Below are 56,598 nucleotides of genomic sequence, written 5' to 3'. Positions count from 1 at the left end.
GAGGCCAAGCAGTTGGCACCGGACGTTCGCGGCGAACTCATGACCCTGGACAAGGCAACGGCCGACTACGTCGCCAAGCACCTCGTCGCCGCGGGCGAGAATCTCGAGGACGATCCCGAACTGGCGCTGCGGCATGCGCAGGCCGCGCGGACGCGGTCCGGCCGGATCGCCGCCGTCCGCGAAGCCGTCGGCATCGCGGCCTATCACTGCGGTGACTGGGCGCAGGCGCTCTCCGAATTGCGGGCCGCCCGCCGCATGGGCAGCAAGTCGCCCCTACTGCCGATGATCGCCGACTGCGAACGCGGGGTCGGGCGCCCCCAGCGGGCCATCGATCTGTCCCGCACCCCGGAGGCCGAGGAACTCACCGGCGACGAGGCCGACGAGCTGCGCATCGTCGTCGCGGGCGCCCGTTCGGATCTCGGTCAGCACGAGCAGGCCCTCGCCGCACTCTCCACGCCGTCGCTCGATCCGCAGCGGACGGGGCTGACCGCGGCGCGCCTGTTCTATGCCTACGCCGACACGCTGCTGGCGTTGGGCCGCAACGACGAAGCGCTGCAATGGTTCATCCACGCCGAGGCAGCCGACACCGACGGCGTGACCGATGCCGACGAGCGAATCACGGAGTTGAGCTGAGTGGCGACCCTCGCACAGGAACACGATTGTCTGCTGCTGGATCTCGACGGCACGGTCTTTCGCGGCCAGCAGCCCACCGAGGGGTCCGTCGAGACCCTGACGTCCCTCGACGGCGTCCGCGTGCTGTTCGTGACGAACAATGCCTCGCGCGGTCCCGACGAGGTCGCCAAGAATCTGGTGGCGATGGGGTTCTCGGTGCACGCCGACGACGTCGTCACCAGCGCGCAGAGTGCGGCGCACCTGTTGGCCAACCAAATCGACTCTGGCGCAGCGGTATTGATCATCGGTACCGACGCACTGGCCGATGAGGTGCGAGCGGTCGGCCTGCGACCGGTCCGCACGTTCGCCGAGGACCCCAAGGCCGTCGTGCAGGGGCACTCGCCGCAGACCGGCTGGGCCGAGCTGGCGGAGGGGGCGCTCGCGATCCGCGCCGGCGCGCTGTGGGTCGCGGCGAACGTCGACCGCACCCTGCCGTCCGAGCGCGGACTGCTCCCCGGCAACGGCTCGATGGTCGCCGCACTCGAGACGGCGACCGATCAGCGGCCACAGGTCGCGGGCAAGCCGCAGCCGCCGCTGCTCCTGGATGCGTTGGCCCGAGGCGACTTTCAGCGCCCGCTGGTGGTGGGCGACCGACTGGACACCGACATCGCCGGCGCCCACGCCACCGAATTGCCGAGCCTCCTGGTCCTCACCGGTGTGAGTTCGGCGGCCGACATGATCTACGCCGACGCCGCGCAGCGGCCGGACTACCTCGCCGCGGATCTGCGCGCGCTGACGTCGGCCGACGCCGAGGCGCTGCGGGTGGCGCCGAACCCGTCCTGGCGCGTGGAGGTGGGACCGCAGGACGTCACCGTGCATTCGACGGGCCCCGACGCCGACGATCCGCTGAGCGTCGTGCGGGCGGTCGCGAGCGCCGTCTGGGGGTCCAGCGTCGACGGTGTGCGCTTCTCGATCCTGGCCGGCGACGACACCGCCCGGCAGGCACTGCAGCGCTGGTCGCTGGTCGACGCCGGCAATCCGATAGCGTGAGTCTCGACATGACGACCGATCCCGATCAGATCCGCAGCCAGGTCGCGGCGCTGCTCGCCGAGCTGCCCGATCCGTCGGCCGACGACGCCGACCACGCCGACGTCGAGCACATCGCCGCACGCCTGGAGCAGGCCCACGACCTGTTGGTGCGGGCGCTGGAATCCGTCGAGAGGTAAGCGGTGACTCGGCGCGCTCGTGTTGATGCCGAGCTGGTCCGGCGTGGCCTCGCGCGGTCCCGGCAACAGGCGGCCGAGCTGATCGGCGCCGGTCGGGTCAGCATCGACGGTATGCCCGCCGCGAAGCCGGCCACCGCGGTCAGCACCGACGCCAAGCTCGCCGTCACCGGAACCGACGAACGCGTCTGGGTGTCGCGGGGCGCGCACAAGCTCATCGGCGCCCTCGACGCATTCGACGTCGCGGTGCACGGGCGACGATGCCTCGACGCCGGTGCGTCGACCGGCGGCTTCACCGAGGTCCTGCTGGACCGCGGCGCCCGGCAGGTCGTGGCGGCCGACGTCGGCTACGGCCAGCTCGCGTGGTCGCTGCGATCCGACGACAGGGTCGTCGTCGTCGAGCGCACCAACGTCAGGTCGTTGACCGCCGACGCGATCGGCGGACCGGTCGACCTGGTGGTCGCCGACCTGTCGTTCATCTCGCTGGGCACGGTGCTGCCCGCGCTCGTCTCCTGCGCGTCGGACGACGCCGATATCGTTCCCATGGTGAAGCCACAATTCGAGGTGGGCAAGGACCGGGTCGGGGCCGGGGGCGTGGTCTCCGATCCCGCGGTCAGGGCCGACGCGGTGTTGTCGGTGGCGCGCCGGGCGGTCGAGCTCGGCTGGCTGCCCGTCGACGTCACGTCCAGTCCGTTGCCCGGACCGTCGGGCAACGTCGAGTTCTTCCTGCGACTGCGGGCCAGCACCGACCGTCCCCTGCTGGGCGAATCACTCGAGGATGCGGTACGTCGAGCCATCGAAGAGGGGCCCCAATGACCGGCGAGCGCCAGGTTCTGCTCGTCGTCCACACCGGTCGGGACGAGGCCACCGAGACCGCCCGCCGGGTGGAGAAGGTGTTGGCGGAGAACGGGATTGGTCTGCGCGTGCTCGCCGCCGAGAGCGTCGACCACCAGCCGCTGTACCTCGGGGCCGCCGAGCTGGACGCGATCGGCGTCGAGGTGGAGGTCGTCGATGCCGACGAGCGCGCCGCCGAGGGGTGTGAGATGGTGCTCGTCCTCGGCGGTGACGGCACGTTCCTGCGGGCCGCCGAATTGGCCCGCAACGTCGAGATCCCCGTGCTGGGGGTCAACCTGGGCCGCATCGGATTCCTGGCCGAGGCCGAGGCGTCGGCGATCGACACCGTGCTCGAGAAGGTCATCAGCCGGAACTACCGCGTCGAGGAGCGCATGACGCTGGACATCGTCGTGCGCGTGGACGGCAAGATCACCCACCGCGGCTGGGCGCTCAACGAGGCCAGCCTGGAGAAGGGGCCGCGGCTCGGCGTGCTCGGGGTCGTGCTGGAGGTCGACGGCCGTCCGGTGTCGGCATTCGGGTGCGACGGCGTTCTGGTGTCGACGCCCACCGGGTCGACGGCCTACGCGTTCTCGGCCGGTGGCCCCATCCTTTGGCCCGACCTCGAGTCGATCCTGGTGGTGCCCAACAACGCTCACGCCCTGTTCGCTCGCCCGATGGTCACCAGCCCGGACGCGTCGATCGCGATCGAGGTCGAGGCCAGCGGGTACGACGCGATGGTGTTCTGCGACGGCCGCCGCGAGATGGTGGTGCCCGCCGGCGGTCGTCTCGAGGTCACCCGCTGCGGCACGCCGCTGAAGTGGATCCGCCTGGACAGCGCACCGTTCACCGATCGACTGGTACGCAAGTTCCAATTGCCGGTGACCGGCTGGCGGGGGCACCGTGCTCGCTGAGATCCGCATTCAAGAGCTCGGCGCGATCAGGGCGGCCACCGCGGAGTTCGATCGCGGCCTCACGGTGCTGACGGGGGAGACCGGAGCCGGCAAGACGATGGTCGTCACCGGCCTGCATCTGCTCGGCGGTGCGCGTGCCGACGCCAGCCGGGTGCGGTCGGGTTCGGAGCGTGCGGTGGTCGAGGGCCGGTTCACCACGACCGAACTGGGCGGGGTGGTGGCGGAGCGCATCGACGAGATCCTCGACTCCTCGGGCGCCGACCGCGACGACGACGGCAGTGTCATCGCCGCGCGCTCGGTCAGTCGTGACGGCCCGTCGCGCGCGTACCTCGGCGGCCGTAGCGTGCCCGCCAAGTCGCTCAGCACGTTCACCACCGAACTCCTTGCGCTGCATGGGCAGAACGATCAGCTCCGGTTGATGCGATCCGACGAGCAGCGCGCTGCCCTCGACCGGTTCGCCGACGTCGCCACACCGCTGACGCGGTACCGCGCACTGCGCGACGAATGGCTGGCGCGGCGGCGTGACCTGACCGACCGTCGGCGCCGGGCCCGGGAACTGGCGTTGGAGGCCGACCGGCTGCAGTTCGGTCTCGGCGAGATCGACGCCGTCGCCCCCGAACCCGGTGAGGACGAGTCGCTGGTGGCCGAGATCCGCAGGTTGTCCGAATTGGATGCCCTGCGCGACGCGGCTCAGACCGCCCGGGTCGCGCTGTCCGGCGAGGTCGACGATTCCGGTCAGGGCGCGGTCTCGGCGGTCGACGCGATGGCGCAGTCGAAGGCGGTGCTGCAGTCCACCGACGACGCGGTGCTCCGCGCGCAGGGCGAGCGATTGGGCGAGGCGCTCGCCATCGCCGGTGACGTCGCCGCCGAGCTCGGTGCGTACCTTGCCGACTTACCCAGCGACGCAAGCACTTTGGAATCCAAGCTGGCGCGGCAGGGGGAGTTGAGGAACCTCACCCGCAAGTACGCCGCCGACGTCGACGGCGTGCTGGCGTGGGCCGATGAGGCCCGGGGCCGGCTCGCCCAGCTCGACGTGTCCGAGGAGACGCTGGCGGGCCTGCAGCAGCAGGTCGACGATCTCGAGGGCAAGGTCGTCGCGGCCGCCGCCGACGTCACCAAGGTGCGGACCAAGGCGGCCAAGGCCATGGCGAAGGCCGTGACGGCTGAGCTCGCCGGGCTGGCGATGGCGGGTGCGGGTTTCGCGATCACGGTCGGCCCGCTGCTGGCCAGGGCGGACGACTCGGCGCCGCTGACGCTCCCCTCCGGTGAACTGGTGCACGCGGGTCACGACGGCGTCGACGCCGTGGAGTTCGGGTTCACGCCGCACTCGGGGTCCGACGTCCTGCCGCTGGCCAAGAGCGCCTCGGGCGGCGAGCTGTCGCGGGTGATGCTGGCTCTGGAGGTGGTGCTGGCCGCGTCGGCCGAGGGCACCACGATGGTCTTCGACGAGGTCGATGCCGGGGTCGGCGGTCGGGCCGCCGTGCAGATCGGCAAGCGGCTGGCGCGGCTGGCCCGCACGCACCAGGTCATCGTCGTCACGCACCTGCCCCAGGTGGCGGCGTACGCCGACGTCCACCTCGTCGTCGACAGCGGCTCGGGCAAGGGGAAGTCGAGTGAGGTGCGGCGCCTCGACGACGACGACCGCGTCAGCGAGCTGGCCCGGATGCTCGCCGGACTCGGCGAATCCGACAGTGGCCGAGCACATGCCAGGGAACTGCTCGAGTCGGCGCACCGCGAATCCGAGACCGAACCGTCGGCATGACCGTGTTGCGCATGTGACAGAAGGGAACTTCTGAGGCTGGTGTTACGGCGCGCCTCCACCTCAACTTGAGGGTTGGCCGACACAATCCCGGTATGAAGATGTCAGCGCTGCTCTCGCGTAATGCCGGCTCCCGTCCCGGCGTATCCGGCACGGCTCGCGTCGACCGCGACATCGACCGCCTGTTGCGCCGCGTGGGTCCCGGGGACATCGTCGTCATGGACGCGCTCGACCTCGACCGGATCACCGCCGACGCCCTGGTGGATGCGCAGATCGCCGCCGTCGTCAACGCGTCCCCCTCGATCTCGGGTCGCTACCCCAATCTCGGCCCGGAGGTCCTCGTCGCCAACGGTGTCGTGCTCATCGACGAGGCGGGCGTCGAGGTCTTCAAGAAGGTCAAGGACGGCGCGAAGGTGCGGCTGCACAACGGCGGCGTCTACTCCGGTGACCGCCGCATCGCGCACGGCACCGAGCGCAACGACGAAGAGATCCACGACCTCATGCACGAGGCCAAGAGCGGCCTGGTCGCCCACCTCGAGGCGTTCGCCGGCAACACCATCGAGTTCATCCGCAGCGAGAGCCCGCTGCTGATCGACGGCATGGGCATTCCGGACATCGACGTCGACCTGCACCGCAGGCACGTCGTCATCGTGGCCGACGAAGCCGACGCCGCAGAGGATCTCAAGGCGCTCAAGCCGTTCATCAAGGAGTACCAGCCCGTGCTGGTCGGGGTCGGCGCCGGCGCCGACGTGCTGCGCCAGGCCGGTCACCGGCCCGCGCTCATCGTGGGCGATCCGGAGGAGATGAGCGTCGAGGTGCTGCGCTCCGGTGCGCAGGTCGTGCTTCCCGCCGACGCCGACGGCCACGCCAAGGGTCTCGAGCGCATCCAGGACCTCGGCGTGGGCGCGATGACCTTCCCCGCCGCCGGATCAGCCGCCGACCTGGCGATGCTGCTGTGCGACCACCATGGGGCGTCGCTGATCGTCACCGCCGGTCACAACGCCAGCATCGAGGAGTTCTTCGACCGCACCCGCCAGCAGAGCAACCCCTCGACGTTCCTGACGCGGCTCAAGGTGGGCGAGAAGCTCGTCGACGCCAAGGCCGTCGCCACGCTGTACCGCAGCCGGGTCTCGGGCGGCGCGATCGCGCTCCTGGTGCTGGCCATGCTGGTGGCCGTGATCGCCGCGCTGTGGGTGTCGCGTGCGGACACCGTCGTGATCGATTGGCTCACCCAGTACTGGAACCAGTTCTCCCTGTGGGTGCAGGGCCTGGTCACCTGACCCGTCGGTCACCGCTCACATCCTTCGGAGGTCTCGTGATTTCCCTTCGCTCGCATGCCATTTCGCTGGCTGCGGTGTTCCTGGCCCTGGCCGTCGGGGTAGCCCTGGGCTCCGGTCTGCTGTCGAACACGCTGCTGGCCGGGCTCAAGGACGACAAGGCGCAACTGCAGAACCAGATCAACGGGTTGACCGACCAGAAGAACGCGCTGAACCAAAAGCTCGACGCCGCAGCCGACTTCGACGCGCAGATGTCGCCGAGAATGCTGCGCGACGCCATGAAGGGCAAGTCGGTCGTGATGTTCCGTACCCCGGACGCCGCCGACGACGACGTCCAGGCCGTGTCGCGGCTGGTGGGTCAGGCCGGCGGCGTCGTGACGGGCACCGTGACGCTGACCAAGGAGTTCGTCGACGCCAACTCCTCGGAGAAGCTGCTGTCGGTGGTCAATTCGCCCATCGTGCCGGCGGGCCGCCAGCTCAGCACGACGTCGGTCGACCAGGGGTCGCAGGCGGGCGACCTGCTGGGCATCGCCCTGCTGACCGGTCGGGATCCGGCCGCCCCCGCCGTCGACGACGGCCAGCGCGACGCCGTGCTGAGCGCGCTGCGGGACACGGGCTTCGTCACCTACGGGTCCGACCGGATCGGCCCTGCGGAGACGGCGGTGATCGTGACCGGTGGGGGACTCGCCGACGATGCGGGCAACCAGGGCGCGACGGTGGCCCGGTTCGCCGCCGGGCTGGCTCCGCACGGCACGGGCACGCTGGTCGCGGGCCGGGACGGGTCGGCGTCTGGAACCGGGGCCGTCGCGGTGGTCCGCGCCGACGCCAGCTTGAACGGGTCGGTGAGCACGGTCGACGACGTCGACAGCCAGTCGGGTCGGATCACCTCGGTGCTTGCGCTGCAGGAGATGACCGGCGGTGGCCGTCCCGGCCAGTACGGCATCGGCCGCGGCGCGGCGTCGGTGACCGTCGCCCAGTAGGCCCTTCGCGTCGCCTCCGCCGGTCGATCGGCGCGTCAGCGACGAGTTGTCGGGGTGGGTGTTAGGGTGAGTTTCCGTGGGTCCGCAGGCCCCAAGCCATTCGCCACGGAGGTGCACTTGCCAGGCCGAGCCAGTCCGTTACGCAGGCACCCGCAGACCACGACCAAGCATCTGTTCGTCAGCGGCGGGGTGGCGTCCTCGCTCGGCAAGGGCCTCACCGCGAGCAGCCTCGGCCAGTTGCTCACCGCGCGCGGTCTGCAGGTCACCATGCAGAAGCTCGATCCCTATCTCAACGTGGACCCGGGCACCATGAACCCGTTCCAGCACGGCGAGGTGTTCGTCACCGAGGACGGCGCGGAGACCGACCTCGACGTCGGCCACTACGAGCGCTTCCTGGATCGCAATCTGTCGGGCTCGGCGAATGTGACCACGGGGCAGGTGTATTCGACCGTGATCGCCAAGGAGCGCCGCGGTGAGTACCTCGGCGACACCGTGCAGGTGATCCCGCACATCACCGACGAGATCAAGCGCCGCATCCTGGCGATGGCCGCACCGGACGACGAGGGCAACCGTCCCGACGTCGTCATCACCGAGATCGGTGGCACGGTCGGCGACATCGAGTCGCTGCCCTTCCTCGAGGCCGCCCGTCAGGTCCGCCACGAGGTCGGTCGCGAGAACGTGTTCTTCCTGCACGTGTCGCTGGTGCCCTACCTCGCGCCATCGGGGGAACTGAAGACCAAGCCGACCCAGCACTCGGTGGCCGCGCTGCGCAGCATCGGCATCAGTCCGGACGCGCTGATCCTGCGCTGCGACCGCGACGTGCCCGAGCCGCTGAAGAACAAGATCGCGCTGATGTGCGACGTCGACGTCGACGGCGTGATCTCCACCCCCGACGCGCCGTCGATCTACGACATCCCGAAGGTGCTGCACCGCGAGGAACTCGACGCCTACGTGGTGCGCCGGCTCAACCTGCCGTTCCGCGACGTCGACTGGACCGAGTGGGACGACCTCCTGCGGCGCGTGCACGAGCCGCAGGAGACCGTGCGAATTGCCTTGGTGGGCAAGTACATCGACCTCTCCGATGCCTACCTCTCGGTGGCGGAGGCGCTGCGGGCCGGTGGCTTCCGGCACCGCGCCAAGGTCGAGATCCGCTGGGTCGCCTCCGACGACTGCGAGACCGACCCCAGCGCGGCGTTGGCGCTCAACGACGTGCACGGGGTGCTCATCCCCGGCGGGTTCGGCATCCGTGGCATCGAGGGCAAGCTCGGCGCCATCAAATATGCCCGCAGGCAAGGCATTCCAGTGCTCGGCCTCTGCCTCGGCCTGCAGTGCATCGTGATCGAAGCCGCGCGCTCGGTCGGCATCGAGGACGCCAACTCCGCCGAGTTCGACCCGGAGACGCCGGACCCGGTGATCTCCACGATGGCCGATCAGCAGGACATCGTGGCGGGGGAGGCGGACCTCGGTGGCACCATGCGATTGGGCGCGTATCCCGCTGTGCTGCAAGAGGATTCGATCGTCGCGCAGGCCTACCAGTCGACGCAGGTGTCCGAGCGGCACCGGCACCGCTACGAGGTCAACAACGCCTACCGCGACCGCATCGCCGAGAGCGGACTGCGCTTCTCCGGCACCTCACCCGACGGCCACCTGGTCGAGTTCGTGGAATACGACGCGGCGGTGCACCCGTTCATCGTCGGGACCCAGGCGCACCCGGAGCTGAAGAGCAGGCCGACGCGGCCGCATCCGCTGTTCGTCGCGTTCGTCGGGGCCGCCCTGGACTACAAGGCCGCCGAACGGCTGCCCGTCGAGCTGGCGACCCAGCGGTCCAACGGCGCCGAGCTGCCAGAACCCGCGCACCGTGGCTGAGCACGACTTCACCACGCTCGACAGCGAGACCCTCTACGTCGGGAAGATCTTCGCGCTGAGGGCCGACGAGGTCGGGATGCCGGGCGGTGGCACCGCGCGCCGCGAAGTCATCGAGAACTACGGCGCGACGGGCATCGTCGCCTTGAACGAGAACGACGACGTGGCGCTGATCCTCCAGTACCGCCACCCGATCGGCCGGCGACTGTGGGAGCTGCCCGCGGGCCTGCTCGACGTCTCCGGGGAGGCGCCGCACCTCAGCGCCGCCCGTGAGCTGGAAGAGGAAGCGGGCCTGCGCGCCCGTGACTGGGGCGTGCTGGTCGACGTCATCTCCGCGGCGGGCTTCAGCGACGAGAGCGTGCGCATCTACCTGGCCACCGGGATCACCGACGTCGGCCGCCCCGACGCGCACGACGAAGAGGCCGACCTGACGCTGCAGTGGTTTCCGCTCGCCGACGCGGTCGACATGGTGCTGACGGGCACGATCGTCAATTCCCTTGCCGTGGCGGGCATTCTGGCCGCTCACACCGTCAGGCGCGATGGCCGGGCGGTGCGCCCCGTCGACACGCCGTGGCCCGACCGGTCGACCAGGTTCGCCACGAGGATGGCCGAGGGGTGACGACCGCCGTCCGACAGCTCGACGATCAGGTGCAGGGGTACCTCGACCACCTGACGATCGAGCGCGGGGTGGCCGACAACACGCTCAGCTCCTACCGGCGCGACCTGCGGCGCTACGTCGCCCACCTCGCCGCCCGGGGCATCGACGACGTGGGGAAGGTCGCCGAAGACGACGTCAGCGAGTTCCTGGTGTCGCTGCGCGTCGGCGACGAGGAACTCGGCCACGTCCCGCTGTCGGCGGTGTCCGCGGCGCGCGCGCTGATCGCGGTCCGCGGGTTCCACCGGTTCGCCGCCGCCGAGGGGCTCAGCACCGCCGACGTCGCCCGCGGGGTCAAACCCCCCACCCCGAGCCGTCGGTTGCCGAAGAGCATCAGCCTCGACGAGGTCGTCGCGCTGCTGGAGGGCGCCGGCGGCGACGGCGAGACCGACGGGCCACTGACGCTGCGCAACCGCGCCCTGCTCGAGGTGCTGTACTCGACCGGCGCGCGCATCTCCGAGGCCGTCGGCCTCGACGTGGACGACGTCGACACCGAGTCACGGTCGGTCCTGCTACGCGGCAAGGGCGGCAAGCAGCGGTTGGTGCCGATCGGGCGGCCCGCGGTCGCCGCGCTGGACGCCTACCTCGTCCGCGGCCGGCCGGACCTGGCCCGCCGCGGCAAGGGCGCTCAGGGCGCGATCTTCCTCAACTCCCGCGGCGGCAGGCTGTCGCGGCAGAGTGCATGGCAGGTGTTGCAGGACGCCGCCGAGCGGGCGGGCATCGCGGCCTCGGTGTCACCGCACACGCTGCGGCACTCCTTCGCCACGCACCTGCTCGAGGGCGGCGCCGACGTCCGCGTCGTCCAGGAATTGCTCGGCCACGCCTCGGTCACCACGACGCAGATCTACACCCTGGTCACCGTGTCGGCGCTGCGCGAGGTGTGGGCGGGCGCCCATCCGCGGGCCCGGTAGGCATGAGCGCGCCCGAGCACCAGGTCGTCGTCATCGGTGCGGGGATGGCCGGCCTCGGCGTCGCGCTGTGCCTCAGTGATCTCGCGGTGCGGTCCGTACTGGTGGACCGCGATGCCCGGGTCGGGGCGTCCTGGCGCAACCGCTACGACGCGCTGCGGCTGAACACCGGGGCACGCTACTCGCACCTGCCAAAGCGGCCGTACGCCAAGGGAACTCCGCAGTTCCCCACCCGGGATCAGGTCATCGCCCACCTCGACGAGCACGCCGGGCAGCGCGGCATCGAATGGCGCATGAACACCCCCGTCGAACGGGTGGTCCGCCGGACCCCGAGCGGGTGGGGCGTCGTCACCGGAGAGGGCATCGTCGACACCGCGCACGTCGTGGTGGCGACCGGGCCCGCGCACACCCCGTCCCTGCCGGACTGGCCGGGCTCCGAGTCATTCGCCGGCGAGGTGCTGCACTCCTCGGCCTACCGCAACCCCGCGCCGTTCGCCGGCAAGCGCGTGCTCGTCGTCGGAGCGGGTTCCTCCGGGATGGAGATCGCCCATGATCTCGCGAAGGGGGGAGCCGCCAAGGTCTGGCTGTCGGTGCGCACGCCGCCTAACCTGCTGCCGCGCACGGGTCCACTGGGGCAACCGAACGACGTCCTGTCCCGGCCGCTGTACCGGATACCGCCGCGCTGGGCCGACGCCATCTCCCGACGACGGCGTCTGGCGGCCTTCGGCGACCTCACCGACCTCGGTCTGCCGATCCCGGAGGAGGGCCCGTTCAGCAGGGCGCACCGGCTGGGGGTGTCGCCGTCGCTGGTGGATCCCGACGTCGTGGACGCCGTCCGCGACGGCTCGGTCGAGGTGGTGGCGGCCCTGACGTCGTTCGAGGGCACGTCGGCGGTCCTCACCGACCGGGCCCGGCTGGCCGCCGACGCCGTCATCGCGGCGACGGGCTACCGCAACGGGCTCGCGCCGCTCGTCGGGCATCTCGGCGTGCTGACCGATGCGGGCAGGCCGATGGCGCACGGTGACGTGGCCGCGGCGCCGGGCCTGTGGTTCCACGGTCTCATGCCACGGCCCTCCCTGATCGGGTACACGAGCATGCAGTCGCAGCGACTGGCGGGGCGCATCGCCCGCGAGATCGCCGAGGCCGGGCGCCCCAGGAGGGGCAAGCTGTTCTGAGCGGGTGCCCTATCGTGAGGCGGGCGGACCGGTCCTCCGCGTGGCGAGTGAGGTGATGGCGTGGTCCGTGCCGACGCGCAACGCAATCTCGCCGCGGTGCTGCAGGCCGCCAAGGAGGTCTTCGCCGAATCGGGCGTCGACGCTCCGGTGCGGGCGATCGCGGCCCGGGCCGGAGTCGGCGTCGGCACCATCTACCGCCACTTCCCGCAACGCTCGGACCTGGTCGCAGCGGTCTTCCGCCGGGAGGTGGACGCGTGCGCCGCGGCTGCACCGATCCTCGCCGCCGAACTGGGTCCCGTCGACGCGCTCGCCAGCTGGTTGCAGCGCTACACCGGATTCATCGCCACCAAGCGTGGCCTGGCCGCCGCCCTGCACTCGGGTGACCCCGCCTTCGATCCGTTGCCCGCCTACTTCGCCGAACGGCTCGGACCTGCGCTGGAATCGCTGCTCGGCGCCGCGGTCGCCGCGGGCGAGATCCGCGCCGGCATCGATCCGATCGACCTGCTGCATGCGGTCGGCAACCTGACCGTTCCCACCCCGGGAAACGACGGGACGCACACCCAGGTGATGGTCGAACTGCTCGTCGACGGCCTGCGCTATGGCGCGGGCACGCATTAGTCGGCCCAGGTCGCGCGGGTCTGGCGTGTGAGGCGTTCCCATCCCGTTAAACTCCATGCGATGTTCGCCCAGCCCGAAGGATGCCTGACCGGCGGCGGTCCCGCGTGACCGACGACGGCAGCACCACCGACGGCATCAGCCACACCGGCCGCCCACCCCGACCGATTCCGGAACCGAAGCCCAGAAGCGTGCACGGCCCGGCGAAGGTCGTGGCGATGTGCAACCAGAAGGGCGGGGTCGGCAAGACCACCTCGACGATCAACCTGGGTGCGAGCCTCGCCGAATACGGCCGCCGGGTGTTGCTGGTCGACCTCGATCCGCAGGGCGCGCTGTCCGCGGGCCTCGGCGTGCCGCTCTACGAACTCGACCAGACCGTGCACAACCTGCTCATCGAGCCGCGGGTGTCCATCGACGACGTGCTGATCAAGACCCGCGTCAAGGGCATGGACCTGGTACCCAGCAACATCGACCTCTCCGCAGCGGAGATCCAGCTGGTCAACGAGGTCGGCCGCGAACAATCGCTGGCCCGTTCGCTGCATCCGGTGCTGGACCGCTACGACTACGTGCTGATCGACTGCCAGCCATCGCTGGGCCTGCTCACCGTCAACGGGCTCGCCTGCTCCGACGTCGTGATCATCCCCACCGAATGCGAGTACTTCTCCCTGCGCGGGCTCGCGCTGCTGAACGACACCGTCGACAAGGTGCACGACCGGCTCAACCCGAAGCTGACCATCGGCGGCATCCTCATCACGCGGTACGACCCCCGCACCGTGAACTCGCGCGAGGTGATGGCGCGGGTCGTGGAGCGGTTCGGCGACCTGGTGTTCGACACCGTCATCACCCGCACCGTGCGCTTCCCCGAGACCAGTGTCGCCGGCGAGCCGATCACCACGTGGGCACCGAAATCGGCTGGCGCGCAAGCGTATCGATCGTTGGCGCGTGAGGTCATCGACCGGTTCGGCGCGTGAGCTCGCCGGCACCCGAGGAATCACCGCAGACCGGTTTCCAGGTCAAGCTGACCAACTTCGAGGGCCCGTTCGACCTGTTGCTCCAGCTGATCTTCGCCCATCGGATGGACGTCACCGAGGTCGCCCTGCACCGGGTGACCGACGACTTCATCGCCTACACCAGGGACATCGGCCGACAGCTCGAGCTCGACGAGACGACCGCGTTCATCGTGATTGCCGCCACCCTGCTCGACCTCAAGGCGGCCCGGCTGCTGCCCGCCGGCGAGGTGCACGACGAAGAGGATCTGGCGTTGCTCGAAGTGCGCGACCTGTTGTTCGCGCGGCTCCTGCAGTACCGGGCGTTCAAGCACGTTGCCGTGATGTTCGGCGAACTCGAGGCCGCCGCGCTGCGTAGCTACCCGCGGGCGGTGTCGCTCGAGGAGCACTTCTCCGACCTGTTGCCCGAGGTCATGCTGGGTGTGGACGCCGAGAGCTTCGCCCAGATCGCGGCCTCGGCGTTCACTCCGCGTCCGGCGCCGATCGTCGGGACCGACCACCTGCACGTGCAGGGGGTGTCGGTTCCCGAGCAGGCGCGGCTGTTGCTGAACATGCTCGAGGAACGCGGGATCGGGGCCTGGGCGTCGTTCTCTGACCTGGTGTCGGACTGCGGGGCCACCATCGAGATCGTCGGGCGGTTCATGGCGCTGCTCGAATTGTTCCGTGCTCACGCGGTAGCATTCGACCAGCCAGAACCGCTTGGTGTGCTGCAGGTTTCGTGGACCGGGGATCGCCCCACCAGCGAATACCTGGCGGCGGCGGTGGAAGAGTGAGAAACGCGCAATGACTGACGAACACCCGGGTCCCGACCCTGCCCTCGATCTGGGCGACGCGGACCTCGGCATCGACGTCGCAGCACACCCCGAGATGTCCGACGCCGAACTCGGCGCGGTCCTGGAAGCGTTGCTGCTGGTCGTCGACACCCCGGTGACCGTGGACGCCCTGGCGGCCGCGCTGGATCAGCCCGCTTACCGGGTGGCGGCGAAGCTGCGACTGATGGCCGACGAGTTGACGGCCCGCGACAGCGGCATCGATCTGCGCGAAGCGGGCGGCGGCTGGCGGATGTACACGCGGGCCCGCTACGCCCCCTTCGTGGAGCGGTTGCTGCTCGACGGGACCCGCACCAAGCTCACCCGAGCGGCGCTGGAGACGCTGGCGGTCGTGGCGTACCGCCAGCCGGTCACCAGGGTCCGGGTCAGCGCGGTGCGCGGCGTCAACTGCGACGCGGTCATGCGCACCCTCCTCGCCCGCGGCCTGATCACCGAGGCGGGCACCGACTCCGACACCGGCGCAACGACATTCGCGACGACCGAGCTGTTCCTGGAGCGCCTCGGGCTCTCGTCGCTGACCGACCTGCCCGACATCGCGCCGCTGTTGCCCGACGTGGACAACATCGACGACATCACCGAATCATTGGCCGAGGAGCCACGTTTCGTGAAGTTGGGCGTGGTGCCCGACGATCGCACGGTGGCCTTCGACGTGGACAAGGACTGACATGGCTGACGGAGACGACGGCACCCGACTGCAGAAGATCCTCTCGCAGGCGGGGGTGGCGTCGCGCCGTGTCGCGGAACGGATGATCCGCGACGGCAGGGTGGAGGTCGACGGCCACGTCGTGACCGAGATGGGTACCCGCGTCGACCCGGAGACCTCCGAGATCCGGGTCGACGGCGTGAAGATCCGCCTCGACGACACGATGGTGTACCTCGCCATCAACAAGGAACGCGGCATGCACTCCACGATGTCGGACGACCAGGGCAGGCCCTGCGTCGGAGACCTCGTCGAATACCGGGTCCGGGGGAACAAGAAGCTGTTCCACGTGGGCCGCCTCGACGCCGACACCGAGGGATTGCTGATCCTGACCAACGACGGCGAGCTGGCGCACCGCCTGATGCACCCCTCCTACGAGGTGCCCAAGACCTATCTCGCCACGGTCCTCGGTTCGGTGCCGCGCGGTCTCGGCAAGAAGCTGAAGGCCGGCATCGAATTGGACGACGGCCCCATTCACGTCGACGACTTCGCGATGGTCGACACGGTGCCGGGCAAGTCCCTGGTGAAGGTGACGCTGCACGAGGGACGCAAGCGCATCGTGCGCCGGATGATGGAGGCGGTCGGCTTCCCGGTCACCGATCTGGTCAGGACCGACATCGGCACGGTGTCCCTCGGCGAGCAGAAGCCGGGCAGCATCCGGGTTCTGACGAGTAAAGAGGTCGGCGAGTTGTACAAGGCGGTGGGACTGTGAGCGGCCCGGTGACGATTGCCGTCGATGGACCGGCGGGTACCGGAAAGTCCTCGGTATCACGGGGTTTGGCGCGTCGACTGCACGCCCGATACCTGGACACGGGCGCGATGTACCGGATCGTGACGCTGGCCGTGCTGCGGTCCGGAACCGATCTTGAGGACGTCGACGGCGTGGCCGAGGTGGCCGCGCAGGTGGACTTCACGGTGGGCTTCGATCCCGACGAAGATCTGTACTTCCTTGGCGCAGAGGATGTCTCGAGTGAGATTCGCGGTGACGCCGTCACCAAGGCCGTGTCCGCGGTGTCGGCGGTGCCCGACGTTCGAACGCTCCTGGTGGCCAGGCAGCGCGAGCTAGCCGACGGGTCGGTCACCGTGGTGGTCGAGGGTCGCGACATCGGCACCGTGGTGCTGCCCGACGCCGACGTGAAGATCTTCCTCACCGCCTCGGCGGAGGAGCGGGCCCGGCGGCGCAACGACCAGAACGTCGCGGCAGGCCAGCCCGGTGACTACGAGGCCGTGCTGGCCGACGTGCGTCGCCGGGACCACCTCGACTCGACGCGGGCGGTGTCGCCGCTGCGGGCAGCCGACGATGCGATCGTCGTCGACAGCAGCGACATGTCCGAAGCCGAGGTCGTGGCGCATCTGCTGGACCTCGTCGAGCAGCGGCAGCGGACTGGAGCATCACGATGAGCGACGACGACGCCGACGTGGCCGACGGCACGTGGAGCGACGAAACCGATTGGGAGCTGGCGCCGGACGGCATCGACGTCGGCGATCTCGAAGCGGACTACGCCCCGCCGCCGGTGGTGGCCGTGGTGGGTCGTCCCAACGTCGGCAAGTCGACCCTGGTGAACCGCATCCTGGGGCGCCGCGAGGCCGTCGTCCAGGACATCCCCGGCGTGACGCGTGACCGGGTGTCCTACGACGCGAACTGGCTCGGTCGTCGCTTCATGGTGCAGGACACCGGCGGGTGGGAGCCCGACGCGAAGGGACTGCAGAGTCTGGTCGCCGAGCAGGCGAGCGTCGCGATGCGCACCGCCGACGCGATCATCCTGGTGGTCGATTCGATCACCGGCGCCACCAGTGCCGACGAGGCCGCGGCCAAACGGCTGCAACGCTCGGGAAAGCCAGTCTTCTTGGCGGCCAACAAGGTCGACAACGAAAAGATGGAGTCCGAGGCGGCGCTGCTGTGGTCGCTGGGGCTGGGGGAGCCGCATCCCGTCAGCGCGATGCACGGCCGTGGCGTCGCCGACCTGCTCGACGCCGTGCTCGCCGTATTGCCGGAGTTGTCCGAGATCGCCTCGGGCGCGGGCGGTCCGCGCCGCGTCGCACTCGTCGGCAAGCCCAACGTCGGCAAGAGCTCGCTGCTGAACCGGTTGGCCGGTGACGAGCGGTCGGTGGTGCACGACGTCGCGGGGACGACGGTGGATCCCGTCGACTCGCTCATCGAATTGGACGGCAAGCTCTGGCGTTTCGTCGACACCGCGGGTCTGCGTCGCAAGGTGGGCCAGGCCAGCGGACACGAGTTCTACGCGTCGGTGCGCACGCATGGAGCGATCGACGCGGCGGAGGTGGTCGTGGTGATGATCGACTCGTCGCAGCCGCTCACCGAACAGGACCAGCGGGTGCTGTCGATGGTCATCGAGGCGGGTCGGGCCGTCGTGCTCGCCTTCAACAAGTGGGACCTCATGGACGAGGACCGGCGCTTCCTGCTCGACCGCGAGATCGACCTGTCGCTCGAGCAGGTGCAGTGGGCGCAACGCGTGAACATCTCGGCAAAGACCGGGCGCGCGGTGCAGAAGTTGGTGCCCGCCTTGGAGAGTGCGCTGGCGTCCTGGGACAAGCGCGTCCCCACCGGGCCACTCAACACGTACGTCAAGGAGATCGTCGCCGCGACGCCGCCGCCGGTGCGTGGCGGCAAGCAACCGAAGATCCTGTTCGCGACGCAGGCGACGGCGCGGCCACCGACCTTCGTGCTGTTCACCTCGGGCTTCCTGGAGGCGGGTTATCGGCGATTCCTCGAACGCAAGCTGCGCGAGAAGTGGGGCTTCGAGGGCAGTCCCATCAAGATCAACGTCCGCGTGCGCGAGAAGCGCGGCGCGGGCGCCAGGAAGCGTTAGGGCTCAGACGTCCGAGCTCTCCCGCCACAGGTCGATGCCGGAATCCGAAGCGTAGCGGTCGATTTCGGCGAGCTCGTCGGCGCTGAAACCGAGATTGTCCAGGGCGCCGAGGTTTTCGTCGAGTTGGGCGACGCTGGAGGCGCCGATCAGGGTCGAGGCGACCGTCGGCTCGCGCAGCACCCAGGCCAGCGCGAGCTGCGCCAGTGACTGGCCGCGCCGCTTCGCGATCCCGGCGAGCCCCTTGAGGCGCTCGCTGACCTCGTCGGTGACCAGGTCGTCGTCGAACGTGGGTCGCGCCGTGGCGCGGTCGATCTCGGCAGCGGAGCGTTCGAGATAGCGGTCGGTCAGCAGGCCCTGCGCCAGCGCGGTGAACGCGATCGCTCCCATGCCGACCTTGGCGAGCTCGGCGGTGAGGCCGTTCTCGATCCAGCGGTTGAGCAGTGAATAGGACGGTTGGTGAATCACCAGCGGGGTGCCCAGGCGCTGCGCGATGGCCGCGGCCTCGGCGGTCTTGGCGGCCGAGTACGACGAGATGCCGACGTAGCGCGCCTTGCCCGCCCGCACGGCGGTGTCGAGGGCGCCGATCGTCTCCTCGAGCGGCGTCACCGGATCGATGCGGTGGGAGTAGAAGACGTCGACGTAGTCCAGGCCGAGCCGGTCCAGGGATTCGTCGAGGCTGGCGAGCAGGTAGGTGCGACCGCCAAGCTGACCGTAGGGCCCCGGCCACATGTCCCAACCGGCCTTCGACGAGATGATCAGCTCGTGGCGGTAGGGCTTGAAGTCGCGGCGCAGCATCCTGCCGAAGTTCTCCTCGGCTGATCCGTACGGCGGTCCGTAGTTGTTGGCGAGGTCGAAATGCGTTATGCCGCAATCGAAGGCGTGGCGCAGCACCTCACGCTGGACGTCGAAGGGCCGGTTGTCGCCGAAGTTGTACCAGAGCCCCAGCGAGATGGCGGGCAGGAGCAGACCCGAGGTCCCCACGCGGCGGTAGGGCATCGAGTCGTAGCGGTTCTTGGACGCCACCCAGGGATCGTGGGTGAACGGGACGTCGGAGATGGCGAGATCGTCGGTCATCGGGTCATCGTAGGCGGGCTAGATGTATGAGGCCATGACGTTGGTGACGCCGTTGGTCATTCTTGATGCTGGCGGGTGGCCGCCGATGGCTCCATGTGGGCGGTGGTAGTTATGGTGGATGTTCCAGATCTTGAGGGCGTCGGTGCGTTGTTGCTCCGAGGTCCAGGTGCGCGCGTAGAGGAACTCCTCGGCAAGGATACGGTTAAAGCGCTCGACTTTTCCGTTGTGGCGCGGTGTGTATGGCGTGATGCGTTGATGGCGGGCGCCGTGAAGTACTTTGGCGAGGTCGTTAGCCCGGTAGCATGATCCGTTGTCGGTGACGATTCGGTCGATGTGGTGAATTCCGTGCACGGCGAACCACGCTCGCGCCCGGTGTACGAAGCCGATGGGTGTTGTGGCCCGCTCATCGCTTAACGCTTCGGTGTAGGCCAGTCGGGAATATCCGTCCACGGCCGAGTGAAGGTATACGTACCCTGCCTTCCTGCCAGCCCTAGTGGCTGAGGCGACAGCTTTCGCCTGTGTGCTGTCTCTGCCGTGCACGCGCCAGCCTCCGCCGTCTGGGATGCGTCCTACCTTCTTGACGTCCACGTGGACCATGTGGCCTGGGCGAAGGGCGCTGATCGTGCGCGGTATTCGATTGGACTGTCCGTCCGCGTCGATGAAGCGCCGGCGATTCAGTCCCAGGTCGAGCAGTATTCGTGAGACGGTGCGGCGGCTGATATCGATATCGCGTTGGATGTGTAGTTCGTGGGCAATGCGAGAAGCTGACCATTTGCGTTCTCGGCGCAGCCGCTCGATTGCTTCGACTGTTGGTGCTGCCGTGGCCGTTGGCTGGCGGTGTGGCGCTGACGATCGGTCGTGCAAACCCAGTTCACCGTATCGACGAAATCTGTTGACCCACTTCGATGCACATGCCCGTGATATCCCCATCTCTGCAGCAACGTGTGCGATCGGTCGGGTTTGACACCGATGCACCAGTCGGCGGCGTCCTTCTACGGACAGGGGTGCGTTTCTATGGGGCATACGGTCCTTGTCTTCGTATGGGCTAGTTGAGGAAAGGGGTATAGACGCCGTTGTGGGCGGATCAGGCGAGCAAGGGATGGGCTGCCGGATTCGCTGTCGGGACTTCACCGCCTCCGATCGCGGAGGTTGCGTCAGCAGGAAGTCGGACTGCCCGATGCAGGGAGGTAGGAGTGCAAGATGTTGGCTTGGCGCCGAAGGCGGTCGGCTGCTTCGTGCTGGCGCATCGAGCGGTACTGCTGTGCTTGGGTGTCGTATTCGTGGAGGAGGTCTCGAATGATCGCGTGGACGTCTCGCATGGCCAGTTCGCGTCTGGGCGCCTCGGTTGACCCGACTCCGGGTGAGGAGTGGGCGACGGTACCGTCGGCCGATCGCGGCATGTGTGCTTCTGGTTGGATGGCTTCGGCGTTGTCGATCGCGGCGATTATCGTTCGTAGGACTGAGATCGTCTCCGGTTGGCGTGATTTGATCGCGGTGCGAAGGTCACGGCGTACTTCTTCTCGGAGGATCCAGGGATCCAAAGGGTGTTTCATGGTCTTGCGCCTTGGTTGAGGAAGCTATAGAGCTCGGCGCCGTCGTCGAGCAGACCGTGGCCTGCGTCGGGAAGCAAATTGATCGATGCTGCTGGCTGCAGGCGAGTCAAACGTGCGGCGGTGTCGTGCGAGTTGAGCATGCGGTCGCGCGCACCCAGCACGACGAAAAGTGGTGCGGTGATATCTCTCAAGTCTTCGTCGCAAAAGACGGGCAGGGTGTCGCGGCGGGGACGATAGTTGCGTTGGATGAGCAGCATGTAGTCGATGACGGGGTCAGGAATGCGGCCGGGCCCCAGCGCGATCCGCAGAGCACGACGCGTACCGGGCTCCCCGAAAGGCATCAGGGCCAGTGCGGCGAGGACGGCTCCGTAGCGTTGACGGCCAATACCGCCTGGGGCCCGCAGTGCCAGTCGTTCGACGCGGCCGGGCCGGCGGATTGCGTAATCCGTGGCCAGCCAGCCGCCCAACGACACTCCCACGAAACCAGCGGCTTCTACGCCCAGCTTGCCGAGTAGGTCGTCGAGCCACAACGCATAGGCATCGGAGTCAAGAGGCGGGCGGGATGGTGCGCTCAATCCCGGCTCGCCGATGAGGTCGACCATGTACAGCCTGTGGGTCAGTGACCAGCGCGACGCATCGGCCTGCCAGATCGCGCTGTTGCTCCCGGCGCCGTGCAGCAACACGACCGGTGGTGCATCTGTCGGTCCACAGTCCAGGACGAAGGTATCGCCCTCGCGGGTGGCGACGCAGTGATGCCGCAGCGGCACTGCCCAGCGTTGAAGAAGCTCGCGATAACTCTGCTCGACGGCGCGCTGGCCAGATTGGGAGCGGTAGACGTCGGCGTTCACTCGCCGTCCTGGCTTATTAGGGTGCCGATCAATCCGATGACGGCGGTCGTGGATTCTGGGTCGCCGACGACGAAGACAGTTAGACGGCAGGCAGATTCGTCATAGGTCGAGTGAACGTTGAGCTGTCCTGGTCGGTTTGAATCGCTGATCGCCGCGGCAGTGAGATGTGTGGTGATGCGATCCATCGTGAGGCGATCGACATTGTCGATGTGCACGACGGTAGAGACGCAAGCGTGCGGGGCGCGCGCCGGCTCGTCAGTGACCACGCCCGCGAAGGCCTGCAAGTCCTGTTCGGTGATTCGGTATTGCTTGCCCATGCGCACGGCCGGCAGGCGGCCGTCACGGACGTATCCGCGCACGGTTCGCACGTGGAGTCCGAGAATGTCGGCCACCTGCTCAGCCGAATACACAGCAACACTCACATCCACAAACTACCGCATCAATCGCTATCTCGCCAACAATGGGGATGTATAGGGAGTTATTCGTAACTGTCCACGTCAAGGCGGACGCCGTGTTGGCGCAGATCACGAGGACTTCGGGACAAGATTCCGTGTGACCCCGCCGATCTGAATCGGACTGCACACGAACACTATTGGCCCACCTAGCACCCGTTGGCACTCTTAACCCTTCGCGTGGCTCCCGACCGCCACGGCCCATCAACTGCAACCCACTCGCTCCCGGCCACCGTCCACAACGTCATGACCCGCAACAGCTAGAAGGCGTGGCGGTCGGCTTCTTGCTCGAGCACCGCGTCGAGATCCTTGAGCCGGTTCATGTTGGCCACCACGCGCTGCGTGCGGTTGTTCTTGGCGAGCAGGTCGCGGTGGCGGTGCACGAAGTTCCAGTAGCCGGCCGTGAACGGACACGCGTCATCGCCCAGACGTTTCTTGGGGTCGTAGGCGCAGTTGCCGCAGTGATCGCTCATCTTGTTGATGTACGCGCCGCCGGACGCGTACGGCTTCGTCGCCAGCCGACCGCCGTCGGCGTGCTGACTCATCCCGACGACGTTGGTGGGCATCACCCAGCGGAAGCCGTCGACGTAGGCGGTGGCGAACCACTCCGTGAGATCGGCGGGCTGATAACCGCGCTGCAGGGCGTGGTTGCCGAGCACCATGAGCCGCTGAATGTGGTGGCTCCAGCCGCGATCTCGCACGCCCTGAATCGCGTGGCGTAGGCATTCCGCGGTGACCGAGTCGGAGTCGAGGTTGGCCCACCAGTCGGGCAGCGGTGTGTGGGCATCGAGGGTGTTGTTGCGCGTGTAGTCCGGGCCGAAGTGCCAGTAGAGATGCCACATGTACTCGCGCCAGCCGAGGATCTGCCGGATGAAGCCCTCCACGGCGGCCAGTGGGGCGTCCTTGCTGCGGTACGCCCGTTCGGCGGCCTCGACGGCGTCCAGCGGATGCAGCACGCCGAGGTTCAGCGGGACCGACAGCAACGAGTGCGACATGGCCCAGTCCTCGCCCATGATGGCGTCCTCGTAGCGACCGAAGTCGGGCAGGCGGTGCTCGATGAACCGGTCGAGCGCGCGCTTCGCCTCGGTGGGGGTCACGGCGAACAGCCGCGGGCCGTCCACGCCGATCGTGTCGAGGTCCATCGCGTCGAGGTCGTGGCGCACCTCGTCGTCGATGTCGTCCTCGCGGGGTTGATAGGGCTTCGGCAGCTCCAGGGTGCGCTGCTTCTTCGGCGGTGGTTCCCGGTTGTCCTCGTCGTAGTTCCACCGGTTCCCGACCGGTTCGGTCCCGTCCATCAGGACCTCGAAGCGCCGGCGCTGGTCGCGATAGAACTCCTCCATGCGAAATCGCGTGCGGTTGCCGGCCCAGGTCTTGAAGTCCTCGCGGGACAACGCGAACGTCGGCGTGGGCAGCACTTCGGCGACCAGGCCCCGTTCGTGCAGTCGGTTGACGAACCGCTCCGCGGCGAACGACGTCGGCTGATGCACCAGCACCGGCCGGTCGAACTGGTCGAGGGCGTCGGTGTAGGTGTCGGTCCTCAGCAGGGTGGCGCGATCGCCGAGGTCGGCCTTGGCGTGCCGCAGCGCCGACAGCACCAGGTGCAGCTTCTGCCGGTGGTAGCGGCGCTTGCGCAACGCGGAGGTCGCCTCGACGAGGAGCACCTCGCGGTGGGCGTGCTCGCCGCCGTAGACCGCTGGGCCGAGCTGGTCGGCGAAGAGCCACAGGGGACTGTCGTCCTTGGTCACATCCGTGGCATTACCCACCTGCGGGCCCCCCGACGCTGCCGGGCGGCGATTCGGGGACTGGCTAGGGCTTGGGGTAGCATTTCGACCGCTGCCGGCGATCCCGGCAGCGCCGCGGGCTGTGGCGCAGCTTGGTAGCGCACTTGACTGGGGGTCAAGTGGTCGCAGGTTCAAATCCTGTCAGCCCGACAACGAGGACCAGCCTTGAGCTGGTCCTTCTTGTTTTGGCGGGTCTCACAGCTGCTTGCTTGGCCAGAAACCGTCACGAATCGTGACGAGTCGGGGAACTGCTCTTCGCACGGCGCGGTCATCCTCGGCGGCGTCTGACCGCACAGCAAAACTGCGGGCAGCAACGCATCGGTCTGGGTGTGCACGCGCGTGCGCGTCGTGAACGAGATGCCGGCGTCGCCAAGCCACGCGGCAACTGGAGCAATGGGGACGCCCGGCGAGTGCACGAGAGTGGCGCAGGTATGCCACGCGTCGTGTAGTCGAATGAAGGGCACGTTAATTCGTCATGCTGGACTTCCACATCGTTGACGTCGTCGATGGGTGGTATGGCCCGGCAACTACGCCCCTTTACGTCGGTGTGAACGACGGGTGCGGGTGTCGTCGTTCAATGCTTTACGTCCATGGCGGCGCGGATGATGCTGGCGGCATCGATCCCGTGGTGTGCGTACACCGCTTCGAGGGACCCGACCTGTCCGAAGCTGCTGACGCCAAGCGTCCTGACCGGTACCTGGTTGACGGTGGCCAGGAAGGTCAGCGTGTGCGGATGTCCGTCGAGCACGGTGACCATGGGGACGGCGCGGTCGGCAGGGAGGATGTGGTCCAGGATCCACGACGGGCCGCCGCCGAGCCCGCGGCGTGCCTGCAGCGCCTCGTAGAGTAGTCCCGGACTGGTGACGCACACGACCTCTGCCGCCACGCCCATCCGTGCGAGCCGATCTGCGGCGGTGAGGGTTTCGGTGACCATGGCTCCCATGGTGACCAAGGTGACGTCGGGGTCGTCACGGTCGCGGAGGACGTACCCGCCGGCCGTGACGTGGCGACGGCGGCGCTCGCGCGCAGCGGGGTCGACGGGGATTGCCGCGAGATCCTGTCGAACGGGTCGGGTGGACAAGCGCAGATATGATGAGCTGCCCTCAGGGCGCCCCAACCGGGACAGGCAGTCCAACAGTATCCACTCGACTTCGACGGCGAACGCCGGTTCGAAGCTGACGCAGCCGGGCTGCTCGAGTCCGATCGAGGGGGTCTTGATGGATTGGTGCGCCCCGCCTTCGGATGCGAGGGTGACGCCCGATGGGGTCCCGACCAGAATGGATTGGCCACCGGCGTAGATGCCGTAGGACCACGGTTCCAGCGCGCGCTCGACGAAGGGGTCGTACAGCACCCCGATCGGAAACAGCGGTTCCCCCCAGCGACTCCAGGTGGCGCCGAGTTCGGAGATGAGGCCGACGAGGTTCGTCTCGGCGATCCCGAGTTCCACGTGCTGGCCGGTGGGCTTCTCGCGCCAGTGCATGATGGTGTCCCGGTCATCGTCGAACCAGTTGCGCCGTTCGGTGGTGGACCACACTCCGACCTTGTTCAGCCACCCGGCGAGGTTGGTCGAGGAGCTGACGTCGGGGCTCACGGTCACGACGCGTGCGGCGACGTTGGGGGCGTCACGCGACAGGTCGAGTAGGGCACGGCCCAGGGCGGCTTGCGTGGTGGACACCGCGGGCGGGGTACGGCCGAGATCCGTGGGAACCGTAGGCGGCGCAGTCGCGTTGGGGCGGGCGCGATGCAGGCGTTCGGCGACGGCCGAACACAGACGCCCGGCGGGGCTGTCGTCGGCGAAGGTCAGCCACGGTTGGGTGGTGTCCTTGCCGAGGCGGTCCGCGAGCGCGGCGTACTGTTCGTCGCTGAGCAGCGATGAGTGATTCTGCGGATGTCCCTCGATGGGCAGTCCGTAACCCTTGATGGTGTAGGCGATGATGACCGTTGGCCGGGTGTCGTCGATCCCTGCGTAGGCTTCGCGCAGTGAGTCGAGGTCGTGTCCGCCCAGGTTGCGAATCGCGGCAAGGAGGGTCGAGTCGTCGAGATCGGCCAGGAGGAGCGCGATGTCGTGCGCATCGGACTCGGTGCCGGGCAATCGCTCACGCAATTCCGTTGCGGTGCAGCGTAGTAGGCGTTGGTATTCGGGGTTGGGCATGTCCAGGATGCGGCGTCGTAACGAGGCTCCGCCGGATCGGGTGAACAACTCCTCGAGCAACCTGCCGAACCTGACGGTGAGGACCTGCCAACCCGCCGCGGAGAACATCGATTCCAGGCGTCCGGCGGCGATGTTGGGCACTACTCGATCCAGCGACTGCCGATTCATGTCGACGATCCAGACGATTTCGCCCAGGTACTGGACGGTGGGATCGAGGATCGCCTCCCATACTGCGCCCTCGTCGAGTTCGGCGTCACCCACCAGTGAGTACTGGCGGCCCGCGCCGGTCGTGGCGAAGCCGTTGTCCAGGTAGCGGCGGGCGTAGGCCCCCCAGACGGGGGCGGTGGCACCGATGCCCACCGACCCCGTCGAGTAGTCGACGGGGTCGGGATCCTTGGATCGGCTCGGATAACTTTGCAGCCCACCGAATTCCCGCAGGGTCGGCAGGTACTTCTCGTCGAGTTCACCGAGGAGGTAGTTGACGGCGTGCAACACCGGTGAGGCGTGCGGCTTCACCGCGACACGGTCAGCAGCCTGGAGCTGCTCGAACCACAGGGACGTCATGATGGCCACCATCGACGCCGACGACGCCTGGTGGCCGCCCACTTTCATTCCCGTCGGGTTCGGCCGTATTCGGTTGGCATGGTGGACGATCGAGGTCGCCAACCACAGCACCGCGTCGCAGACGTCCTTCAGCACGTCGCCCTCGGCAGGTGCCGACGTCGAGTGCGATGGGCTCATGACTGCTCCTGGTGCAGTGGAGCCGGATCCCGGCCGGCCTGAATTCGCACACCGTTCAGGGGAGCCCAGGCGTTGCGCACGAACGCCTCGAACTGGTTCACGGCGTCGACCCCGGTGCGACTGCGCCACACGACGTGACCATCGGGACGGACGACGACGGCGCCCCGGTCACCGATCTCGAGGAGATCGAGCATCGCCGAGGGGGTGTCGTGGCCGGGTGGGGTTAGCGCGGTCACCGTGATCGGGACGTCGGCGAGCGATGGTGGCAGGTTCTCGGCCCAGACTCGCGGGTCGGCGGTGAACAGCGTCAGTCCGCTGTCGCGGATGAGGTCATGCAGCGGGCGGACACCCCCGACGCCGTCACCGACGAGGGTGTGGGGCAGGCGTGCGCCGGGATGCGTCGTCGGCTCGTAGATGGACACGTCGCCGTCGGGGCAGGGGCCCTCGATGCCGGTGTCGATGAGCGGACTGACATAGGCGTAGCCGAATTCCAGACCACTGGCGACGAAGTGCTCGAGCTGGCCGGGGATGGCTTCGGCCATCCGTCGGCGCAGGCGCCGACCACCTGCGTCGTCGCGCAGCAGTCGCTTCGTGCGAGAGGTCTGCGCGTGGGTCAGGCCATCGGCGACGCGGGCCATGACGCGATCGGGGATTGCGGACAGCCACGGTCTGGTCATGAATTCAGTCGCCCGGTGCAGGGAGCGATTGGTGATCCCCAGTGGCGCGGTGACCTCGTCGAGCTTGAAGTGGTTGGTCGCACTCTGCTCGGCGAAACGGGCGACCACGGGTCTGCGTTCGGTCTCGTAGGTATCGAGCAGGGAATCCGGCGCGCCCGACCGAAACACCGCGGCCAACTTCCAGGCCAGGTTGTGAGCGTCTTGGACACCGCTGTTGAGGCCGAAACCGCCGGTGTGGGGGAATCTGTGGGCGGCGTCGCCGACCAACAGCAGCGGGCCTCGGCGAAACGTGGTGGCCAGTTGAGAGGTCATGGTCCACGTTCCGGTCGACCGGATCTGGTAGTTCGTGCTACCAATCACGTTGGGCAGCTGCCTCTTCCAGTAGTTCATCGGGTCGCGTGCGATGGGTTGCGCCGCGTGCAGGTACGGCGTCATGAGCACGTAGTCGTCGTCGGCGTGGGCGATCATCACTCCACTGAAGCGGGGGTGATAGATCCAGCTCAACAAAGGGCGGTCGTGGCCCTGCGGGTAGAGATCGGGGGCGTGGAAGAAGGCGCTGCCCATGTTGGCCAGGACAGGCCCGTCCATGGCGATGCCCGCGGCGTCGCGCAGGGCGCTATTGGCCCCGTCGGCGGCGATCACGTACCGCGGTGACGCCGTCATCGGTACGGCGTGCGGTGGCCGCAGGGTCAAGGACCCGGTGGTCATGTCAGCGCGCCAGCCGCGGCGGAAGTCGATCGATTCGTCGTGATCGAGTGCTTCCCACAGGGCAGGCATGAGCAGGTGCTGGCCGATGTGTGAGATCAGGAACGGACTGTGTCCTCTCACCTCGGCGAGCCTCTTCGGGTCGGACAGAAGGTCGATCTCACCCAGCGGCGAGGCATGCACGTTGGTGCACCACCGGATCACGTTCACCGTGTCGATGGGTGGGGTCACGGCCTCAAGCGCGCGAATAAGGGCGGGGGAGGCCGCATTCCAAATCTCGAGGGTGCGGGCGTTGACGACGTGGGCGGCGGGGTGGAGCCTGGTGTCGGTGCGCTGCTCGACGACGGTACTGCGGATGCCGTAGCGGGCCAGCAGCAGCGACAGCGTGCAGCCGGCTGCACCGGCGCCGACGATGACGATGGCTTCAGTTGCCATGTGTCACAGAGTCTTCCACGTGATCGCGCGCTTGTTGGCGCGCTGCTTGGTCCCTGGTCGGGTGCCCGCGCCGCGGCGCAGCAGTTTGCCTTCTTCGATCCCGGCGCGGAGCCGTTCCAAGAGATAACCCGGATCGGTGTTGACGCCGATCGGGTTGTCGGCGAACTCCCGGCTGGTGAAGTAGTCGGCCGTTTCCTGGGCGGTGGGGAAGTTCTCGACCTGAAACTCCAGCCGGATCCCTTCGGGATCGTCGTAGTAGAGGCTGGTGGTCGGTCCGTGGTTGATGGACCATACGGGTTCGATTCCAACGCCTTTCAGCCGCTCATAGGTCAGCAGCAGCGCTTCCAGCGAGGGAAAGGTGAACGCGAGATGGTCGATGCCATAGGTCTTGCGGCGAATTCTCGCCAACGGAAAGACGTGACGCAGGGGTCGCGGAAGCTTGACCAGCGCGAGTCGGTGACTTTCGTGATCCCAGGTGAGAAAGGCGATCTGACGGTCCTCGTGGACGACGCGGGCGCCGAAGACGTGTCCGTACCAGTCGATCATCTCCGCACTGCGAGCGGTCTTCACCACCCAGTGTGCGATGAACGCAGGCACCACTCGATCGGGCAATTCATGGAGGTCGGGCGTCGTCTCGTCAGCCGGCCCGGGCCGCGACGGTTGCAGCGGGCTCGGTGTGGCGCTCATCGTGATGGTCCTTCCTCGGGTGCGGTGATGATGGTGCGCTGGGTTCCGAGGTCCAACGCACCGTCGGCGCGGCGAATGGATGCGGTGATCACGTCGCCGGGTGTGAGGTACGACTTGCGCCGATTCATCGCGATGAACGACGCCCACAGTTTGTCCTCGGGAAGTAACGCGGTGGCGAGTCGGCGCACCAGAGGCGGCGGCGAGGTGGCCACGCATCCGTGCGGGGTGCCGGTGAGCAGCACGTCGCCCGGGCTGAGATCGCAGAATTCGGTCAGCTCGGTCAGGGTCTCGGCAGGGCGGTAGAGCATGTTCGCCGTCGTATCGCCTTGGCGCGGTTCGCCGTTGACCTCCAGACGCAGGTCGAGGTCGTCGAGCAGGGGAATGTCATCGGGTTCGAGCACGGCCAAGACCGGTCCGATGGGGCAGAAGCCGCGGTAGCTCTTGCCCTTGAGGAACTGGCCTTGGGGGAGTTGTACGTCGCGGGCGGAGAGGTCGTTGGCGATGGTGACGCCAAAGACGTACTGGTGCAGGTTCTCCGAGGTGATCGTGGTCGGCGTGTCAACCTGCTGACGCATCACGAGGGCCAGTTCGATCTCGTAGTCGAGCAACTCGACGCGAGCTGGCCGCACGACCGGGGCGTGCGGTCCGGTGATGCTGGCGTCGGTCTTGTCGAAGAACAGATTGAACGCCCGATCGTCGGGGTTCATGCCGGACTCGATGGCGTGCTGCCGATAATTGGCGCCCTGACACATGACCCGACAGGGGGTGGTGATGGGCGAGAGCGGCTCGACCTCTGCCCACGCCAGGTTGCCCGCCTCCTTGGAGGCAGAGCGCCAGTCGGATTCCCCGTGTTCGATCAGATCCGCCGTGCGAGCGTAGTCCTCGCGCAGGGGTGTAATGAGGCCGCCGCGCAGGACACCCCATCCGACGCGTTGTTCGTGGCGGTAGCGAACGAGGTTGGTGACCACCGAATCTCCTGTGATTGCGGGTGTGCGAGACCATTCCAGTCAAGGCCTCAGCGCGATCAGCAGTCTTGGGGTGAGGTCCAGAATCGGGCGGCGCCGTTTGGACTAGGGTACGAACCGATGCCGGGCGCAAACCGTTCAGGTGGGCAGGACGGCGTCGCCGAGATCCTCGACGAGGGTGAGGGCGGCATGCAGTTGCAGACGGCGCTCGGTGGCCGGCCGCCCCCTGAGTTCCTCGGCGCGGTGGACGCGATAGGCGACGGTGTTGCGGGCCACGTGCAGGTGGGCCGCGGTACGGGCCAGACTGCGATCGCGATCGAGGTAGCACTTGAGGGTGTGGCGCATCATGGCCACCGACTCACCAGCACCGGCCAGTGCGCCGAGTTCGCGCGCCACGAACTCTTCGGCGGCGGGCAGGTCCGCGCTGAGCATCGCGACGAGGTCGAGGTCGGTGTAGTGCAGGAGTGGATCGGCGCCCGTCGACATCGCAGCGACACGGGCGGCGTGGCTGGCCTGCTGATGACTGCGCCGAAACCCGTCGACGCCGAGACCGGCAACCCCGGTCGCGACCCGCACGTCTGGCGGTAGCGCTGCGGACCCCGCGTCGGACGGTACCGGGGGGTTCGCGGTACGAGACCCCCAGGCCCACACCCGGTGGGCGCCCACCGGCAACACCAGCGTCGACGCGCAGCCCGCCGCGCCGAGCACGGCATCCGCAGCGTGCCGCAGCAGCGTTGGGTCTGCCGCGGTGGGTCCACCGGTCCAGACGATGACCGCAAGATGCCATCGACTCACGTCATAACCCAGCGTTCGCGATGCCCGAGCGAGCGGAATTGGGTTGCCGGACAGGATGTTCTCGACGGTCTCCATGCGCAGGGCCGTCGAACTGGTCAGCCACGCCTCGTGCGCGCGGGCGTACTCGCTCGCCATCCGCTCGTTCACGACTTCGACGACGCCGAAGAGGAGCTCGCTGATGTGCCGCATCTCGCGGAAGCGCTGCGAGGCGGGAATGACGCGGGCCGCCGCATCGAGCAACACCTCGGTGGCCGTGGCGTGGGCGAGGTGGATGCTGCGCAGCATGTGCTCGATGCCGATCCCACGCGCCACCACCTCCGCCGGACCGCTCAGCACCTCCGGCATCGCGGCGAAGGGCTCGTCCGCCTCGCCAACGAGGGCGGCAAGCGCGCCCAACGCCACCGCCTCGCAGCCCCTACGCACCTCGACGGCCACTGCGTCGGCCGCAAGTTCCGGGATTGCCGAGATGATGCGGTCGGCCATCGTCGCGCCCAGCTCCACCGCCCACGCGACCGGCCCCGGTCCCAGCAGCGGCGCCAGCTCTCGTGCGCGGTCAGGTAACAGCGACATCGCCGAAAAGTGTTGCCCGCTGCGAGGTTCGAGTCTGGCCAACCAAGGGCGCTGCAGGACACCGGCAGGTCGGTCAGTCATCACTGCCTCCGGCCGATCATCGCGTTTCATGCTCACTCTGCTCGGCCGATCGACACCGTGAGGTGGAGGCGATCGATGATCCGCAAAGCTTGTGCGGGATCGCCGCCGTCGAAGACCGCGGCGTGGATCCCGCGCATGGCGCCGGTGATGGCGTGCGCTGCGGCCGGGACACTGGTGTCGGGATCGACCGCCGAGACCGCCGCGCATCGCGCCAGGATTTGCTCGACGGCCTGCTCGAAGGTGTCGTGCCAGCGCTCGGCAAAGCAGTCGGACCGCGGAACTCCGAGGTCGCGGAACAGGACGTGCGCCGACGGTGTGGCGTAGATGGCCTCGGCGGACAGGCGCAAGAAGGTGCTCAACTGCAGGAGCGGCTCATCTGGCCACCGAGCGCCTTCATAGTGGCGACGCATGGCTTCGACCAGGACCATTGCGGCGTTGTCGATCGCTGCCCGGAAGAGTTCCCGCTTGCTGTCGAAGTGATGGAAGGCCGTACGCAGCGCGACACCGGAGTGCCGGGCGACCTCTTCGACGGTGATTTGGCTGTAGTCCTGGTCGCGAAGCAATTCCTGCGTGGCACTCATCAGACGCAGATCGGTGGGGACGTACTCCGCGTCGCTGGCGGTCGCATCGCTGACCCAGCGGTGCACGGTGGCCGGGTGCACGCCCACCTCCTCGGCAACGGTCGACACCCGTTGTCCACTGAGGACTCGCTCGACGGCCGCCTGTCGCTCAGAGGCGCCACGGCTCGACCTACCGGCCATTCGACGATGGTACGAGCTTGGAGCCTTGCGTCAATTGCACTCGCAATGCAATAGTCGCATTGCAAAGCTGTCATTCGCATTCCGGCGCAACGGGAGGCTCATCGTGCTCGACGATTACGGGACGGCACGCGCGTTGGTGACGGGTGCCAGCTCGGGGATCGGAGAGGCCTTCGCCAGGGCGCTCGCCGCGCGCGGTTGTGACCTGGTGCTGATCGCCCGCCGCCAGGATCGGCTCGACCTGCTGTGCGAAGATCTCATGGCGCGGCACGGGATCTCGTGCACACCGGTGGTCTTCGACCTCTCCATTGCGCACCCGGGAGCCCGACTGCGGGCGCTCGTCGATGGCGACGTGGATTTGCTGGTCAACAGCGCAGGGTTCGCGGTTCAGGGTCCCTTCGTGGAGGGCGACGCGGAGGACTTCGCGCGCGTACTGGCTGTGGACGTCGCAGCGGTCGTGGATCTTTGCCACGCGTTCTTGCCGGACATGGTTCGACGACGTCGTGGCGCAATCGTGAACGTGTCCAGCACGACGGCGTACCAACCGGTCCCGACCCTGGCGGTCTACGCTGCGGCCAAGGCATTCGTGCTCAGTTTCAGTCAAAGCCTGTGGTACGAAGCGCGGCAACACGGCGTCACGGTCTTCTCCTTCGCACCCGGACCCACCCGCACCGAATTCTTCGACGTGATCGGCGAAACCGCCACCGCCGTGGGCCGCATGCAGTCCGCCGACGAGGTCGCGGCGGCGGGTTTGCGGGCGCTCGATCGTCGTCGGACGCCGCCCTCTGCGGTTTCGGGAGTGAGCAATTCGATCTCTGCGGCACTGGCGCGGTTGGTACCACGCCGCGTGCTGATGCCGGCGCTTGCACGGTCGCTGCGACCGGTGCAGAGCCCTACATGACTAGTGGCGATCAATCTCACTGCGCCACAGACTCATTCGATCCGCATGATAGGAGCACGCCATGATTCTGGTGACCAGCGCAGCCGGTGGTGTCGGACGTCCCCTCGTTCGGCAGCTCATCGCCAACGGGCGTACGGTGCGGGCGTTCGTCAAGAACGAGGCCCAGGCGCGACGATCGCGAACGGACGGGGCAACCGAGATCGTGATCGGTGACTTGAGGCGCCCAGGGGATCTGGAGAACGCGCTTCGTGGAACCCGCCAGATCTACCACGCCGCCCCGACCCAGCTCGTCGACGAAATGCCCGTGGCCGAACGTCTCGTCGTGGCAGCGCAGGCTGAACGGCTCGATCAGGTCGTGTTCCACTCCGTCATTCACCCCGACATCGCCGAACTCCCGCATCATCGGCAAAAGCTCAGGGTCGAGGCCATCCTGCAGGACGCGGGTCTGCCCGTGACGGTGCTGCGTCCCTCGCACTACATGCAGAACGTGCTGGACTTCTGGGACTTCTTCGGCGCGGGACTCCTGCCATACCCCACCTCCCCGGAGAGTCGAATGGGCGTCGTCGACGTGGAGGACATCGCCGCGGCAGCGGCGAAGGTGTTGGTCAACCCGGGGGCACACCTCGGCAAGACCTATGACCTATCGACGGTGGAACTCACCCGCCACGACATGGCGCGCATCTGGAGCCGAGTACTCGGCCACCCGATGGTGGCCGTCCGCATTCCACCGCAGGCATTGGAGAATCCGCTCGCGGCCGTGGGACCGTTCGGTTCAGCCGTTGCCAAGTCGGTGCTGTCGACCAGATTGCGTTCCCTTCCCGACGTCGTTCGAGGATTGCGCGCCGCGCCGAACGCCCGAGGGTTTCGCAGCTGGTCGTCAGAAGCGCAGGACACCTACGTGCAGATGATGACCTACTACGACGTCCACGGACTTCCGGCGGGCAACCTCGACGATCTACCAAATCTATTGGGGCGGAGTCCGATCGACTACGAGCAGTTCGCGCGCCGTACCGCAGCACACACTCGTTCCCGGTGAAGTGTCAGAGCAGAGTCGCTGCAGGGGAAACCTTGGGCCGGCCCTGCCGCGCTACCAGTTCCTCATCCTCTGCACCCTGAGCGAGGAGGTGATGCGCCACGCCGCCGAGACAGCCGGGTTGCGCATGGATGAGGATGCTGTGGCAAGCGACAGCGAATCTCTAGCGAAGGCCGTGTTCCTCCAGCCAAGCGAACGAGTCCTCCATCAACTTGGGGGCGCCCTGATCGACGACGAGTGAGTGTCCGCGGTCCTCATAGTCGATGATCTCGGTGATGGCGCTGAACTTGCGATACTGCTTGAGAGCGGAATGCACAAGTACCGGGTCCACGGTGTGGTCTTTTTTGGAGGCCATCAGCAGCAGGGGACCGCGGGTTTCGTTCGTGGTCTCGACCTCGCCGGGGGAGTGCCCCTACCGCGTCGCGGGCGGCGACCGTGATCGAGGGGTTGCGGTCCATCTGGGCTCCGATGATGCCGCCGTCGTAGACCAGCGGTGTTAGACAGGTTCGGTGGGGGCGAACACTTCGATGGCGCCGTTGTGTTCGCGGACTTTGATCTTTGGCAATGGGGCGGGCGCAATCGCCAATTGGTAACTCAGGACCTGCCCGCTGGGAGAGAACGACGTCGTGTGACACGGGCAGCGCAGCCGGTCATCGGATTGGTCGAACCACAGTTTGCAGCCCTGGTGGGTGCACACCCCCGACACCGCCTCGGGTTGGCCGTCGACGCGGTGGACGAACCCGCTGAGCGAACCCAGCTCAAAGCGGTGCATGCCGGTCTCGGAGACGTCGGTGCTGGAGGCGACTCTTTGCCAGGTGCCGTCGTTGGGGGTTAGTTCGGAGGTCGTGGCCGGTGACGCGGTGGCGTCACCGCCACCGGCGTGGAGGGCGAGGCGATCAGCGGCCACGGCGGTGACCGCGGCCGCCGCGGCCGCCGCGGTGCCAACGACGATGACCTGCCGGCGGCTTGCCCCTGTCGTTGGGCCGGTCGTCGTTGATGGCTTCGTGCCATCCATTTGGGATGCGAGGCGACGGTGCAGATCGGAGAGGAACTCTGGGCGGGGTTCATCCCCACCGGGCTGGGCGGCCTGCAACTCGATGGCAGTGCGGATCTGGGCGGCTTCGAAGTCGTCGGGGGTAAATGGCCGGGGACGACGCCCGGCCAGGAGGTCATCGACGTAGCGCGCCCGGTCGCGTGCATTCATAGCCGTTCCTCCCTTGTCTTGCCGGTGTCGTTGGCCTGTGCTGCCAAGCGTAGAGCGCGGTGCTGCAAGACTTTGGCGTTGGCGACGCTGATACCGAGTTCGGCCGCGGAGTCCTTGATGGAACGGCCCTGCAGGAAGCGTAATTCCAAGATCTGGCGGTAGTGATCGGGCAGAGCCGCCAACGCGGCGGCTGCGCGGTGCGGGGCGGTGCTGATGGCGTCCTCGCTATCGGGGGCGGTGACGTCGAGGTCCTCGATGAGGGTGATTTCGCGGCCTAGGGTGGCCCGCCAGTGTGCGGCCAGCACGGTGCGCGCGGTGGCCCGCAGGTAGGCACGGACCTCGGCCGCCGATGCCGAGAGGCGCAGCGGGCCCAACGCCGCGAGGAAGACTTCAGCGGTGAGGTCTTCGGCGTCGGCGCGGTTGCCCACCCGCGCGTAGAGCGTGCGGTACACCCAGGTGACGTTGTCTTGGTATACCGCTTCCCAGTCTCGGTACCCCCCGTCGGGGGCGGGCACGGCCGAAAGGATCCTTGGCGACTCGGGAGGATCACGTCGCGCCATCATCGGCCGTTCCCTCCCTCCACGTCGGTCAGGCGCCGAACCAGCCCTGGCATGCCCACACCTAGTCAATAGTCACCCGGGTTACACCCAACACCCCACCGGGCGCCTATCGGGTTGCTTTAGGTGCACCCCAACGGAGCTGATCTCCCCGCCGGCCGCCGCCGACGGCCGGGGAAGAGGAAGGGGGGTGATAATCGCAAGCCGAGTACGACGTGTTCGCGGGACCCAAAGCCAGCTCCAAGGCCGCGGTCGACGCGTGGAAGCACCCGATGACAACGGCATTGGTTCAGCGCAGTCCATTCCGTGCAGGCTGCCGGGGGCGCGGCGGTGTAACCCCGGGACCTATCTCTGTTGGTGTGGCACGACAGCGATCCCGCCGCCACCCGCCTCACTGGGTGTGCCCCACCGCGTGCCCTTTCCCGCACACACGATGAAGGAAAGACATTGAGACACACAAACTTTGCGCGCGTTGGGATTAGGACGTGCGCCATCACCACCACCATTATCGGCACGCTGGCGGCGGTCGGATTGGGGCTCGCTAGCACTGCCACCGCAGCGTCCACCGACACCGGCAACGCCCAAGACACCATCAGCAGCCTGCACACCCAAGGCTTCGACGTCCGAATCAACGGATCCGCCGATGACCCCATATCGGAGTGCACGGTCACCGATGTCCATGGAATGTCGGATTCCAACGTCGACTCGTCGGGCCAGCTCATCGACGACACCCACTTCACCACCGTCTATGTCGACATCTCCTGCCCCGACGACCACTGACCCACCATGTTCGACCCGCGACGCCGAGTCACCGACGCGACGTCGGGGTAGTCACCGCCGTCGCGTCGCGAGAACCCGCCAGCGGGTCATCACCCCCAAAGGCCAAGTGCAAAAACACCCTTGGGCCTCGGCGGGCCGTCGCCGGACGCCGGTAGGTCCACCGCAGCCGGAGCGATCCGCCCCATCGCACGACCCATGAGTTTCAGCGACCACCGAGCCCACGCAAACCCCGTCCTCACACACCACAAGGGACCCAATGAGAATCATCACGCCCGCTGTCCTCACTGTCATCGTCGAGGTCGCCCTGACGATCACTGCACCGGTACTGATCGGCGCGACGGCAGCCGAGCCCGCCACAGTCCACGACGTGCTCCGAGGCGCAGCGACGATCTTTGCGGTGTCGAGTTGCCAGGTCACCGGTGCCCGGGGACCTCGAAACGGCACCTCACCCTCAACAGCACACCCGATCCACCCAGCACCATTGGACACCGTCTACCTTCACCTCACCTGCAACGGCGGATGAGTCAGCCACTGAGGGCACCGTGGGATGCGTACTGGGAGAGGCGAATCGGCGCATGCACACTCGGGCATCAGCTTGACTTCGACCAGCCACGACGAGCGATGTGCTCGGGCCGTAACCCCTGGCCCTATCTAGTGGGTGAGGCTCCACATCCCCGCGGACGCCCCGGTCACCGACTACGAAAGGTTCATCTCCGCACATGGCTTCCCTTTCTCGCAGCCTCCCTCGCAGCGCGCACATCGTGCTGCCGGTCGCCGCACTCACCGCGACGTTGCTGCTCTCGGGCTGCTCCGGCTCGGCCGGTGGGCCCTCGGGCAACCCGCCGGTCACCTTCGGGGCGCAGAGCAGCATCACCCCAGGATTGACCGGCGCCGACACTCCCGGCTCAGAGACCCCAGTACCGATGACGCCCACCAGCGGGCCGAGCGCGCCCGTGGGGGGCCCCGCGGTCAGCATCGACGACTTCGCCTTCGCCCCCATCACGTTGACCGTGCCGGTCGGGTCGACGGTGACCTGGACCAACAAGGACGGCGAACCCCACACCGTGGTCGCCAACGACGGATCGTTTCACTCCCCGGCCATGGACACCAACGGCTCGTTCAGCTTCACCTTCCGCACCGCAGGCCACTTCGACTACATCTGCTCGATCCACCCGTTCATGCATGCCACCGTGGTGGTGACCTCGTGAACGGTGACCAGCGTGATCCCGAGGGCATGACGCGCCGCCAACTGATGCGCCACTCCGCCTGGTTCGGCGCCGCCGTGGTCCTGACCGTTAGCGGAGGCGAGGTGATCTCCCACGTTGCCGGATCCGGCGCAGTTCCGCCACTGGCCACGGCCCGACCCGATCTGCGCTTCGTCCAAGTCAGCGACAGCCACATCGGATTCAAGGGCACCGCCAACCCCAACGTGACCGACACCTTCACCCACGCCATCGAGCAGATCAACGCCCTGGACTACACCCCAGACTTCGTCATCCACACTGGCGATTTGACCCACCTGTCCACCCCGGCCCAGTTCGATCAGGTCAAACAGATGCTGACCGGACTGAAGACCCCGCACGTGTTCACCGTGCCCGGCGAACACGACTCCACCGACGACGCCGGCCAGAAGTACCGCCAAACCTTCGGCGCCGGCACCCAAGGCGAGGGCTGGTACAGCTTCGACGTCGCCGGGGTCCACGTCATCGGTTTGGTCAACACTCTCAACATGACCAAACTCGGTCACCTCGGCACCGAGCAACTCGACTTCGTCCGCAAGGACGTCGCCGCCCTCTCCAGTGACACCCCCATTATCGTGTTCAGCCACATCCCCCTGTTCGCGATGTACCCCGACTGGGGCTGGGGCACCGAAGACGCCGCCCAGGCCTTGAGCTACCTGTCCCGGTTCGCCTCCGTCACCTGCCTCAACGGCCACGTGCACCAACTGTTCACCAAAACCGAGGGCAACGTCACTTTTCACAGCGCCACCACCACCGCGTACCCACTGCCGCACCCCGGGGACGGCCCCACGCCCAAACCGCTCACCCTGCCCGCCGGACAACTCGCCGACATCCTCGGCATCCGCGAGGTCACCTACCGCAAGGGCCAGCACTCCCTGGCCATCACAGAGGACAAACTCCAATGACATTCACCGCCACGAAGACCCCCGTGAAGATTGCGCTCCGCAGCGGAATGAGCGCATCCCTAGCCCTGAGCGGCGTCCTGCACGCCTACCTCTACATCGACAGCTACCACGCCATCCCCACCATCGGGCCCGCGTTCCTGCTCCAAGCCAGCCTGTCCTGCGCCGTCGCGACCCTGACCCTCCTGGGCGGCCCCTGGTGGATGGCAGCCGCCGCCGCCGCGCTCTCGGCGGGGTCGCTCTGCGCCTTCGCCCTGTCCCGCACCATCGGTCTGTTCGGATTCACCGAGATCGGCTGGGAACCAACACCATACGCCGCCCTCACTGTGATCACCGAAACTCTCACCATTGCGCTATGTGTTGCGATGCTGGTGGGCGCACGCAGACGCACGACCCACCCATCGATGATCTGAGACCGGCTTCGGCGCCGCTCACGATGAACGACCAGAACATATCCCTACCGACCGCAAGTCCCGTCGCGCCCACGGCACATTCCCAGGCAACCAATGCCGTGCGGGAGACGACTTACGGCGACGTACCTCGCCCCGGTACGTGCCCGCCGACGGGTGGCCGACCCGGGTGCCTTGTCGCGGCATGTGCTGATGGCCGCGGCCATGATCGCCTTGGTCTGGCTGTTGATGACGGCCAGGGATGGGGCGCTTTTTGCGGCCCTCGCCATCTGATCTCAACCGCCACCTGAACCCCGAAGAACACGAAAACTACTATCAGACAACAGGATTCATGACCATGAAGAGAACCTTGCGCGCGTGCGGGGCCATTGTCGTCGCCGCGGTGGCGACGATCGGCGTGGCCGCGCCCGCCCTGTCGCACGTGCAGGTGTCGGGAACCGATGCCAGCCAAGGGGGGTACGGCGTGGCGACGTTCCGCGTGCCCACCGAATCCGACACCGCCTCCACCACCGAGTTGCGGGTCACCCTGCCCGATGACACCGCCTATGCGTCACCCAAACTCGGCCGGTAGTCCGCCACCTCGGCCTCAGCGGCGAGCAACGCACGTAATTCGCCCTCCTGCTGGGCGACGAACACACCGATGACCTGGCGGCACACCTCCGGCACGCTTACCCCGCGCATGTCAGCAATACGTGTCAATCCGACCAGCATTGACGTCGACAGGTGAAACTGCACGGCGAACTGACCGCAAGAACCATCCTCGGGCGGTATCCCCGGACCAACGACCACCGGTTGATCTGACCGCAATTCGTCGACATCAGCACCGCGAGCCCTCTCAACGGCCCCACCACTAGCGCCGCCTGCAACGCCCTCGTCGAAGTCGCGGAACTCCTCGTGGCTGAACAAACCCATTGCGCCCACGCTAGACCTTGCAGAATGCCGCAGCCGCCGAGTCAGCGGGTGCGGCCTGCAGAAGGCCTAGGCGGCCACCTCGGCAAGGCACGAGGTGTCTCGAATCTCTAGAACTGAGATAGCCGACAGAGCCGTTGAGTTCCATCACTTCGCGGAGGACGGTTCACGGACCTCGCGCCATGCTTGCGGGCGAGTGAGGCCGTCCATCAGCAGGTCCAGCAGCCGTTCGGCTTGCTGGCGTTGATGAGTACCGTCGGCGACGAGGGTAATACCGGCCAAAGCCATGAGGATGTCGGACGCGGCAATGTTCTCCCGGATCTGTCCCTGGTCGATTCCGGCAAGGCGGAATCGCTCGATTGCGCTGGTGAACTGCTCGCGCGTCTGCGAGCTCAATTGCTCGTCGTCGTGCAGCAGGGTTCGCAGGGTGTCGGCCATGCCGTGCTTGGTGGCGAGGTAGTCCAACACCTCAGACATCCACGCCCGTAGTGCCCGGTCGGCGGGCAATACCCTCAGTAGGTCCGATGCCTGGGCGGCGAGCCGGTCGGTCTCGTAGCGGTAGGTGGCGTCGACCAGATGCTCGCGGGTCGGGAAGCGTCGGTACAGGGTAGCGATGCCGACGCCGGCGTCCTTGGCGATTCGTTTGAGGGTCGCGGCCTGGCCGTCGCGGGCGAAGGCGGCGGCGCTCGCGGCGAGCAGCTTGTCCTGGTTTGCCCGCGCGTCAGCCCGGATCGGCCGGCGCTCCGGCGCATCAGACACGGGACGCTCCGTTCGTCGCATTGCGATGTGGAGCCGAATCCGCTTAGCTATCCATGTGGACCCGGCTCCGTTACGGGGACGCTAGCAGCGCGCCGTTCCACGAGCCACCCGTCGCTGCGCCCGCGGCGCGATCACCAGAGAAGGGTCGTCAACTCATGCAGTACCGCACACTCGGGGGCACCGGAGTCCGCGTCAGCTCGCTATGCCTGGGCGCCATGATGTTCGGGCGGTGGGGCAACCCCGATCACGACGACGCGGCGGGCATCATCGGCACCGCCCTGGACGCGGGGGTGAACATCATCGACACTGCCGACGTGTACTCCGACGGCGAATCCGAACACATCGTCGGCAAGGCAATCATCGGACGACGCGACGACGTCGTCTTGGCGACCAAGGTGTCCAGTCCGATGGGGGAAGGTCTCAACGAGCGCGGCGCCTCGCGACGCTGGATCATGACGGCCTGCGAAAACAGCTTGCGTCGACTCAACACCGACCACATCGACCTCTATCAGGTGCACCGGCTCGACCCGTTCACCGACATCGACGAGACCCTGGGCGCGTTGTCGGACCTCATCCGCGCCGGCAAGGTGCGCTACGCCGGGTCCTCGACGTTTGCCCCCTCCGCGATCGTGCAGGCCCAGTGGACCGCAGAGCGACGCCACCGCGAACGCTTCGTCTGCGAACAGCCGCCCTATTCCCTGCTCTTCCGAGGCGTCGAGGCCGACGTGTTACCTACCTGCCAGACCCACCGGATGGGCGTGCTGGTGTGGAGTCCGCTGGCCGGGGGGTGGCTGTCGGGACGCTGGCACCGCGACCGCGCCGACCCGTCGAGTCACCGGACCCAAACGATGCCATTTGCCAGCACGTCGGCGCACTACGACCTCGACGTCCCGGGCAATCAGGCCAAGCTCGCCGCCGCCACCAAACTCGGCGACCTCGCCCACGAAGCAGGCCTGACGTTGATTCAGCTGGCGTTGGCATTCGTCACCACCCACCCCGCGGTCTCGGCGGCCATTATCGGGCCGCGCACCGCCGAGCACCTGCGCGACCAACTCAGCGCCGCCGACGTCGTTCTGGAACCCGAGTTGCTGGATCGCATCGACCGCATCGTGGCACCCGGCATCGACCTCAACCCCGACGACGCGGGATACTGCGCCGCCGTCCTCGCTGACCCCGCACACCGCCGTCGTCTCCTCGCCTAGTGAGCAGCGTTCACCTGCTTTCTGAGGCCCTCGACGTCACGCACCTTCGTGCGAGGCGGCAGTCTGATTGCGCTGGAAGCTGGCCGGCGGGTTCGGCGGGGGCGGGGCTTCAGAGTCCGGATCGTGTGTGTCTCGCAGGACTTGTTGAGCGCACACGAGCCAACCGTACCAAGGGGTGTATGTGAATTACTTTGGTAATCGAGTAACGCGTCGGCGTTGCCTGAGACTGCCGACGCAGTCACGCGAAGTGCAGGGGTTGAGCCTCATCGAGGGAGGGTTCTCCGCGGCGAGCGACCTGCGCTGACCTGTTCAGTCGCGAAGAAGGGCTCTCGCACGACGAAGTGGTTGACGCGGATGCAACCAGTCGCATGATTGCGTGCATCCTCGAGGAACGGGTGCGTCAGTCGCGACGGGCGTAATCCGCGATACCGCGGCCGACGGCTTGGACGGCCTCGTCGAACCACTGGCGAAAAGCGGCTCTTCGTCTGGACTTTGGCTTCGAACGTATGAAGTCCAGCAGTTCGGGGGAGGCCAACATGCGGTACAGCATCGTCAGCTGTGCCGCGGCGACGCGAGGAGGCGCGGAGTAGGGATGGTCCCCGCTCTCGCGGGCCAACTCGACCGCAATGGCCGTTTCGAAGCGCTCCCACATTAGCCTCATCCTGGCCTGCAGGACGGCGCTGTCCCCGACGGTGCGCAGCAAGTGGTCGAGTTCGTTCTCCGGCCCTTTGGTGGACGCTGCCATCATCTCGTGGAGCAGGTCGGCGACGGCGTCCAGTGGTGTCTGGCCCGGGGCGCGGCCACTGATGCGGGCAACGAGTTGGTCCCGGATCGAATCCTCGTCGTGAAAGACGAGGTCTTCCTTGGCGGGGAAGTAGACGAAGACCGTCTTGGCCGCGATGTTCACCGCCGCCGCGATCTCGGCGACGGTGACGGCGTCGAATCCGCGCTCCGCGAACATCGCCTCGGCGGTCTCGATGAGCGCCTGCCGGGTCATCCGCTTCTTGCGTTCGCGAAGCCCGGTTTCACCGGCGGTGGAAGAGGGGGCGGTCATGGTCCCCACCTTACCAAGTCGGATCCACTGAGATTCGTAAGTGAGTAACCTTCGTAACGGCAGGTGTATAGGTCTTTGAAACCGGTTAGGGTTACTGACATACATTCGTTATCGACTAACGCAGAAGGAATCGTAATGCGCATCATTCTCACTGGGGGCTCGGGTTTCGTCGGATCCCAGGTCCTGCACCAACTGATCGACCACCCCGCCGTCACAGGGATCACCGCACTCGCGCGTCGGCCGTTGGGCGTCGCCGCAGACAAGCTGGACGTGATGTACGTCGACGACTTCACCCACCACGACCACGATCGGGCGGCCCGGTTGTCCGAACACGACGCCTGCATCTGGACCCTCGGCGGCAAGGACTCCGACCACGCCGACCCGGCCCTCTACGAACGAATCACCCACGGATTCACCCTGGCTCTGGCCGCACCCGTAGCCGCCGCGGCCACCCGACCGTTCACCTTCTGCTACCTCAGCGGCATGGGAGCCAGTCAACGCGAAGACGCTCACCTGCCCTGGGAGCGGCTGACCCGAAATCTCAAGGGCCGCACGGAAAAGGACCTCCTCGCCCTCGCCGAGGAGCACGACGACTTTCACGTGCACTGCTTTCGCCCCGGCGGGATCCTGACGGTAGACGTCGGCGGCCTGACCCATCGCCTCACCGCGCCGATCGCCGTGCGCGTCGATGACCTCGCCACCGCCTTGATCGCCGTGGCCACCGGGCTCGGGGCCGGCGACGTCGTCACCAACTCTGAGATCAAGAAGATCGCCCGGCCGACGACGGCTGACCTGTAGCAGCTTCAACCCACACCGGACGCATCACCCACGACCTCACCGGTAGACAAGGATTCACATGCCCAGCTACGAACCGTTTGAGAAGCTGACGCCGACGACTGTCCGCCTCGACCCCGTTCCCCGCGCCGACGTAGAGGCCTACCTGGAGGAGTTTGGGGCCGTCTCCTCGCCCTTGAGGGGCAACGGCGACCTCGACGAGATGAACTGGAAGGCGTGGCGCGACCTGCGTGCCCCCGACTACTTCATCCAATGGAACCTCAAGCAAGGCCGTTTCCAGTTGACCGCCGACGAATACATCGAACGCTGGCAATGGTCGATCAAATCCGGTCACGTCTAGGATGCGCTGGACTCCACCATCCACATCATCGACACCGGCTTCATCGTCGAGGGAATCCTGCGGTCGCGCCACACCGACGCCGACGGCAACCACGTGACGATGCCGATGGTCGAAACGTTTCACCTGCGAGACGGACTGGCCGTCTATTCCTGTGAATACGTCGACGGAACCTTCATGACCGCACTCGACGCTGACATCCCCTACGGCTGGTGACGAACTCAGCCCCGCCCCGAGGAGGACAGATGAACGACAACGACAGCCACGGCCACCGCAGGGTCGCCGTCGTGACCGGCGCCGCCAGCGGTATCGGACTGGGCCACCGCGACATTGTTGGCCCAACGCGGTGACGCGGTGGTCTTGCTCGACCGCGACGCCGCCGGACTCGAACGGGCCGTGTGAGAATTTCCCGGTTCCGCCACCGCCGTCACCGCTGACGTGGCGCGACCGTCACAGCTGCGCGCCGCGATGGCACGCATCGCCGAGCGACACGACGGCGTGGACACCCTGTTCGTCAATGCCGGCGTCGTCGACGAACCACCGCTGCTTGATGTGAGCGAGGACGCCTTCGACCACGTGATCGGTGTCAACTTCAAGGGGTTCTGCACGACGACGAATCTGCCGGCGCCCTCCGCGGCGCCGTCGGGGCGGGCGGTGACGGCGACCGCGGCGTCCGAGCGGTGACCGCGCGCCCATCGGCGAGATCGTCTCTGCGGCAACGAGTCCCGGGTCGAACGGCAACGTCGGCAAGCCGAACGGGGTGCGTGCGAGGACGGCTTCGACGGGCAGGCCGAAAGCGTCGTAGATCCGGGATGCCAAATCCAGGCTTGGGTAGTGACTACCGCGTTCCAGCCTGCCCGCGGTCTGCGAATTGACGTCTATTGGTCATGGTCGCCTCACCGGCGCTCCTCGAGCGATTCCCCCGATGAATTCCGTTCCGCTGCAACGCGGGGGCTAGCTCTAGGGGATCCTTCGTATCAAGCATGGGACGCTGCGGTGGTCGCAGCAGAAGTCGAACCTGTTGTGAGCCCACTTCGTCGGAGATGGCGTTGTTACAGTCAGGCCTGTGAGGAACCGGTTACGCAGAGCTCCGAGGTGGGTGCTGGCGGCTAGCGCCGGTGTGGCCTTCGGCATCGCGATGGCCGTGTGTGGCGTGGTGCTGATGTCCAACGTGACCCTTGCCGTTCGCATCTGCGCTGGTTTCGCGGTGGGCGCCCCTGCTGGGGTGTGCTTCGGTCTATTCGTGGCGTGGATCGCGCACGGCGAGGCGACGAGGAGGCAAGACGCGATCGGGCATCTTCCCGACGGTCAACGACAGCTCGCGGTGCGCTCGGCGTCGCGCGGCCCGGCGCCTGCCGACGAGGCTGTTCGACACGCCGCGTTGCGCATGGCAGAAGATGCCCTGCACGATCGGTGGTCGCGCCTCAGCGTCGTCACCTTCTCAGCCCTCAGCATCCAGTACGTATTGCTGGCGTTGACCAGTTCGTCGTGGTGGTGGCTCGCTTGTGCCTTCTTCGTCAGCCTTCTTGTCTCGCAGGTCTTTTCGCGGCGTCAGGTCAAGCGGCGAGTCGCGATCCTCTCCGCAGCCCGCCGACCGAGTAGCTCGCGCCGGTGGCCTGGCCGGGCCAACGTCCGCGGAATCGGACCGCACATGGGTAGTGGCGAGGCCGAATCACGGAATGGCGAGGAAGGCGAGCCGTGGATTTGGTCGATGAGAGAGGCCCATATCCTCGTCGCCCGAGGTGTGTAAGCCTGCGTCGCGAGGACACACCGTTGTGGCCGACGCCCAGAACGTCGGAGACGACTCCAGCGACACCATTTCCATCCGCACCGGCCGCCTTCATTCAGGTCGGCACTAAAGGACGCCACCTGACCGCTGGGCGGATTTACAAAACATTTGCATTCCGTTCCTACAGTGATGCCTGCGCCGAACGGAACGGCGACGTCGATCGGCGGCTGCCCATCGCGAGCCGACGGGGACCGGTCCGCGGTGCGTGCGGACTATTGGCGCCGTGTGGCGTCGATGCATAATCCGCTGTCTACCGTCTGGATTTGCCGCGAGTCAAAGAACCCTCGCCCTGCGTATTTGCTGTGAAATCTGGCGATGATCGTCGAGGCACGCCCCGTGCGCCGCTATGTACCCGCCGAGGATGCTAGGTAGTTCATCGATCATGATCAATTACAACGTCTTTCGTAGATGCCAAGCTTAGGTGATGACGTTGCGGTGACGTCGGCCACCTGGTGGCGTTGTCGTGATGTATGTTCTCTGTCGGCTATCGACGACTCGAACAAAACCTTTGCTGTGATTGCAGGGCGCGACGGCTGGTGGGACCTTGGGGATCGGCTGATTCGTCGAGGGGGTGGGCGGCGACCGCTTCGTGTCGTGCCGCGCGTAGGAGGGGTGGTTCGTCATGGCGGGTCGGCATCGCGGGAACGCACAGCGTGGTCACGGTTGTGGGGTGCGGCGTCCGTTGGGGGTGTCGACGTGGCTGAGTGCCGGGGCGATCACGCTGGGCATGGGGGCGGTGTTGGCCAGTGGGGGAGTGGCCCACGCCGAGACGGGCGACGGCGGTGGCGGCCATGACGGTGCTGCCAGCTCCTCACCGTCGGCCCACACCTCGTCGTCCTCGCCCTCGAAGGCGACGACGGGATCGGTGTCAGCGGGGTCGGCGTCGTCCGCGTCTTCGGGGTCGTCTGCGTCGTCGCGCCCCGGCGCCCCGGCTGACGCACATTCCGCGGGCGGGTCGGTGGTTCCGTCCGCTACGGCGGATACCTCTACGGCGGACTCGACGGCGGGCGGATCCGCCCACTCCCATCGTCATGACTCCGTCGCCCCGGGGTCCACCTCACGCCCGAGGACCGCGTCCACGTCAGCGGGGGGCACGTCGACCGCATCGAAGCCCTCGTCATCATCGACGGCTTCATCGTCGGCGTCTGCGCCGCCGTCGAGTTCGCCAGTGGGGCGCGTCGCAGCCGGCGGCGGAGTGGTCCCGGCTCCGTTGGCAGCGTTGACGGGGGCCTCCGCGGCGCCGACGGACACCTCGCATGTCAGCGCGCATCCCGCGCTCGCGGGGTCCTCACTGGTGCCGGTGTCCTCAGTGGTGGTGGCCCCGGTGTCGGTCGTGGCGCCGGCGGCGCAGACTCCGGATCAGGTGTTGGCGGCGCTGATCGCGGTGTTCGTCAGCAACGGCACCGCCAGTCACCCCAACGGGGGGTTGTTGTTCGGGACCGGGTACAGCGCGAGTGCCGGGTGTGCCGCGGCGGCGTGCAACGGCGGCAACGGCGGCATCTTCGGCAACGGCGGTGCCGGGGCGGACGGCGGCCGCGGCGGCAACGCGATCTTCATTGGCAACGGCGGCTCCGGCGGGGACGCCATCGCCGCGGGCGGTGCCGGTGGCGCCGGCGGCAACGGCGGCGTGCTCGTGGGTTCGGGTGGGCGCGGTGGCTCCGGCGCCGCCGGACTGGCAGGCGCGGCGGGCACCGCGGCGGGTCAGTCCGGAACCGCGGGCAGCGCCGGCGGGAATGGCGGCGCTGGCGGCGCGGCGGGGTTCTTGCTGGGGACCGGTGGGGCTGGCGGTGCCGGCGCCAACGGTGGTCGGGGTGGGGACGGCGCAGCCGGTGGGACCGGGGTGGCGGGGACGACCACCCACCTCGCCGGCAGCGCTGGTGGCGCCGGGGGTTCCGGCGGCGTGGGTGGCGCTGGTGGTGACGCCGGTGCCGGCGGTCGCGGCGCTCTGTTCGGCGCGAGCGGCACCGCGGGGGTGAACGGTAGCGGAGGGGCGGGCGGCAACGCCGGTACCGGCGGTCTGGGCGGGGCCGGGCACGACGGCGCTGCGGGCGCCGCCGGTGTGAACGGTGCGACGCCAGGCGCCGACGGGACCGACGGGACGGCCGGGCAGGCTGGCGGTGACGGCGGCGCTGGGGGTGCGGCTGGCGTCGCCGGGCGTGGCGGCGCGGCGGGCGCCGGTGGCAGCGGCGGCAGCGCGGGCGCGGCGGGATTGTCCTCGGTCCAAGGGGACGGTGGTGCCGGTGGCAACGGCGGGATCGGTGGCCGCGGCGGCACCGGCGCCGCGGGAGCCGCCGGCAGTAACGGCTCGAACGGGCTGAGCGCCGGGGCCAGCGGCGCCGACGGCGGCACGGGTCAGACCGGCGGCAGCGGCGGTGCCGGCGGTGCCGGTGGTGACGCCGGACTGGGCGGCGCCGGAACTCACAACGGAGCCAACGGTGCCAACGGTGACGGTGGGACTGGCGGCGCTGCTGGTCAGGGCGGCACGGGCGGCACCGGGGGCAACGGCGCGACTGGCAGTGCTGGGATCGATGGGGTGTTGCCCGGCAGTTCCGGCAGCAACGGCGGCAGTGGTGGTGCAGGCGGCAACGGTGGTACCGGGGGTGCGGCCGGCACTCGCGGGGCGGGGGGACGCCGCGGCGGTGGCGGCACGGGTGGCAGTGACGGCGCCGACGGTGCCACCGCGATCCAAGGCGTCGGCGGCGCTGGCGGTGACGGCGCCAACGGCGGCGCGGGCGGTAACGGAGCTATCGGCGCCAGCGGAGTGAGCGGTGCCCCCGGGTACGTCGACGGGGCGGCCGGCGGAGACGGCGCCATCGGCGGAATCGGGGGTTCGGGCGGGGCGGGCGGAACCGGCGGTGACGCCGGGCGCGGCGGCCTGGGGTCCACCCTCGGCGTCAACGGGATCAACGGTGATGGCGGGGCCGGCGGGAACGCCGGGCAGGGCGGGACCGGCGGTGCGGGCGGGAACGGCGCCGCCGGCCGCGACGGCACGGACGGGATGATCGGGGTCAACCAAGGCCGACCCGGCACGAACGGGCAGCCCGGCGGCGCGGGCGGCGCCGGCGGGAACGGCGGCGCCGGGGGCGCGGCGGGCAGCGCGGGGCTCGGCGGGGCTGCCGGGACCGGGGGCAGCGGCGGCACCACCGGGGCGGCGGGCCTGTCCGCAGTGCAGGGGGATGGCGGTGCCGGTGGTGACGGGGGTGTTGGTGGCCACGGCGGCGCGGGCGGCCAAGGCGCTTATGGCAGCACCGGTCTGGACGGGGCCCGCGCGGGAGCCAGCGGTGCCACCGGTGGGACCGGCGGCACCGGCGGTTCGGGCGGCATGGGCGGTACGGGTGGTGACGCCGGGCACGGTGGGACCGGAACCCACACCGGACCCAACGGGAGCAACGGAGACGGCGGCGCGGGTGGCGCTGCCGGTCAGGGCGGCACCGGAGGGACTGGCGGCAATGGCCAAGCCGGCAACGGCGGCAACGACGGCATCGGCACCGGTGGTTCCGGTGCCCGCGGAGTGAACGGCGGCAACGGCGGGGACGGCGGCACCGGCGGCCTCGCGGGCAACCCCGGGGCCGGTGGTGCCCCAGGAACCGGAGGATCCGGTGGCGGCGTCGGTGCGGCCGGCGCGAGCGGGATCCAGGGTGTCGGCGGGATGGGCGGCAACGGCGCCAACGGCGGCAACGGCGGCAACGGCCTCCGCGGCGCCGACGGCGCCCCCGGATTCGGCACCGACCCGCAAGGCAACGGACACCCCGGTGGCAACGGAAACACCGGGGGCAGCGGCGGGGCCGGCGGAAACGGCGGCAACGCCGGACGCGGTGGCAGCGGCTCCACCACCGGAACGAGCGGAACGAACGGATCCGGTGGCAACGGTGGTAACGCCGGTGCTGGCGGCAACGGCGGCGCTGGCGCCAACGGCACCGCGGGTGGTACCGGTGGTGCCGGTGGCAACGGTGGCGCGGCCGGCTCCGCGGGGGCTGGTGGCCTCGCGGGCACCGGCGGCCTGGGCGGACACGCCGGCACCACCGGCCAGGTGGCTGCCCAAGGGGTCAACGGCGTCAGCGGCTCCTAGCGTCGCGGGCCGTCCCGGACGCCAGGAGGGACGCGGCCCCAACGAGTGATTTTCGGAACGCCGCTGGCAGTCTGGGCCCTCCCAGCCTTCTCAAGGTGCGACAACGTCTTGATGGCGGATGTCGCCGCGCGGTCACCCCGTCGGCAGCTGGCGCTTCAGGAAGTCGATGTAGTCGGTGACGGCACGCTCGAATGGGTCGCCCAGGTAGATGTCGAAATGCCCGCACGGATACTCGACGACCTCGCCACGGTGAGCTCGCTGCGCATGCCGACGAGTCGCCGACGCCGGAGCCACGCTGTCATCGCGGCATAGCGCGAAGAAGATCGGGCAATTGACGTCCTTGGCGCGCCGTCCGGGAAAGTAGCGGGCGATGTCGAGTGCGAAGCGGGCACAGACCTCGTTGCGAAAGGTCGGCGCGAGGTCGGCAAGCGCCGCGTAGCCGGGTCCGCAATCCGGCGCGGTCATCAACGCGGCCGATCGCGGGGGACCGGCGAGAGCGACCATCACAGGCCTGCGGCGAAACGTTGCCGAAGCCACGTCTCGGATTGCTCGTACGCTCACCCTCGCCGTGGACACGGCACCGCCCGCGCGGGCGGACGCAAAACCGTCGGTGAACGGGCATTGCGAGATGACTGCCGACACCCCTCCGTCGGCGGCTGCGACGTCGATGACGAGACCGCCGCCGAATGACGAACCGAAGAGGGCCACTCGGCTCCCGTCGACCTCGTCGTGCGAGCGCACGTAGGCCAGGGCTGCGCGCCAGTCAGCCAACTCACGGTCGATGTTTATGAGCTGTCGCGGATCACCGGTGCTGGCGCCGAAGTGGCGATAGTCGAAAACCAGGCAGGCGTAACCCTTTTCGCAGAAACACTCGGCGAAGGCGTCCAGTCGCATCTCCCGCACACCGCCGAGACCGTGCCCCAGGATTACCACAGGTGGCCGCTCCCCTTCGGTGCGTTCGGGTAGGTACAGCCACGCGGCACACGTGTCGGCACCCGACGGGAACGCCACATCCATGCGTGTCACCTCATCGCCCCCCGTACCGCGGCATCGCCCAGTAGGACGCGCTGACCTCGTCAACGTTGGCGCGGCTGGACATGAATGCCTCCTCCGGAGCTCGTCGTGAACACTCGTTCGCTCAACTTACCCACACCCACAAGTGGTCGGTTCTCGTAGGCGACCAATGCGACCGGCCGCGTGGCGTCTGCTGGATCGTCGTCGACAGCCTCCGTCTCGCCCGCGACGTCGCGATCAGCATCCGCATGACCGCCTCGCCCGCCGGGCGCTTGGGCCCGAGTGTGCATTGGATACGGCCCCGCGCATTGGCAGTGTTTTCACAGCACGGCGCGGCAGGCGCATTGTCGAGCCACCGCGACGGGAGCAGTTGAATTGGGCATTGAGCGAAACCGTCGAGAGGAGACCGTGTCATGGAACAACCTGCCTCACTGCCGCCCCGCCTTCTGCCCACCGCGGTCACCAGCGGTCAGGCTCCGGGGGTCGGATATGCGATCCAAGGTGAACTCGTGCCGATGCTGCACCTCCGCGTCGACGGGAGCGTGCCCGTGTTCTTCGAACATCATGTCGTGCTGTGGAAGGACCCAGGGCTGATGATTGGTCTGCACCCGATGCGCGGCAGTTTCAAGCGCGTCGTCTCAGGAATGCCGATCTTCCTCACCGAGACCCAAGGGCCTGGTGAGATCGCATTCTCCCGCGATGGTGCCGGGCACGTGTTCCCGTTGCACCTGACCCCGGGTATGAGCGTGGAGGTCCGCGAGCACCAATACCTCGCCGCGACCGGCAATCTCGACTACGGATTCACCCGACAACGGGGCGTCACGAACATGCTCTTCGGGGGCAGCGGATTCTTCGTGGACCGATTTTCCGCCACCAACAGCGAGGGAGTGGTGTGGCTCCACGGGTACGGCAACGTATTCGAAAAGGTCCTCGGACCCGGTGAACAGATCGACGTCGAACCCGGTGGCTGGATCTACCGCGACGAATCCGTTCGCATGGAAATACAGATGTATGGACTGAAGACCGGAATCTTCGGGGGCGCAGGCAGTCTCGTTTTCAATCGGTTCACCGGTCCCGGCCGCGTCGGCATCCAATCGATGTACATCCACCTGCCGACCGCCGACTGATTGGAGTCACGCGAACGCCAGGTGCGCGCCGACTTCGGTGCCGCCGATTGCTCGCCATCTGTAGGAGCCGTGTGCGGTGAAACCCTAGGTTGGGCCCGCGGCCAAGCCCGTCACGTCGATGACGGTCACGCTGTTGGCCACGAGTGTGGTGATCATTCCAGCGGTCTCCTCGGTGACGCGTGCCAACGAGGCTCCGTTCACATGGGCTGCGAAGGCGTGCTCGTCGGCGTACACCTCGTACATGTAGACGGTGTCCTCCTGGTGGCGAGGCACCAGAACCTCGAATTGCACCGTGCCAGGCTCGACCAGGCTGCGGGTGCGATGGGCGTCTACCAGAACGAGCACCTGTTCTCGAACGCCAGGAACGCACGTGAGAGCCCCCAACACCGCGAATGTCGACATCGGATCTCCTCTAAGCCGCGTCCGCCGGTGCTGTACAGATACGGAGTGAACGGGCCGATCAGTCTGGCGTCCTTGGTCATTCCTCGGAATTCGTTGCTATCGGCCCACGTAATGTGTGTCGAGTGCGCCTACTAAGCCCGGTTTCTGCGTTGGTCATGCCGTTCCCTTCATGATCCCGATGGACGCGACTCAGGAGTTCAGCGTGTCGTCGAGCCAGTTGAATACCACTTCGTCCTTGTACGCCAAAGCGCCCGACTGACAATGGTTTTCGGCCCCATCCCGGACGCCGAAGCGGGCGTAGGTCTTTGGCGCGTGCAACGCCTCGTAGACACGCTCGGGCTGACCGCGGAAGAATTGATCTCCGTCGGCCTCCATCACCAGCGTGGGGCAGTTGATCCGTTCGATCACGCCGCCCTCCAGCGACATCTTCCTGCTGGCGACGGTGAGGTCGTAATAGGACGTCGCCCCACAGCTGTAGAGACCCTGGGTGAAGGCCCACCGCGCTTGGGTATTCGCCTCCATCGCATGGGCGACGAGGGTGTCGTAGGTGGCGGCGTCGCCGTTCTCGAGCGCCGTCGTCGCGTCCGGTGGCAGCATGCCCACGATGGCGTCGTAGAAGCTCCAGACGCCGTCGAAGAGGATGACGGCCTTGAACCTGGGCTCGAAGGCCGCGGCGCGAGCGGCGAAGTACCCGCCGAGGCTCATGCCCTTGAGCGCGAGGCGATCGCCGTCGACGTCGGGGCGGGAGAGGGCGTAGTCGACGGCCGGGGTGACGACTTTCTCCCAGTCGTATCGGAACACCAGTTTCTGCTCTCGAAGCGGCATGCCCTGGCCCGGGCCGTCGAAGGTAAGACAGTTGTAGCCACGACGGACGGCGGCCGCGGCGGCGAAGTAGTACAGCTCCTCCAAGCTCGAGTCGTAGCCTCCGTGGAAGACGAGAGTGGGCCGCGGTGCGTTGGATTCGTCGACCTTGTAGAAGTAGCCGGGTAACGTCGTTCCCTCATAGGGGATTTCGACCGGTTCCCAGGTAGGTCCCATCATTTCGGCGGCCTTGGCGTAGGCCTGCTGTGATGCCGTGGAATCAAACATGATCCGCGGATCGTCAGGGTCGCCGTGCAGGTAGAACTCTGCCATTCGAAAATAGGTCGACGCGCGCAGCAGGGCCTCTCGAGCGCTGACCAGGTGGCCGGCGGAGAGATACCCCTCGGCTCGCCCCAGCACGCGCTCCCCACGGGCGTGCCAACCGTCGTACCAACTGTCGAAGTCCCCTTCGACGATGTCCTCAGCGGTGGCCATGAGCTCGCCGATGTCCGCGCCGCCGTAGTAGACGAAGCCCAGATTGCGGACGAGTTCGAACGCGAACGAATCGTCCTTGAAGCCAACCTTCATGGCCTTCCTCCGTGAGTTCGATCGACGAGTAGGGAAATCGACCCTCTGCACTGCACTGTAAAGTGCAATAGGCCGGTCAGCAAGAATCGTTCCGATTGGGCGGAAGTTTTACAGCGCTTATCCAGGGCTTATGGCGACGGCCCGTCGTGGTGTCCGCCGCCGTCGTTCGCAGGATCGGACTTGGTCAGGAGGGAACGCGGTACCGAGCGAGGAAGAGTGCTACCGCCTCGCGCACTACGTAGTCACGACGCTCGTCGTCGACGGCAGAGTTCGAGGAGGCGACCAATCGGCCCAGCAAGACCTGCCCGAGAATGACGTCGATGAACTGTGCGGTCGCGAGATCGGGATCGTCGATGCGAAAACCGGCGTCGCCCCCGAGCCGGCGCACGTACTCCGTGACCCTGCGCCGAGCCGGGTCCCTGCCGTTGTCCAGGAAGCTCTCGCCGAGTTCCGGGAATTTCGAACTCTCCCACATCACCAAACGCATGAACGCCACCGCCTCGGGTGGCGCCCAGAAGTTCGCGATCGTGCGGCCGATCGAGTAGAGGACTTCCTCGGGCGGTGTCGACGAGGTGGTGTCGGCGGTGATGGCGTCCAGCGGCATCCGTTCCCACATCTGGGCCATCGTGGCGTCGAAAAGCGCTTTCTTGGAACCGAATTGGTTGTACACCGTTCGACGGGCCACCCCGGCCTCCAGGGCGATCTGGTCCATGCTGGATTGCTCGTAACCGTGAGCGAGGAAGACGACGGCGGCGGTGCGCAAGATGGCCTCGCGGGTCGATCCCGCGTCGGGCGAGGAAGTCGACGCGCTCAGACCAGCTCGAGTCATCCGTCCACGGTACTTCGCGCCGCCTGCCCGGCCTGGACGTGATTCGTTGCGACGTCTCCCGCGATCGGGTCTTGTCCGTTCAGTGGTGGCCGGCGCGCGATCGCCAGGACACCTCGATAGCGATGCTACATGGAATAGCGCCGCTATCGACTTCGTTGGATAGGCCTGTTAGCGTTGCTAACACCTCGCCCGAGAATGGAGTCGACATGAACCTCGAAGCACTCATCAGGGTCACCGCGATACTCACGGTGCTCGGCACCGGCGTGGTGTACGGCACCGACGTGTTCTGCGCGATGGTGCTTCGTCCCGCCCTGGCCCGCGTCGATGACCACACCTTGGTCACCGTGACTGGTCACATTCACCGCTTCGGGGATCGCCGCATGCCGATCCCCGGGGTGCTCGGCATCCTGGCCGCCGGCGTGAGCACGATCGCGGCCGTCGCAGCCGGCGACGACGTGCAGGCCATCGCGGCCGGCACCGCACTGATCGCGTTGCTGATCTGGCTCGTCGTCTACACCCGGCTCAGCGCGCCCATTAACCGGGAACTGACTGCGGCCGCTGAAAGCGGCCGAACGTTGCCCAACGGCCGGGCCCTGCAGGCGCGATGGGATGCGGTCATCAACGCCCGCGCTGCGCTGCAGGGGCTTGCCGTGGCCGCCTCCTGCCTGGTCTTGCTGACCTGACGGCGACGACCGAGATCCCAACCAGCCAATCAAGGAGCGCGCCAACATGTTTCAACTGCGGATCTACACCCTGCGATCAGCCGACGCATTGCGGCGCTACGCGGACGTGCACTGGGCCCGCCACCTGACCACCTTCGCCGTGTTCGGCATCACGACACACGGGGTGTGGACCGAGCACGACGCGGACGCCCACCGCCTGATCGCCGTGATCCAGTACCCACCCGGCAGCGACCCCGACGAGGCCACCCGCCGCGTCGTGGCCAGCCCGGAGTTCGCCGCGGACATGGCCGGATTCGACGTGTCGGACATCGTCGCGGTGGAAACCACGCTTCTCGACCCCACCTCCACCACGTCTTCTCCAATCCGATAGCGCAGATCGTCGTCATCGGTGCCCGATTCGCACTCGTGCCCCGCATGGCCGCCACCGGTTACGGCGTGCAACCCAATCTTTCACCGTCGCATGCCCGGCGGACCCCTTCTTCGATCGCGCTGCACACACCGCCGATGTGGGCGCGCGACCTCGTGGGCACGGACTACGCGGCAGCGCGGCCCCGCCAGACCCCCCAATTCGTGCCGGCAATGTTCATCACGCGCTGCCACGGCCGAGGGTGCAGGCTTGGGACGTTGCCGCTACACCTAGTTCGACGACGATCCAACGATGGGAACCGATGTGAAATACGATCCGGCCAGCCAACCGTGCCCTCTGCCGTATTCGCCGTTCAAGAGTTGCACCGTGCCGAGGCCGATCGGCTGGCTGT

General features: G+C 67.7%; 57 protein-coding genes, 1 tRNA gene and 2 pseudogenes (2 of these 60 only partly in view). 37 read left to right on the top strand and 23 right to left on the bottom strand.

The features are described 5' to 3' along the window. The 19 genes from G6N60_RS16105 to der form a co-directional block, all read left to right on the top strand. Positions 1–633 carry the 3' portion of a tetratricopeptide repeat protein gene (locus G6N60_RS16105; protein WP_163739171.1) on the top strand. The gene continues 195 nt to the left of window position 1, outside the view, so the window shows 633 of its 828 coding nt (coding positions 196–828); its start codon lies off the left edge, out of view; the stop codon is at positions 631–633. After that, a complete protein-coding gene (locus G6N60_RS16100) occupies positions 634–1,662 on the top strand; it encodes an HAD-IIA family hydrolase (RefSeq protein WP_163739169.1) in 1,029 nt (342 codons plus the stop codon). 8 nt (positions 1,663–1,670) lie between these two features. Further along, positions 1,671–1,838 (top strand): hypothetical protein, encoded by a 168-nt coding sequence (locus tag G6N60_RS28145; protein WP_170312566.1) that lies wholly within the window; start codon positions 1,671–1,673, stop codon positions 1,836–1,838. Positions 1,839–1,841: 3 nt separating this feature from the next. Next, complete coding sequence (locus tag G6N60_RS16095) at positions 1,842–2,651, top strand: TlyA family RNA methyltransferase (protein ID WP_163739167.1); 810 nt, start codon at positions 1,842–1,844, stop codon at positions 2,649–2,651. Continuing rightward, entirely contained in the window at positions 2,648–3,580 is a 933-nt protein-coding gene (locus tag G6N60_RS16090) for an NAD kinase (RefSeq protein ID WP_163739165.1), read from the top strand. Before G6N60_RS16095 ends, G6N60_RS16090 begins: the two co-directional genes overlap by 4 nt. Further along, positions 3,570–5,342, top strand: coding sequence for a DNA repair protein RecN (gene recN / locus G6N60_RS16085; protein ID WP_163739164.1), 1,773 nt, complete (start codon positions 3,570–3,572; stop codon positions 5,340–5,342). Before G6N60_RS16090 ends, recN begins: the two co-directional genes overlap by 11 nt. A 92-nt stretch (positions 5,343–5,434) precedes the next feature. Then, positions 5,435–6,619, top strand: coding sequence for a putative cytokinetic ring protein SteA (gene steA, locus G6N60_RS16080; protein ID WP_163739162.1), 1,185 nt, complete (start codon positions 5,435–5,437; stop codon positions 6,617–6,619). 35 nt (positions 6,620–6,654) lie between these two features. Further along, positions 6,655–7,596 (top strand): copper transporter, encoded by a 942-nt coding sequence (locus G6N60_RS16075; protein ID WP_163739160.1) that lies wholly within the window; start codon positions 6,655–6,657, stop codon positions 7,594–7,596. A 117-nt stretch (positions 7,597–7,713) separates the two neighbouring features. Continuing rightward, positions 7,714–9,462, top strand: a complete 1,749-nt coding sequence (locus G6N60_RS16070; RefSeq protein ID WP_163739158.1) for a CTP synthase — start codon at positions 7,714–7,716, stop codon at positions 9,460–9,462. Next, positions 9,455–10,078 (top strand): NUDIX domain-containing protein, encoded by a 624-nt coding sequence (locus G6N60_RS16065; protein WP_163739156.1) that lies wholly within the window; start codon positions 9,455–9,457, stop codon positions 10,076–10,078. The genes G6N60_RS16070 and G6N60_RS16065 overlap by 8 nt, the downstream gene beginning before the upstream one ends. Then, complete coding sequence (xerD, locus tag G6N60_RS16060) at positions 10,075–11,025, top strand: site-specific tyrosine recombinase XerD (RefSeq protein ID WP_163739154.1); 951 nt, start codon at positions 10,075–10,077, stop codon at positions 11,023–11,025. The genes G6N60_RS16065 and xerD overlap by 4 nt, the downstream gene beginning before the upstream one ends. A 2-nt stretch (positions 11,026–11,027) precedes the next feature. After that, positions 11,028–12,197 (top strand): flavin-containing monooxygenase, encoded by a 1,170-nt coding sequence (locus G6N60_RS16055; RefSeq protein WP_163739152.1) that lies wholly within the window; start codon positions 11,028–11,030, stop codon positions 12,195–12,197. A gap of 60 nt (positions 12,198–12,257) precedes the next feature. After that, on the top strand, positions 12,258–12,815 hold the full coding sequence (locus tag G6N60_RS16050) for a TetR/AcrR family transcriptional regulator (protein ID WP_163739151.1): 558 nt from the start codon (positions 12,258–12,260) through the stop codon (positions 12,813–12,815). 80 nt (positions 12,816–12,895) lie between these two features. Beyond that, positions 12,896–13,783, top strand: coding sequence for a ParA family protein (locus tag G6N60_RS16045; RefSeq protein WP_372510913.1), 888 nt, complete (start codon positions 12,896–12,898; stop codon positions 13,781–13,783). Next, positions 13,780–14,592 carry a segregation/condensation protein A gene (locus G6N60_RS16040; protein ID WP_163739147.1) on the top strand — a complete coding sequence of 271 codons (813 nt, stop codon included), beginning with the start codon at positions 13,780–13,782 and terminating at the stop codon, positions 14,590–14,592. Before G6N60_RS16045 ends, G6N60_RS16040 begins: the two co-directional genes overlap by 4 nt. Before the next feature lie 10 nt (positions 14,593–14,602). After that, positions 14,603–15,313: an SMC-Scp complex subunit ScpB gene (scpB, locus tag G6N60_RS16035; protein ID WP_163739145.1), complete on the top strand. Its 711-nt coding sequence runs from the start codon at positions 14,603–14,605 to the stop codon at positions 15,311–15,313. A 1-nt stretch (position 15,314) separates the two neighbouring features. Next, on the top strand, positions 15,315–16,061 hold the full coding sequence (locus tag G6N60_RS16030; protein ID WP_163739143.1) for a pseudouridine synthase: 747 nt from the start codon (positions 15,315–15,317) through the stop codon (positions 16,059–16,061). Further along, a complete protein-coding gene (gene cmk / locus G6N60_RS16025) occupies positions 16,058–16,750 on the top strand; it encodes a (d)CMP kinase (RefSeq protein WP_163739142.1) in 693 nt (230 codons plus the stop codon). Before G6N60_RS16030 ends, cmk begins: the two co-directional genes overlap by 4 nt. Then, positions 16,747–18,180, top strand: coding sequence for a ribosome biogenesis GTPase Der (der, locus tag G6N60_RS16020; protein WP_163739140.1), 1,434 nt, complete (start codon positions 16,747–16,749; stop codon positions 18,178–18,180). The genes cmk and der overlap by 4 nt, the downstream gene beginning before the upstream one ends. 3 nt (positions 18,181–18,183) lie before the next feature. On the opposite strand, the gene G6N60_RS16015 is transcribed toward der, so the two are convergent. The 5 genes from G6N60_RS16015 to G6N60_RS15995 all read right to left on the bottom strand — a co-directional run bounded on the left by G6N60_RS16015 (position 18,184) and on the right by G6N60_RS15995 (position 23,852). Continuing rightward, complete coding sequence (locus G6N60_RS16015) at positions 18,184–19,254, bottom strand: aldo/keto reductase (protein ID WP_163739137.1); 1,071 nt, start codon at positions 19,252–19,254, stop codon at positions 18,184–18,186. An 18-nt stretch (positions 19,255–19,272) separates the two neighbouring features. Next, positions 19,273–20,277 carry an IS481 family transposase gene (locus tag G6N60_RS16010; protein ID WP_163739133.1) on the bottom strand — a complete coding sequence of 335 codons (1,005 nt, stop codon included), beginning with the start codon at positions 20,275–20,277 and terminating at the stop codon, positions 19,273–19,275. 526 nt (positions 20,278–20,803) lie between these two features. Beyond that, positions 20,804–21,655: an alpha/beta fold hydrolase gene (locus G6N60_RS16005; protein WP_163739129.1), complete on the bottom strand. Its 852-nt coding sequence runs from the start codon at positions 21,653–21,655 to the stop codon at positions 20,804–20,806. Further along, positions 21,652–22,065, bottom strand: a complete 414-nt coding sequence (locus tag G6N60_RS16000) for a helix-turn-helix domain-containing protein (protein WP_263992034.1) — start codon at positions 22,063–22,065, stop codon at positions 21,652–21,654. Before G6N60_RS16000 ends, G6N60_RS16005 begins: the two co-directional genes overlap by 4 nt. A gap of 302 nt (positions 22,066–22,367) precedes the next feature. Then, the gene (locus G6N60_RS15995) at positions 22,368–23,852 is read right to left on the bottom strand and encodes a cryptochrome/photolyase family protein (RefSeq protein ID WP_163739123.1); all 1,485 of its coding nucleotides are present in this window, start codon (positions 23,850–23,852) and stop codon (positions 22,368–22,370) included. 112 nt (positions 23,853–23,964) lie between these two features. Between G6N60_RS15995 and G6N60_RS15990 the strand changes: the two genes are divergently transcribed. Next, positions 23,965–24,038, top strand: a tRNA-Pro gene (locus G6N60_RS15990). Positions 24,039–24,462: 424 nt separating this feature from the next. On the opposite strand, the gene G6N60_RS15985 is transcribed toward G6N60_RS15990, so the two are convergent. The 6 genes from G6N60_RS15985 to G6N60_RS15960 all read right to left on the bottom strand — a co-directional run bounded on the left by G6N60_RS15985 (position 24,463) and on the right by G6N60_RS15960 (position 32,457). After that, positions 24,463–26,781, bottom strand: coding sequence for a thiamine pyrophosphate-binding protein (locus G6N60_RS15985; RefSeq protein WP_163739120.1), 2,319 nt, complete (start codon positions 26,779–26,781; stop codon positions 24,463–24,465). Next, on the bottom strand, positions 26,778–28,598 hold the full coding sequence (locus G6N60_RS15980) for an FAD-dependent monooxygenase (protein WP_163739117.1): 1,821 nt from the start codon (positions 28,596–28,598) through the stop codon (positions 26,778–26,780). The genes G6N60_RS15985 and G6N60_RS15980 overlap by 4 nt, the downstream gene beginning before the upstream one ends. Before the next feature lie 3 nt (positions 28,599–28,601). Next, a complete protein-coding gene (locus tag G6N60_RS15975) occupies positions 28,602–29,285 on the bottom strand; it encodes a VOC family protein (protein ID WP_163739114.1) in 684 nt (227 codons plus the stop codon). After that, positions 29,282–30,253 carry a fumarylacetoacetate hydrolase family protein gene (locus G6N60_RS15970; RefSeq protein WP_163739111.1) on the bottom strand — a complete coding sequence of 324 codons (972 nt, stop codon included), beginning with the start codon at positions 30,251–30,253 and terminating at the stop codon, positions 29,282–29,284. Before G6N60_RS15970 ends, G6N60_RS15975 begins: the two co-directional genes overlap by 4 nt. A 135-nt stretch (positions 30,254–30,388) precedes the next feature. Next, a complete protein-coding gene (locus G6N60_RS15965) occupies positions 30,389–31,615 on the bottom strand; it encodes a PucR family transcriptional regulator (RefSeq protein WP_246240743.1) in 1,227 nt (408 codons plus the stop codon). A 113-nt stretch (positions 31,616–31,728) separates the two neighbouring features. Further along, positions 31,729–32,457: a TetR family transcriptional regulator gene (locus G6N60_RS15960; RefSeq protein ID WP_163739104.1), complete on the bottom strand. Its 729-nt coding sequence runs from the start codon at positions 32,455–32,457 to the stop codon at positions 31,729–31,731. Positions 32,458–32,560: 103 nt separating this feature from the next. Here G6N60_RS15960 and G6N60_RS15955 point away from each other — a divergent pair, with 103 nt between their 5' ends. Together G6N60_RS15955 and G6N60_RS15950 are read left to right on the top strand one after the other, a co-directional pair. Next, on the top strand, positions 32,561–33,355 hold the full coding sequence (locus G6N60_RS15955; RefSeq protein WP_163739101.1) for an SDR family NAD(P)-dependent oxidoreductase: 795 nt from the start codon (positions 32,561–32,563) through the stop codon (positions 33,353–33,355). Between the two features lie 61 nt (positions 33,356–33,416). Next, a complete protein-coding gene (locus tag G6N60_RS15950) occupies positions 33,417–34,391 on the top strand; it encodes an SDR family oxidoreductase (protein WP_163739097.1) in 975 nt (324 codons plus the stop codon). A 160-nt stretch (positions 34,392–34,551) separates the two neighbouring features. On the opposite strand, the gene G6N60_RS15945 is transcribed toward G6N60_RS15950, so the two are convergent. The 3 genes from G6N60_RS15945 to G6N60_RS15935 form a co-directional block, all read right to left on the bottom strand. Further along, positions 34,552–34,743 (bottom strand): hypothetical protein, encoded by a 192-nt coding sequence (locus G6N60_RS15945; protein ID WP_163739094.1) that lies wholly within the window; start codon positions 34,741–34,743, stop codon positions 34,552–34,554. 141 nt (positions 34,744–34,884) lie between these two features. Next, positions 34,885–35,592, bottom strand: a complete 708-nt coding sequence (locus G6N60_RS15940) for a Rieske (2Fe-2S) protein (protein WP_163739090.1) — start codon at positions 35,590–35,592, stop codon at positions 34,885–34,887. Further along, positions 35,589–36,152, bottom strand: coding sequence for an RNA polymerase sigma factor (locus tag G6N60_RS15935; RefSeq protein ID WP_163744041.1), 564 nt, complete (start codon positions 36,150–36,152; stop codon positions 35,589–35,591). The genes G6N60_RS15940 and G6N60_RS15935 overlap by 4 nt, the downstream gene beginning before the upstream one ends. Before the next feature lie 528 nt (positions 36,153–36,680). On the opposite strand from G6N60_RS15935, the gene G6N60_RS15930 reads away from it, so the two are divergent. The 5 genes from G6N60_RS15930 to G6N60_RS15910 all read left to right on the top strand — a co-directional run bounded on the left by G6N60_RS15930 (position 36,681) and on the right by G6N60_RS15910 (position 40,053). Continuing rightward, positions 36,681–36,929 (top strand): hypothetical protein, encoded by a 249-nt coding sequence (locus G6N60_RS15930; RefSeq protein ID WP_163739088.1) that lies wholly within the window; start codon positions 36,681–36,683, stop codon positions 36,927–36,929. Positions 36,930–37,648: 719 nt separating this feature from the next. Continuing rightward, entirely contained in the window at positions 37,649–38,137 is a 489-nt protein-coding gene (locus G6N60_RS15925; RefSeq protein ID WP_163739083.1) for a cupredoxin domain-containing protein, read from the top strand. Then, positions 38,134–39,075, top strand: coding sequence for a metallophosphoesterase family protein (locus tag G6N60_RS15920; protein WP_163739080.1), 942 nt, complete (start codon positions 38,134–38,136; stop codon positions 39,073–39,075). Before G6N60_RS15925 ends, G6N60_RS15920 begins: the two co-directional genes overlap by 4 nt. A 23-nt stretch (positions 39,076–39,098) precedes the next feature. Then, entirely contained in the window at positions 39,099–39,485 is a 387-nt protein-coding gene (locus tag G6N60_RS15915) for a hypothetical protein (RefSeq protein WP_372510914.1), read from the top strand. A gap of 334 nt (positions 39,486–39,819) precedes the next feature. Next, positions 39,820–40,053 carry a DUF1775 domain-containing protein gene (locus tag G6N60_RS15910; RefSeq protein WP_163739074.1) on the top strand — a complete coding sequence of 78 codons (234 nt, stop codon included), beginning with the start codon at positions 39,820–39,822 and terminating at the stop codon, positions 40,051–40,053. Here the strand turns inward: G6N60_RS15910 and G6N60_RS15905 are convergent. Beyond that, positions 40,026–40,394: a hypothetical protein gene (locus G6N60_RS15905; RefSeq protein ID WP_246240740.1), complete on the bottom strand. Its 369-nt coding sequence runs from the start codon at positions 40,392–40,394 to the stop codon at positions 40,026–40,028. The two genes, G6N60_RS15910 and G6N60_RS15905, sit on opposite strands and share 28 nt — an antisense overlap. Positions 40,395–40,538: 144 nt before the next feature. Continuing rightward, complete coding sequence (locus tag G6N60_RS15900) at positions 40,539–41,150, bottom strand: TetR/AcrR family transcriptional regulator (protein WP_197746947.1); 612 nt, start codon at positions 41,148–41,150, stop codon at positions 40,539–40,541. Positions 41,151–41,305: 155 nt separating this feature from the next. Here G6N60_RS15900 and G6N60_RS15895 point away from each other — a divergent pair, with 155 nt between their 5' ends. Then, positions 41,306–42,352 carry an aldo/keto reductase gene (locus G6N60_RS15895; RefSeq protein WP_163739064.1) on the top strand — a complete coding sequence of 349 codons (1,047 nt, stop codon included), beginning with the start codon at positions 41,306–41,308 and terminating at the stop codon, positions 42,350–42,352. A gap of 400 nt (positions 42,353–42,752) precedes the next feature. On the opposite strand, the gene G6N60_RS15890 is transcribed toward G6N60_RS15895, so the two are convergent. Next, positions 42,753–43,406, bottom strand: coding sequence for a TetR/AcrR family transcriptional regulator (locus G6N60_RS15890; protein WP_163739061.1), 654 nt, complete (start codon positions 43,404–43,406; stop codon positions 42,753–42,755). 135 nt (positions 43,407–43,541) lie between these two features. On the opposite strand from G6N60_RS15890, the gene G6N60_RS15885 reads away from it, so the two are divergent. The 3 genes and pseudogenes from G6N60_RS15885 to G6N60_RS15875 form a co-directional block, all read left to right on the top strand. Then, on the top strand, positions 43,542–44,204 hold the full coding sequence (locus G6N60_RS15885; RefSeq protein ID WP_163739058.1) for an NAD-dependent epimerase/dehydratase family protein: 663 nt from the start codon (positions 43,542–43,544) through the stop codon (positions 44,202–44,204). Positions 44,205–44,262: 58 nt separating this feature from the next. After that, positions 44,263–44,541 (top strand): hypothetical protein, encoded by a 279-nt coding sequence (locus G6N60_RS15880; protein ID WP_163739055.1) that lies wholly within the window; start codon positions 44,263–44,265, stop codon positions 44,539–44,541. A 423-nt stretch (positions 44,542–44,964) separates the two neighbouring features. Continuing rightward, a pseudogene (locus tag G6N60_RS15875) lies at positions 44,965–45,222 on the top strand (SDR family oxidoreductase); the annotation flags it as partial. Positions 45,223–45,291: 69 nt separating this feature from the next. On the opposite strand, the pseudogene G6N60_RS28615 reads toward G6N60_RS15875, so the two are convergent. After that, positions 45,292–45,420 (bottom strand): annotated as a pseudogene (locus tag G6N60_RS28615) (helix-turn-helix transcriptional regulator); the annotation flags it as partial. Positions 45,421–45,658: 238 nt separating this feature from the next. On the opposite strand from G6N60_RS28615, the gene G6N60_RS15865 reads away from it, so the two are divergent. After that, entirely contained in the window at positions 45,659–46,288 is a 630-nt protein-coding gene (locus G6N60_RS15865) for a PDZ domain-containing protein (RefSeq protein ID WP_163739049.1), read from the top strand. 696 nt (positions 46,289–46,984) lie between these two features. On the opposite strand, the gene G6N60_RS15860 is transcribed toward G6N60_RS15865, so the two are convergent. Further along, the gene (locus tag G6N60_RS15860; protein WP_163739046.1) at positions 46,985–47,155 is read right to left on the bottom strand and encodes a hypothetical protein; all 171 of its coding nucleotides are present in this window, start codon (positions 47,153–47,155) and stop codon (positions 46,985–46,987) included. A 340-nt stretch (positions 47,156–47,495) separates the two neighbouring features. Between G6N60_RS15860 and G6N60_RS28925 the strand changes: the two genes are divergently transcribed. After that, entirely contained in the window at positions 47,496–50,396 is a 2,901-nt protein-coding gene (locus G6N60_RS28925) for a collagen-like protein (RefSeq protein ID WP_163739043.1), read from the top strand. A 132-nt stretch (positions 50,397–50,528) separates the two neighbouring features. Here G6N60_RS28925 and G6N60_RS15850 read toward each other — a convergent pair whose 3' ends face one another. Beyond that, the gene (locus G6N60_RS15850; RefSeq protein WP_163739040.1) at positions 50,529–51,413 is read right to left on the bottom strand and encodes an alpha/beta hydrolase; all 885 of its coding nucleotides are present in this window, start codon (positions 51,411–51,413) and stop codon (positions 50,529–50,531) included. Positions 51,414–51,823: 410 nt separating this feature from the next. Here G6N60_RS15850 and G6N60_RS15845 point away from each other — a divergent pair, with 410 nt between their 5' ends. Beyond that, positions 51,824–52,537: an AIM24 family protein gene (locus G6N60_RS15845; RefSeq protein WP_197746946.1), complete on the top strand. Its 714-nt coding sequence runs from the start codon at positions 51,824–51,826 to the stop codon at positions 52,535–52,537. 84 nt (positions 52,538–52,621) lie between these two features. On the opposite strand, the gene G6N60_RS15840 is transcribed toward G6N60_RS15845, so the two are convergent. The 3 genes from G6N60_RS15840 to G6N60_RS15830 all read right to left on the bottom strand — a co-directional run bounded on the left by G6N60_RS15840 (position 52,622) and on the right by G6N60_RS15830 (position 55,157). Beyond that, a complete protein-coding gene (locus G6N60_RS15840; protein ID WP_163739037.1) occupies positions 52,622–52,939 on the bottom strand; it encodes a putative quinol monooxygenase in 318 nt (105 codons plus the stop codon). 189 nt (positions 52,940–53,128) lie between these two features. Beyond that, on the bottom strand, positions 53,129–54,328 hold the full coding sequence (locus G6N60_RS15835; protein ID WP_163739034.1) for an alpha/beta hydrolase family protein: 1,200 nt from the start codon (positions 54,326–54,328) through the stop codon (positions 53,129–53,131). Positions 54,329–54,512: 184 nt separating this feature from the next. Next, entirely contained in the window at positions 54,513–55,157 is a 645-nt protein-coding gene (locus tag G6N60_RS15830) for a TetR/AcrR family transcriptional regulator (RefSeq protein ID WP_163739031.1), read from the bottom strand. 206 nt (positions 55,158–55,363) lie between these two features. On the opposite strand from G6N60_RS15830, the gene G6N60_RS15825 reads away from it, so the two are divergent. The 3 genes from G6N60_RS15825 to G6N60_RS15815 form a co-directional block, all read left to right on the top strand. Further along, positions 55,364–55,840 (top strand): DUF1772 domain-containing protein, encoded by a 477-nt coding sequence (locus G6N60_RS15825; protein ID WP_163739028.1) that lies wholly within the window; start codon positions 55,364–55,366, stop codon positions 55,838–55,840. A 46-nt stretch (positions 55,841–55,886) separates the two neighbouring features. Beyond that, positions 55,887–56,210, top strand: coding sequence for an NIPSNAP family protein (locus G6N60_RS15820; protein ID WP_163739025.1), 324 nt, complete (start codon positions 55,887–55,889; stop codon positions 56,208–56,210). Positions 56,211–56,498: 288 nt separating this feature from the next. Next, positions 56,499–56,598, top strand: partial view of a flavin reductase family protein gene (locus G6N60_RS15815; protein WP_246240737.1) — the beginning only. It continues 569 nt past the right edge of the window; 100 of the gene's 669 nt are visible here — the first part of the coding sequence; its start codon is at positions 56,499–56,501; the stop codon falls past the right edge of the window.

It is taken from the genome of Mycolicibacterium madagascariense, from assembly GCF_010729665.1.
GTDB classification, from domain to species: Bacteria; Actinomycetota; Actinomycetes; order Mycobacteriales; family Mycobacteriaceae; genus Mycobacterium; species Mycobacterium madagascariense.
The sequence above is the reverse complement of the archived record's forward strand: the minus strand, read 5'-3'. Positions and strand labels throughout refer to the sequence as shown.

Excerpts from the sequence above, each read along its gene's own strand:
- G6N60_RS16045 (WP_372510913.1), top strand. The coding sequence starts at position 12,896 with ATGCCTGACCGGCGGCGGTCCCGCGTGACCGACGACGGCAGCACCACC.
- G6N60_RS16010 (WP_163739133.1), bottom strand. The coding sequence starts at position 20,277 with ATGCCCCATAGAAACGCACCCCTGTCCGTAGAAGGACGCCGCCGACTG.
- G6N60_RS15895 (WP_163739064.1), top strand. The coding sequence starts at position 41,306 with ATGCAGTACCGCACACTCGGGGGCACCGGAGTCCGCGTCAGCTCGCTA.
- G6N60_RS15905 (WP_246240740.1), bottom strand. The coding sequence starts at position 40,394 with ATGGGTTTGTTCAGCCACGAGGAGTTCCGCGACTTCGACGAGGGCGTT.
- G6N60_RS15885 (WP_163739058.1), top strand. The coding sequence starts at position 43,542 with ATGCGCATCATTCTCACTGGGGGCTCGGGTTTCGTCGGATCCCAGGTC.
- G6N60_RS16015 (WP_163739137.1), bottom strand. The coding sequence starts at position 19,254 with ATGACCGACGATCTCGCCATCTCCGACGTCCCGTTCACCCACGATCCC.
- G6N60_RS15940 (WP_163739090.1), bottom strand. The coding sequence starts at position 35,592 with ATGAATGCACGCGACCGGGCGCGCTACGTCGATGACCTCCTGGCCGGG.
- G6N60_RS15935 (WP_163744041.1), bottom strand. The coding sequence starts at position 36,152 with ATGGCGCGACGTGATCCTCCCGAGTCGCCAAGGATCCTTTCGGCCGTG.
- G6N60_RS16090 (WP_163739165.1), top strand. The coding sequence starts at position 2,648 with ATGACCGGCGAGCGCCAGGTTCTGCTCGTCGTCCACACCGGTCGGGAC.
- scpB (WP_163739145.1), top strand. The coding sequence starts at position 14,603 with ATGACTGACGAACACCCGGGTCCCGACCCTGCCCTCGATCTGGGCGAC.
- G6N60_RS16055 (WP_163739152.1), top strand. The coding sequence starts at position 11,028 with ATGAGCGCGCCCGAGCACCAGGTCGTCGTCATCGGTGCGGGGATGGCC.
- steA (WP_163739162.1), top strand. The coding sequence starts at position 5,435 with ATGAAGATGTCAGCGCTGCTCTCGCGTAATGCCGGCTCCCGTCCCGGC.
- G6N60_RS15840 (WP_163739037.1), bottom strand. The coding sequence starts at position 52,939 with ATGTCGACATTCGCGGTGTTGGGGGCTCTCACGTGCGTTCCTGGCGTT.
- G6N60_RS15850 (WP_163739040.1), bottom strand. The coding sequence starts at position 51,413 with ATGGATGTGGCGTTCCCGTCGGGTGCCGACACGTGTGCCGCGTGGCTG.
- G6N60_RS15910 (WP_163739074.1), top strand. The coding sequence starts at position 39,820 with ATGAAGAGAACCTTGCGCGCGTGCGGGGCCATTGTCGTCGCCGCGGTG.
- G6N60_RS15830 (WP_163739031.1), bottom strand. The coding sequence starts at position 55,157 with ATGACTCGAGCTGGTCTGAGCGCGTCGACTTCCTCGCCCGACGCGGGA.
- G6N60_RS15950 (WP_163739097.1), top strand. The coding sequence starts at position 33,417 with ATGATTCTGGTGACCAGCGCAGCCGGTGGTGTCGGACGTCCCCTCGTT.
- G6N60_RS15820 (WP_163739025.1), top strand. The coding sequence starts at position 55,887 with ATGTTTCAACTGCGGATCTACACCCTGCGATCAGCCGACGCATTGCGG.
- G6N60_RS15890 (WP_163739061.1), bottom strand. The coding sequence starts at position 43,406 with ATGACCGCCCCCTCTTCCACCGCCGGTGAAACCGGGCTTCGCGAACGC.
- G6N60_RS15845 (WP_197746946.1), top strand. The coding sequence starts at position 51,824 with ATGGAACAACCTGCCTCACTGCCGCCCCGCCTTCTGCCCACCGCGGTC.
- G6N60_RS15835 (WP_163739034.1), bottom strand. The coding sequence starts at position 54,328 with ATGAAGGTTGGCTTCAAGGACGATTCGTTCGCGTTCGAACTCGTCCGC.
- der (WP_163739140.1), top strand. The coding sequence starts at position 16,747 with ATGAGCGACGACGACGCCGACGTGGCCGACGGCACGTGGAGCGACGAA.
- G6N60_RS15980 (WP_163739117.1), bottom strand. The coding sequence starts at position 28,598 with ATGGCAACTGAAGCCATCGTCATCGTCGGCGCCGGTGCAGCCGGCTGC.
- G6N60_RS15975 (WP_163739114.1), bottom strand. The coding sequence starts at position 29,285 with ATGAGCGCCACACCGAGCCCGCTGCAACCGTCGCGGCCCGGGCCGGCT.
- G6N60_RS16030 (WP_163739143.1), top strand. The coding sequence starts at position 15,315 with ATGGCTGACGGAGACGACGGCACCCGACTGCAGAAGATCCTCTCGCAG.
- G6N60_RS15945 (WP_163739094.1), bottom strand. The coding sequence starts at position 34,743 with ATGGCCTCCAAAAAAGACCACACCGTGGACCCGGTACTTGTGCATTCC.
- G6N60_RS15925 (WP_163739083.1), top strand. The coding sequence starts at position 37,649 with ATGGCTTCCCTTTCTCGCAGCCTCCCTCGCAGCGCGCACATCGTGCTG.
- G6N60_RS15985 (WP_163739120.1), bottom strand. The coding sequence starts at position 26,781 with ATGAGCCCATCGCACTCGACGTCGGCACCTGCCGAGGGCGACGTGCTG.
- G6N60_RS15825 (WP_163739028.1), top strand. The coding sequence starts at position 55,364 with ATGAACCTCGAAGCACTCATCAGGGTCACCGCGATACTCACGGTGCTC.
- G6N60_RS28145 (WP_170312566.1), top strand. The coding sequence starts at position 1,671 with ATGACGACCGATCCCGATCAGATCCGCAGCCAGGTCGCGGCGCTGCTC.
- G6N60_RS15965 (WP_246240743.1), bottom strand. The coding sequence starts at position 31,615 with ATGTCGCTGTTACCTGACCGCGCACGAGAGCTGGCGCCGCTGCTGGGA.
- G6N60_RS15960 (WP_163739104.1), bottom strand. The coding sequence starts at position 32,457 with ATGGCCGGTAGGTCGAGCCGTGGCGCCTCTGAGCGACAGGCGGCCGTC.
- G6N60_RS15880 (WP_163739055.1), top strand. The coding sequence starts at position 44,263 with ATGCCCAGCTACGAACCGTTTGAGAAGCTGACGCCGACGACTGTCCGC.